Raw genomic sequence first — 56,248 nt, forward strand, 5'->3', positions numbered from 1 at the left:
CTCCCCGGCCCATTCCCCCATTGCCACAAGAAGCAGTCTGGCCCCGCCGCTCACGCGGCGGGGCCAGAACCCAAGATCTTCACGAGCCTTCTAGGTCGCGTCCGGCCCGGCTGCGGCAGGGCCGGTGGCCGCTCGGGCGGGGCTGCCGGGCCCGTGCGGCCGCTCACTATCCTGGGGCCACCCGACCCACAGGAGTCCCGCCCGTGCGCATCGACCTGCACGCCCACAGCAACGCCTCCGACGGCACCGACAGCCCGGCCGAGCTGGTCGCCGCGGCGGTGGCCGCCGGGCTGGACGTGGTCGCGCTGACCGACCACGACACCGTGGCCGGACACCCGGAGGCCGCCGCCGCCCTGCACGGCACCGGGCTGACCCTGGTGCCCGGCGCCGAACTGTCCTGCCACGCCGACGGTGTCAGCCTGCACCTGCTGGCCTACCTCTTCGACCCCGCCGAGCCGGCCTTCGCGGCCGAGCGCGAGCTGGTCCGCACGGACCGCTTCCGCCGTGCCCGGCTGATCGTGGACCGCTGCCGCGAGCTGGGGGCGCCGATCGACTGGCAGCAGGTGGAGCGGATCGCCGGCGCCGGTTCGGTGGGCCGTCCGCACATCGCCAGCGCGCTGGTCGAGGCGGGTGTGGTGGCGACCGTCTCGGACGCGTTCACGGCCGAGTGGCTGGCCAACGGCGGCCGGGCGGACGTCCGCAAGCACGAGACCGATCCGGTGACGGCCGTCCGGCTGGTCCGCGCCGCCGGCGGTGTCCCGGTGTTCGCCCACCCCGGCGCGTCGAAGCGGGGTGCCACCGTGTCGGACCGGGTGATCGCCGAGCTGGCGGAAGCCGGGCTGGCGGGGCTGGAGGTGGACCACCTGGACCACGACGAGCCGACCCGGGCGCACCTGCGCGGGCTGGCCGCCGAACTGGGCCTGCTCGCCACCGGCTCCAGCGACTACCACGGCACCCGCAAGACCGTCCGGCTCGGCGAGTACACCACCGATCCCGCGGTGTACGAGGCGCTCCTCGCGCAGGCGACGGGCGCGCGGCCGATCACCGGCTGAGCCGGGAGCGGCGGAGCCCGCCGGACTGCCGCGCCGTCATATCGGGTCGGACCGTGAAAGACTCGGACATTCCACCCGCGGCAGTCCGAGCCGAGAGCCCCCGAGATGAGCGACCAGCAGCGCGAGGCCCAGCGGTGAGCCTCTTCGACACCACCACCTTCGGGTCGCTCTTCGTCACGCTTTTCGTGATCATGGACCCGCCCGGGACCATCCCGATCTTCCTCGCGCTGACCTCCGGCCGGGCGGCCCGGGTGCAGCGCCGGATGGCCTGGCAGGCGGCCGCGGTGGCGCTCGGGGTGATCACCTGCTTCGGCCTGTTCGGCCAGCAGATCCTGGACTACCTGCACGTCTCGATCCCCGCACTGCAGGTGTCGGGCGGGATCCTGCTCCTGCTCATCGCGCTGGACCTGCTCACCGGCAAGATCGAGGAGCCCACCCAGACCAAGGACGTCAACGTCGCCCTGGTCCCGCTCGGCACCCCGCTGCTGGCCGGGCCGGGCGCGATCGTCGCCGTCATCCTGGCCGTGCAGCAGGCGGACGGCGGCGCCGAGTACGCCGCCGTGTGGACGGCGATCCTCGCCATGCACGTGGTGATGTGGCTGACCATGCGGTTCTCGCTGGTCATCATCCGGATCATCAAGGAGGGCGGTGTGGTGCTCATCACCCGGCTGTCCGGCCTGCTGCTCTCGGCGATCGCCGTCCAACTGGTCGCCAGCGGCGTGTTCGCCTTCGTGAAGTCGTACACCTGACGGGGCGCCACCCGCGCGTGCCGGTCCCCGCCGTGCCCGGTGGCCCCGGCCGTCAGTCCAGCGGCACCGCGCGCCGCCGAGGGTCCCGCAGGTCGGTACCGCCGCGCAGCCAGCGTTCCTCCAGCGCGGCCGCGCCCTGCACCCGCTTGAAGGCGGCCTCGTTCGGCGTCATCGGCAGCAGCGGCAGGAAGCGGACCGGCTCGGCCGGCTCGGGCAGTTCCAGGTCCTCGACCAGACCGCCGGGCTCGGCCACCAGGACGGAGGTGAAGGGCGCTCCCGGCCAGATCGGCCCGCCCAGGTCCAGCGAGCCGCCGGGGGCCACCACCAGGCCCTCGACCTGGGGCGTGGCGGCGAAGGTGGCCAGCGTGCGGAGCACCTCGTCGCGCCCGCCGCGGACGCTGAGCACCAGTTCGGCCCGCGGGCCGCGCAGCGGGTCGGCGACCGGCGCGGACGGGTCCGCCATCGGGGCGGCGGACATGCCCAGCGTCGCGTACCGGACCAGTCCGTCGGCGTCCGGGCCGAAGCGCAGCACCTCGATCCGGTCCGCGCCGAGGAAGGTGACGGAGGCCCGGCCCGCGGTCTCGCCGAGGGCGGTCAGCAGGCGGGCCTCGACGGCGGCGAGCACGGCCGCGCGGGAGAGGTCCGACGGCTCGTCAGGAGTGGAGAAATCACCGAACAGCGGGAAATCGTGCGACATGCACGCGACCTTAGCGCCCTCGCCCGCGGGCATGTTCGGGCACACTCCAACACGGCCGGACCGGTAGCTGTTAGTGTGAGGAGATGGCCACCCGGGTCTTCTGACACTCGGAGCCGCGGCATGAAGGAGGTGGTTGCGGTGGATACCAGCCGACCATGCAGTACCGGCAGCTCTGCCCGACCTGCTCGCCTCCGCCGCCACCTGCCCTGATCTCGCGGTAGCAACGGCCTGACGTCCCGGTCGGGAGAGCACCTTCCCCGGAGCCGAACCGTCCAAACGCCGCCCGCGGCAGCTTTCCTGGACACCGGCAGCCTGCCCGCTGCCTCCGGCCCGGCATTCCATCGGTGTTCCCGCCGTCGCACCCGGCCGTCACCCAGCACCGCCGCGCGACGGCTCCTGCCCAAGGAGCCTGCTGCCATGTCGATGATCAACAACCTGCGCGCCGCCGTCCGGCCGAACCGTCGCCGGGCCGACCCGTACGACGCGATGCACCCCGGACACCCCATCTCGGCCGTCGTCGACTGCGCCGTCTACCAGCACGGCAAGCGGACCGGCGAGGCCTGCAGCCCGCGCGAGGCGGCCCGGCTGGTCAAGCTCTGCCGGGACGAGGACGCCGGGGCGTTCAGCTGGATCGGCCTGCACGAGCCGACCGAGGCCGAGTTCGAGGGCATCGCCCAGCGGTTCGGCCTGCACCCGCTCGCGGTCGAGGACGCGGTGCACGCGCACCAGCGGCCCAAGGTCGAGCGCTACGACGACGTCCTGTTCGCGGTCTTCAAGACGATCCGCTACGTCGACCACGACCAGCTCACCCCGACCAGCGAGGTGGTCGAGACCGGCGAGCTGATGGTGTTCGCGGGCCGGGACTTCGTGATCACCGTCCGGCACGGCGGACACAGCTCGCTGCAGGAGCTGCGGCACCGGCTGGAGGCCGACGCCGACGGCACCGGGCTGCTCGCCAAGGGCCCGTCCGCGGTGCTGCACGCGATCGCCGACCAGGTGGTCGACAACTACCTGCTGGTGGCCGACCGGCTGCAGACCGACGTCGACGAGATCGAGTTCGACGTCTTCGCCAACAAGGGCGGCCGCGGCGCCGACGTCGGCCGGGTCTACCAACTCAAGCGCGAGGTGCTGGAGTTCAAGCGGGCCGTGACCCCGCTGCTGCGGCCCATGCAGCTGCTGTCGGAGCCGATCCAGCGACTGGTCGACCCGGACATCCAGAAGTACTTCCGCGACGTGGCCGACCACCTGGCCCGGGTTACCGAGCAGGTGCACGGCTTCGACGAGCTGCTGAACTCGCTGCTCCAGGCCAACCTGGCGCAGGTCTCGGTCGCCCAGAACGAGGACATGCGCAAGATCACCGCCTGGGCGGCGATCTTCGCGGTGCCCACCATGATCACCGGCATCTACGGCATGAACTTCGACTACATGCCGGAGCTGCACCACAAGTACGGCTACCCGCTGGTGCTCGGCAGCGTCGTGGTGATCTGCGTCGGGATGTACCGGGGCTTCCGCCGCAACGGCTGGCTGTAGCCGGGCGCCGCCCCACCGCCGCTCGGCCGCCTCACCGCCGGCCGCCGCGGGCGACCAGGACGAGGCCGAGCAGGATCAGCGCGACCGCCGGGTACGCGGCCACCGGCGGCCACTGGCCGAGCCAGAGGGCGGCGATCAGGGCCGCCCCCGGGGTCTCCAGCAGGATCGCGGTGGAGGTGACCGAGGGCCCGAGGGTGCGGACCACCCGGTTGCTCAGCGAGTGCCCGAGCAACTGGGCGGTGACCATCAGCAGCACGATCTGCCACCAGACCCCGGCCGGCCAGCCGGCCAGCGCGGTGCCCGTGAGCAGGCAGGTGACCAGCAGCACCACGGCGGTGGTGGTGTAGCAGACCAGGGTGTAGGCGGTGGTGCTGACGGTCCGCCGCACCTCGGCGCCGAGCAGCAGGTACCCGGCCGCCGCCAGGCCCGCCCCCAGCGCCAGCGCGTCCCCGAGCAGCGCCCGCGAGGAGAGCGAGAGGTCGACGCCGGTCAGGACCAGCACGCCGAGGAAGGCCACGCAGGTGCCCAGCCAGACCAGCCGCGGCGCACGGTGGCCGAGCAGCCGCATCAGCAGGATGGTCCACAGCGGGGTGGTGGTCACCAGGGCGGTGGCGGAGGCCACCGAGGTCATCCGCAGGCTGGGCATCCAGAGTGCGAAGTGCAGCGCCAGCAGGGCCCCGGCGGCGACCGCCAGCAGCAGCGCCCGCCGGCCGATCCCGCGCAGCTCGGCCCGGTGCCGCAGCAGCGCGTACGGTCCGAGCACCCCGACCGACATGACGTTGCGCCAGCAGGCGATGGCCAGCGCGGGGGCCGCGGTGGCGCTGATCAGCGGGGCCGACAGCGAGATCCCGGCGACCGAGACGGCCAGCAGCACCAGGTCGACGCGGGGCAGCGCGGACGGCGGCCCGGCGGCGGCGCCGACCCGGGAGGGGACGACGGGGGCGGCGTCGGTCGGGGCGGCAGGCACGGCTCTCCTCGGAGGCGGCGGGACGGGACGCGATAACGGTAAGGCCTGTAAGCCTCCCATGGAACTGTCGTCCTGACCGATGAGACGGACCGTGGACGCCCAGGCCGTACGCTGTGGGCCATGGAGCCTTCGACGACCTCGGCAGCAGACTTCCTCGACCGCGCCCTCCTGGAGGAAGCCGCGAAGAAGTCCGGGCTGCTCTGGGTCCGCGCCGACGGGCAGCAGCAGGCGCGCGCGGTCTGGCACGCCTGGCACGACGGCGCGGTCGTGGTCGTCGGCGACGGCGCCGAACAGCCGCTGCACGGCCTGGCCGCAGGCATCGGCGCCACCGTCACCTGCCGCAGCAAGGACAAGTGGGGACGGCTCACCGGCTGGTCCGCCACCGTCACCGAGCTGACCCCGCGCAGCGAGGCCTGGCTGGCCGCCGTCGAGGAGCTCAAGGGCAAGCGGCTGAACGCCCCGGACACCGACACCATCGACGAGCGCTGGGCCCGCGAGTGCCGGGTGCTGCGGCTGGCCCCGGCCGGCCCGCTCGACGAGCGGCCCGGCGCGATGCCCGACGGCTCGCTCGCCGCCCCTCCGATGCCCTCCCCGGTCACCACCCGGCTGCCCGTCCCGGCCGGCCTGCCCAAGCTGCTGCTGAGGCGCCGCAAGCCCTGAGCCCGGTCCCCGTGCCCCGACGTGGCGGACCGTCACGCCCGTCCCGCCCGTCACGCCCGGCCGCAGGTCGGCGGGCTGCCGGGTTGCCGCGCGGGTAGCCTGGGCGCGGGCGGACGGACGCGACCGCGAAGCGAGGAGGAGGACCGATGGCGGGGCCAGGCAGCCGGGTCTTCATCTCGCACCTCTCCGGCGTCGCCGTCTTCGACCCCAACGCCGACCAGGTCGGCCGGGTCCGCGACGTGGTGGTCTCGCTGCGGATCGGCGGACGCCCGCCCCGGGTGCTCGGCCTGGTCGTCGAGGTCGTCGGCCGGCGTCGGATCTTCCTGCCGATGACCAGGGTGACCAGCCTGGAGTCCGGCCAGGTCCTCACCACCGGCGTGATCAACATGCGCCGCTTCGAACAGCGCCCCTCCGAGACGCTCGTGCTGGCCGAACTGCTGGACCGCACCGTCACCCGGGTCAAGACCCAGGAGGAGGTCACCGTCCTGGACGTGGCCATGGTCCAGACCCGGGTCCGCGAGTGGGAGATCAGCAAGGTCTTCGTCCAGATCGGCAAGGTCGGCCGGCTGCGCAAGGCCAAGGGCGAGACGCTCACCCTGGACTGGTCCGCGGTGACCGGCTTCTCGCTCACCGAGGAGGGCCAGGGCGCGGCCAACCTGCTCGCCACCTTCGACCAGCTGCGCCCCGCCGACCTCGCCAACGTGATGCACCACCTGTCCGCCAAGCGCCGGGCCGAGGTCGCCGCGGCCCTCGACGACGACCGGCTCGCCGACGTCCTCGAGGAACTGCCCGAGGACGACCAGGTCGAGATCATCGGCAAGCTCAAGGAGGAACGAGCGGCCGACGTCCTGGAGGCGATGGACCCGGACGACGCCGCCGACCTGCTCTCCGACCTGCCGGAGGAGGCCGCCGAACGGCTGCTGCGCCTGATGGAGCCGGACGACGCCGCCTCGGTGCGCCGGCTGCTCTCGTACGAGCAGGACACCGCCGGCGGCCTGATGACCACCGAGCCGATCGTGCTGGAGCCGGACGCCACCGTGGCGGAGGCACTGGCCCGGGTGCGGATCGCCGACAACAAGCCCGCCCTGGCCGCCCAGGTGTACGTCTGCCGGCAGCCCAACGAGACCCCGACCGGCAAGTACCTCGGCACCATCCACTTCCAGCGGCTGCTGCGCGAGCCCCCGTACACGCTGGTCGGCTCGATCGTGGACGACGACCTGGACCCACTGCCCCCGGACACCCCGCTGCCGCTGATCACCAGCTACCTCGCGGCGTACAACCTGGTGGCCGCGCCCGTCGTCGACGAGGGCGACCACCTGCTCGGCGCCGTCACGGTCGACGACGTGCTGGACCACCTGCTGCCCGACGACTGGCGCGAGGCCGCCCTGCACGGCGGCGACACGCACGAGCACGAGCACGAGAGCGAGGCGGCCGGTGGACGCTGACCGGAAGGGCCGGCGCGAGGACAGCCCGCGCCAGCGGCTCCAGGGCGACCTGCGTCAGCTGCGGCAGCTGCGGGACCTGCGGACCCGCGAGCGCAGCCGGATGCAGCGCACCGAGAGCGCCGCCGGCTCCTCCGCCCGGGCCCGGCTGGACCAACCGCGCACCGGCCGGCCCGGCCTGATCACCCTGCCGACGTACGACCCGGAGGCGTTCGGCAAGCTCTCCGAGCGGATCGCCCGGTTCCTCGGCACCGGGCGGTTCATCGTCTGGATGACGGTGGTGGTGCTGATCTGGGTGATCTGGAACACCCTGCTGCCGGACACCGTGCACTTCGACGACTACCCGTTCATCTTCCTGACCCTGATGCTCTCGCTGCAGGCCTCCTACGCGGCGCCGCTGATCCTGCTGGCGCAGAACCGCCAGGACGACCGGGACCGGGTCAACATGGAGCAGGACCGCGCCCGCAGCGACCGCAACATCGCCGACACGGAGTACCTGACCCGGGAGGTCGCCGCCCTGCGGCAGGGCCTGGGCGAGGTGGCCACCCGGGACTTCGTCCGCTCCGAGCTGCAGTCGCTGCTGAAGGAGCTGGACGAACGGCGGGACGCCTCCGAGGTCCTGTGACCGGCGGCACGTTACCGGGGCGTCGGGTGCCCCGCGCCGCGCCGTACCATCAAGGCATGGCCAACGAGACAGAGGTTGCGGCCGGCGTGACGGAGGAGTCCGTGCGCGAGGCCCTGGCGACGGTGCACGACCCGGAGATCAACCGCCCGATCACCGAGATCGGGATGGTGAAATCCGTCGACATCGCCGCCGACGGCGCAGTGCGCGTCGCGGTCTACCTGACCGTCTCCGGCTGCCCCATGCGCGAGACCATCACCAACCGGGTCACCGAGGCCGTCGGCCGGGTGCCCGGGGTGACGGGTGTCGAGGTCGAGCTCGACGTGATGAGCGACGAGCAGCGCAAGGAGCTCTCCCAGCTGCTGCGCGGCGGCGCCCCCGAGCGCGAGATCGCCTTCGCCAAGCCCGGCACGCTGACCCGGGTGTACGCGGTGGCCTCCGGCAAGGGCGGGGTCGGCAAGTCCTCCGTGACGGTCAACCTGGCCGCCGCGATGGCCGCCGACGGTCTGAAGGTCGGCGTCGTGGACGCCGACATCTACGGCCACAGCGTGCCCCGGATGCTCGGCGTCGAGGGCCGCCCGACCCAGGTCCAGGACATGATCATGCCGCCGTCGGCGAACGGCGTGAAGGTCATCTCGATCGGCATGTTCACCCCGGGCAACGCCCCGGTGGTGTGGCGCGGCCCGATGCTCCACCGCGCACTGCAGCAGTTCCTCGCCGACGTCTACTGGGGCGACCTGGACGTGCTGCTGCTCGACCTGCCGCCCGGCACCGGCGACATCGCCATCTCGGTGGCCCAGCTGGTGCCCAACGCCGAGATCCTGATCGTCACCACCCCGCAGATGGCCGCCGCCGAGGTCGCCGAGCGGGCCGGCACCATCGCGCTGCAGACCCACCAGAAGATCGTCGGCGTGATCGAGAACATGTCGGGCATGCCCTGCCCGCACTGCGACGAGCTGATCGACGTCTTCGGCACCGGCGGCGGCCAGATCGTCGCCGACGCGCTGACCCGCTCGGTCGGCGCGACCGTGCCGGTGCTCGGCTCGATCCCGATCGACGTCCGGCTGCGCGAGGGCGGCGACGACGGCCGCCCGGTCGTCCTGGCCGCCCCCGACTCCCCCGCCGGCGCCGCCCTGCGCACCGTGGCCGGCAAGCTCGGCGGCCGCCAGCGCGGCCTGTCCGGCCTCTCACTGGGGCTGACGCCGAAGAACAAGTTCTGACTCAGGCGGCCATCCGCCCGACCGGCAGCCGGGGCGGCCCGGGGACGTCCCGTCCCCGGGCCGCTTCGGCGTTCACCGGCCGGACCACGGCGATCCGGTCGGCCGGAGCCGCCGGGGAATCCGTGGCCGGGGCCACCGCGGTGGCGGCCCGCGGGACGGCGGCCCGCGTGGTGCGGGCGCGGGCCACGGTGAGCATGACGTACGCGGTGCGGACGAAGCCCACGGTGAAGGCCGCGGCGAGCACCGAGAACAGCACCGAGCCGGCCAGCGCACGGTCCACGGAGTAGCCCGCGAACAGCGCGTACGTCGCGATGTTCACCGAGAGCAGGGGCCAGCCGGAGTCCGTTCTGGCCCGGTCGAGGCGTTGCCAGGCCGTGCGCGGCCCGCCCACCGGGTACGGGCCGAATCGCTGCTTGAGCGTGGGTCGAGGAGATCGCTGCGCCATGGCACCCATGACACCGCCGGGGCCGGCGCCCCGCAATCCCCGGGCCACGGGTTTGGCAGGTCGCGTCGCAGGGCCCGCGAGGACCTCCGCACAGGCCCCCGCGCAGGCCCCTGACGGGCGCTCAGCGGGCCCGGTAGTCCGCGAGGTCCGGGACTGCGGCGAAACCCACCCCGTAGGCGCTGACCCCGCGTCCGTAGGCGCCGAGCAGGACGCCGGGGGCCTCGCCCGCCAGCACCCAGCCGTACTCGGACTCCCGGTAGCGGAAGGGCTGCGGCAGGCCGCTCACCGGGAGGGTGAGCGAGGACCAGCCTGGGCCGTCCAGGTCGTCGGCGAGGTCCCAGGCGAGGTTGGACTGCTGGTCGAGCCAGTCCTGGCGCAGCGCGCGGTCCAGTTGGCCGGGCCAGGTGGAGGCGAGCAGGCCGGAGCCGGCCAGCCAGGCCGCCGAGGACGCCGAGGTGGCCTCCAGGGTGCCGGTGTTGTCCGCGCTGCGGCGCCCGGGCCTGCGGGCGACCGTGACCACCACGGCGAAGCGCCGGACGTCCCGGGCCTCCGGCTGCTTGGCGGGCTCGTCGCCGTGGCCCAGCGAGCCGTAGTCCGCGCCCTCGCCCTGCGCCGCGGGCCGCGCGCCGGGGCCGGCACCGACCTGACCGAGCCAGCGGCGGCCGGTCCAGCCCTCGTCCAGGCCGTACCAGGGGAAGTCGGCCGCCAGGTACGGCGCCAGCGGGTCGACCGGGGCCGCCGCCTTCCTGCCCGTCACCGGGGCCCCGGGCCCGGCCGGGGGCGTACCGGGTTCTCCCGCCGGGGCCGTCCCCACCGCACCACTCCTCGCGTCCATCCGGCCGCCTCCTCCATACCCGTGTCCGACCGCGGCGCGCTCCATCGCGGCGCCCCCCGCGGCATTCAGCACAATAGCGGCGGACACGGCTGCGCCCCGCTCAGCCGGGCGGCGGGGCGGGGCGCGAGTACACGGCCGGGTCGGGCCGTCAGGTGGCGTCGGGGTCGAACGGGGGCCGTTCGTCGGCGGCCAGCGGGGTGCTGCCGGCCTTGCTGAGATTGGCGGCGGGGGTGGCGGCGGCCGCGGCGGCGCCGGCGGGCTCGTCGTTCAGCGCGGACTTGAGGTCCAGGCCGTCCTTGAGCTCCTTGAACCCCAGCGGGTCCTCGGTGCTGCCGAGCAGCTGCTTGCGCACGAAGGTCTTCGGGTGCAGGTCCTGGAACTCGAAGTCCTGGAAGTCCGGTCCGAGCTCGCTGCGGATGTCCTCCTTGGCGCTGTCCGCGAACGACCGGATCTTGCGGACGAAGCCCATGGTGTCCTGGATGAGCTTCGGGAGCTTGTCCGGCCCGAACACCACCACCGCCATCACGAGCAGGGTGATGACCTCCAGTGGGCCTATGTCTGTGAACACGTAAGCTCCCCAGCTCCTGTTGGACGAACCCGATGAGCTCTGCGGACAGGGACAACGGTCATTACAGCGTAATGGCCACCGGCCGGTCCATGCCCCACGGCGGATGAAGCAGTGGTGAAGAGCACCGGTGGCCGGCCCGCCGGTACGGGGGCGGGGCCGCGGGCCGCTGTCAGCGCAGGGGTTGGTTCGGGTAGCCCACCGGGGTGGCGGCCGACTGGGCGGGGCGCTGCTGCTGGGACCCCGGGGACGGGGAGCTGAGCACCCGGCGCACCGGGTAGTCCCCGGGCAGCTCGGCGGTGACCGGCAGGACCGCCCCGGAGCCGGGACTGCGGACCGGGGTGACCGTGGTGCTGTGCTGCTCGTCGGCCGCGCCGGTGAGGCTGCTGCCGACCCCGCCGAGCGTCACGGCGGCCACCGAGAAGGCCCCGGCGGCGGCGAAGACGAACCGGCGGCCGCGCGGCGGTGCCGGACGGAGCACCGCGACCTCGGCCGCGGCGGCCTGCGGGCGCACCGGCGGAAGGACGCTGCGCCGGGCGGCGCCGAAGGGCAGCGGACCGGGGCGTTCGGCACGCGGGTCGACCCCCGGTATCGGGGCCTGCGCGCCGAGCGCGCCGCCGCCGAAGGAGGAGCCCGCGCCGCGGCCGAAGGAGCCGCCCGTCAGCCGGCTGCCGCCGAGCGTGCCGGTGGTCCCGGGCGCGGTGAGGCCGCCGCTCGGTCCGGCGCCCGGACCGTCGCCGTGCTCGCCGTCGGGCAGGGCGGCCACGGCCATCAGCCGGGACATCAGCATCGAGGACGGGGCGGGCGTGCCCGTCCGCGTCAGGAGGTGCTTGACGGCGCGGCCCTCGTCGGCCTCGGCGAGGCACTCGGGGCAGGTCGCCAGGTGCGCCTGGACGCGCTCGCGGGAGTCGTGGCCGAGCTCGCCGTCCAGGTAGGCGGAGAGGCGGTCGCCCAGGTGGTGCTCGTCCGCGGCGGGCTCGGCGGGCCGCCCGGGGACGGGACGCAGCCCGACGGCCTGCTCCTCGGTGCGCCGGCCCAGCAGGGCACGGCCCGCACCGCGCCGGCCACGGCCGGCATCGGTCGGACCGCCGCCGTTCACGAGCCCCTCCGGTCGCTCTCACCGCTCGACGCGACGCCGACCGGCAGCGGCTCCTCCGAACCGCCGCGACGGGCCCGGCCGGGCGCGGTGCCGGGGGCGCGGTGCTTGAGCGCGGCGCGCAGGTGCGAGCGGCCGCGGTGGATCCGGCTGCGGACGGTGCCGAGCTTCACGCCGAGGGTGGCGGCGATCTCCTCGTACGAGAGGCCCTCGATGTCGCAGAGGACGACGGCGGCGCGGAACTCGGGCGCGAGGGTGTCCAGCGCCTGCTGGACGTCGGCGTCGAAGTGGGTGTCGCTGAAGTGCTGGGCGGGGCTGGGCTCGCGGCTGGGCAGCCGCTCGGCGGCGTCGTCCCCGAGGGCGTCGAAGCGGATCCGCTGGCGTCGGCGGACCATGTCGAGGAAGAGGTTGGTGGTGATCCGGTGCAGCCAGCCCTCGAAGGTGCCGGGGGTGTAGGTGGACAGCGAACGGAAGACCCGGACGAAGACCTCCTGGGTGAGGTCCTCGGCGTCGTGCTGATTGCCCGTCAGGCGGTAGGCCAGGCGGTAGACGCGGGCGCTGTGCGCCTCGACGATCTCCTCCCAGCTCGGCGGCGTCCAGCCCTGCGCGTCGGGCCCCTCTGCGAAGGTCGCGCGCGTGGCGGCGACCTCGGCCACCGTGTGGTCGGCTGCGGTCGACTGGCTCAGGGGGGTTTGCACAGACTGGTTCATCACGGGCTTCGGCGTACGGGCCGACGAGGTGCCGCGGACGTGCCGCCGCACAGGGACGTCGCCCTCGGCCACACCTCCTCGGTCGGCTCTTCTGCCCAGCAGGGCCACCACCATATCCACCTCACCCGTCAGTTCTGGATAAGAGCGCCCGGCCGCCCCCTTGACCGGGCACGCCGTGCGCCCCGGCCGGGTGGTGCGCAGTCGGATCGCCCGCTCCCGTGATGGGACAACGGCCGGTCGCCGAACGCGGTTCCCGCCCGGCCAGTAGTCTGTGGCTGAAAATGTCGACATCAGGTCGGCATCCGCCGCTCGGGGAGAGGCAGCCATCACCGACTTCGGGCCCGCGCGCGCGGCCCTCGCGGACACCTACGTGGGCGAGGACGCGGTGCTGACCTACGCCCGGGCCCAGTCCGCACGGACCGGCATCCGGGCCATCGGACCGAGCGGCGGCGCCTGCCTGCGGCTCGTCGCCGCCGCGCTGGACGCCAAGGCGGTGGCGGAGATCGGCACCGGCACCGGCGTCTCGGGGGTCTACCTGCTGCGCGGGATGCGGCCGGACGGGGTGCTGACCACCGTCGACTCGGAACCGGTGCGCCAGCAGTACGCCCGCGAGGCGTATCACGCGGCCGGCTTCGCGGCGAACCGCTCGCGGTTCATCCCGGGCCGGGCGCTGGACGTGCTGCCGCGGCTCGCCGACGGTCAGTACGACCTGGTGTTCTGCGACGGCGACCCGGCCGAGTCCCAGGACTACCTTGCAGAATCGTTGCGCCTCCTGAGACCGGGCGGGATGGTCTGTTTCGAAGGGGTGTTCCAGGAGGGCCGACTGGCGGAACCCGACCACAACGACCCCCAGACGCACGCCGTCCGCGAGCTGGTCCGCGAGGTCCGGGAGAGCGACCGGCTGCTGCCGGCCCTGCTTCCGGTCAGCGACGGCCTGCTCTGCGCGGTCAAGCGCTGAGGCCCGGCCCCGACCCGGCGCCCACCGGCACGGCGGGCCACTGCGAAGGGCCCGCGTCCGGTTCGGACGCGGGCCCTTCACACAGCTCCGGGAGAAGAGGGCAGCTCCCGCTAGGTCAGTCGCAGACCTTCTTCAGGGCCTCGCCCAGCTCTTCGGCCTCCTGAGGCGTGAGTTCCACCACCAGGCGTCCACCGCCTTCGAGCGGAACGCGCATGATGATGCCTCGCCCCTCTTTGGTGACCTCGAGCGGGCCGTCACCCGTCCGCGGCTTCATGGCCGCCATGCTCGTTCCCCTTCCTGCAACCGCGCAGCTCCGTACCGGAAGTCCGTCCACCGCCGGTATCGAACGCATTGATCGGAAGCCATTATCCCGCATGCAGCGCCCCGATGACCAACGTCACCCCCCGCACCCGGCCCGGGAGGCCTTCCGGAGGCCTCCGGGAGCGGCTCCCGGCCCGCCCGGGACGGTGTTCGACACGCCCCCGCGGGGTGCGCTACCTCACACTCCCCAGGGCCGCCCGCACTCCGTCATGCTGGGCTGGCATCCGTGCAAGGACCGCCCACGACACCCGGGAGCCCTCAGCCCATGACCGACTCCGTGCTGTACGAACTCGACAACGGACTGGCCGTCATCACGATCAACCGGCCGGAGGCGATGAACGCCCTGGACGTGCCGACCAAGGTCGCCCTGCGGGACGCCGTGATCGCCGCCGCCGAGGACCCCGCCGTCCGCGCGGTGCTGCTGACCGGGGCCGGCGAGCGGGCGTTCTGCGTCGGGCAGGACCTCAAGGAGCACCTCGGCCTGCTCAAGCTCGCCGAGGAGACCGGGGAGGCCCCGCTGAAGACCGTCGCGGAGCACTACAACCCGCTGGTGCGGGCCCTCGCCGGGATGCGCAAGCCCACCGTGGCCGCGGTCGGCGGGGTCGCCGCGGGCGCCGGCGCCTCGCTCGCCTTCGCCTGCGACTTCCGGATCGTCGCGGACTCCGCGGGGTTCAACACCGCCTTCGCCGGGATCGCCCTCACCGCGGACTCCGGCGCCTCCTGGACGCTGCCCCGGCTGGTCGGCCACGCCCGCGCCACCGAGCTGCTGATGTTCCCGCGCACCGTGAAGGCGGACGAGGCACTCGGCCTGGGCCTGGCCACCCGGGTCGTCCCGGCCGCCGAACTGGCCCCCACCGCACGCGAGTTCGCCCGGAAGCTGGCCGATGGCCCGACCGTCGCGTACGGCGCCATCAAGGCCTCGCTCAGCTACGGCGCCGACCACTCGCTGAGCGAACTGCTCGACAAGGAGGACGAGTTGCAGACCCTGGCCGGGGACAGTGAGGACCACCGGATCGCGGTGCGCGCCTTCCTCGCCAAGGAGAATCCGGTCTACCTCGGCCGCTGACCCGGCCCGGGCAGCCGGCACCGCCGCAGGCTCGCCGCCGGCTCAACGCCCGGTGCGCACATGGCAGTCGGCGAGGTGGTCGTCCACCAGGCCGCAGGCCTGCATCAGGGCGTAGGCGGTGGTCGGCCCGACGAAGCGGAAGCCGTTCTTCTTCAACTCCCTGGCCAGCGCCGTCGACTCGGGCGTGACGGCCGGCACCTCGGACAGCGTGCGGGGGGCCGGCCGGTCCGGGTCACCGGCGAAGCGCCAGACCAACGCGTCCAGCCCGCCGTCCAGTTCGCGGGCGGCCCGGGCGTTGGCGACGGTCGCCTCGATCTTCGCGCGGTTGCGGATGATGCCCGCGTCCAGCAGCAGCCGCTCGGTGTCGGCCGGGCCGAACTCGGCCACCTCGGCGATCCGGAAACCCGCGAACGCCGCCCGGAAGCCCTCCCGGCGCCGCAGGATGGTGATCCAGGACAACCCGGACTGGAACGCCTCCAGCGAGATCCGCTCGAACAGCGGGTCCTCCCCGTGCACCGGCCGGCCCCACTCGGTGTCGTGGTAGACCCGGTAGTCGTCGGCCGACTCGCCCCACCCGCAGCGCAGCAGCCCGTCCGCGCCGAGCAGCGCGCCGGTCAACGGTCGCCCGACCGGTCGGCCGGACGCTGCGCGTCCGCCCCGGTGTCCTCCCCGGGTTCGGCCGCCGGGCCGCCGACCACCTTGGCGAAGGCCTCCAGGCCGGGCAGCGGCTCCGCGCCGGCCCCGGACGCCGGTGCGGCCTCGACGGCGCCGCGCAGGACCGCGGCCGCCTCCAGTTCGGCGATCCGGGCGTCCCGGCCGGCCAGCTCGGCGGCGAGCCGGTCGAGCACGTCGTCCACCTCGTCCATCCGGTAGCCGCGCAGCGCCATCGGCAGCCGCAGGCCGTCCACGTCCTGCCGGTTCAGCGGACGGTCCTGCGGGAACCGGACCGCCAGCCGGTCCCGCTCCGCCTCCGGAAGTGAGCCGCCCCCGCCGAGCGCCACCAGTGCGGCGCCGCCGACGACCACGGCCATCGCCACCACGATCACCCAGAACACGAGCTCTCCTCCAGAGTTCCCGGTCGGCCCCGACAGAGGTGGGATCATGGTCCCCAGTAGGCCGGGGGCCCATCATTGCACCCGGGGAAGCTGTGGAGGAGACACCGGTGGCACTGCGCCTTGGCCCGCGAGAGTTCGGCGACGACGAACTGGTGATCATGGCCATCGTCAACCGCACCCCGGACTCCTTCTTCGACCGGGGAGCGACCTTCGCCGACGAGGCGGCCTTCGCCGCCGCCGACCGCGCGGTGGCGGACGGCGCCGCCATCCTCGACATCGGCGGGGTCAAGGCCGGCCCCGGCGAGGAGGTCACGGTCGAGGAGGAGTTGCGGCGCACCGTGCCGTTCGTCGCGGAGCTGCGCCAGCGCCACCCCGACGCCGTCATCAGCGTCGACACCTGGCGGCACGAGGTCGGCGAGGCCGTCTGCGAGGCCGGCGCCGACCTGCTGAACGACGCCTGGGGCGGGGCCGATCCGCGGCTCGCCGAGGTGGCGGCCCGGTACGACGTGGGGCTGGTCTGCACCCACGCGGGCCGCGCCGAACCGCGCACCCGGCCGCACCGCACCGGCTACCGGGACGTGATGGCCGACATCCTGGAGGTCACCGTCGGCCTCGCCGAGCGGGCGGCCGGACTCGGGGTGCGGCGGGACGCGCTGATCATCGACCCGGGCCACGACTTCGGCAAGAACACCCGGCACTCGCTGGAGGCCACCCGGCGGCTGCCCGAGATGACCGCGACCGGGTTCCCGGTGCTGGTCTCGCTCTCCAACAAGGACTTCGTCGGCGAGACCCTGGACCGCCCGGTGGACGAGCGGCTGCTCGGCACCCTGGCCACCACCGCCGTCTCGGCCTGGCTCGGCGCCCGGATCTACCGGGCGCACCAGGTCGCCGAGACCCGCCAGGTGCTCGACATGGTGGCCTCGATCCGGGGCACCCGGCCCCCGGCGGTCGCCCGCCGCGGCCTGGCCTGACGGACCCGGGCCCGGAGGGGTCTGCCGCTGACGGACCTGGCCCGGACGGGTCGGGGTCGGGGCCGGTGGGCACAACGGGCTCGGGGACGCCACGGGCCGGCGGGCCCAGGGGCGCCACGGCACGGCGGCGCCGGGCCGCGGGGCGTCAGACCTCGGTGCCGTTCGGCCGGCGGCTCTCCTCCAGGATCTTGAGCACGTCGCCGATCTCGTCGGTGACGTGGAACAGCTCCAGGTCCTGCGGCGACGCCTTGCCCTGGGAGACCAGGGTGTTCTTCAGCCAGTCCACCAGCCCGCCCCAGTAGGCGGTGCCGAAGAGGATCACCGGGAAGCGGGTGACCTTCTTGGTCTGCACCAGGGTGAGCGCCTCGAACAGCTCGTCCAGCGTGCCGAGGCCGCCCGGCAGCACCACGAAGCCCTGCGAGTACTTCACGAACATCGTCTTGCGGACGAAGAAGTACCGGAAGTTCAGCCCGAGGTCGACGAACTCGTTGAGGCCCTGTTCGAAGGGCAGCTCGATGCCGAGCCCCACGCTGAGCCCGCCGGCGTCCGAGGCCCCGCGGTTGGCGGCCTCCATCGCCCCCGGGCCGCCGCCGGTGATCACCGCGTAGCCGGCCTCCGAGAGTGCCCGGCCGATCGCCACGCCGGCCGCGTACTCGGGCGAGTCGACCGGGGTCCGGGCCGAACCGAAGACGCTGATGGCGGCCGGGAGTTCGGCGAGCGCGCCGAAGCCCTCGACGAACTCCGAGGTGATCCGCCAGACCCGCCACGGGTCGGTGTGCAGCCAGTCGGTCGGACCGGTGGTGTCCAGCAGCCGCTGATCGGTGGTGCTGGTGCCGACCTGGTCGCGGCGCAGCAGCACCGGGCCCTTCTGCTTCTCCGGCCAGGGCGTCTTGCGCTCGGGCGCGCCGAACTCCTCCGGGCCGGACCCGTCGTTTCTGTCATCTCCGGTGGCTGTCATGACGAAACCCTACGCCCGCGATGACGGCTTTTCGGGAAACACCGGAGGGCGTGGAGTGAAACCGCCGACGCCACGCCCCCGGTGGGCGCCGGTCGGCCCGACCGGGCCCGACCGGTCAGGCCAACCAGGCCCGCAGCCGCTGCTCGACCTCCGCGATCGCGGTCAGCGAGCAGTGCTCGTCCCGCTTGTGCGCCAGGTTCGGGTCGCCGGGGCCGTAGTTGACGGCCGGGACGCCCAGCGCCGAGAAACGGGCGACGTCCGTCCAGCCGAACTTGGCCCGGGCCGTGCCGCCGACGGCGGCCACGAAGGCCTGCGCGGCGGGCCGGCCGAGGCCGGGCAGCGCGCCGGGGGCGGAGTCCGTGACGTCCACCCGGTAGCCCTCGAAGACCTCGCGGACGTGCGCCTCGGCCTGGGCCTCGGAGCGGTCCGGCGCGTACCGGAAGTTGACGGTCACCACGCACTCGTCGGGGATGACGTTGCCGGCCACGCCACCGTCGATCCGGACCGCGTTCAGGCCCTCGCGGTACTCCAGGCCGTCGATCTCCACGATGCGCGCCCGGTAGTCGGACAGCCGGGTCAGCACCTCGGCGGCACGGTGGACGGCGTTGTCGCCGAGCCAGCTGCGGGCCGCGTGCGCGCGGGTGCCGGTGAGCGTGATCCGGGCCCGCAGGGTGCCCTGGCAACCTCCCTCGACCACGGCGCCGCTGGGCTCCAGCAGGATGGCGAAGTCGGCGGCCAGCCAGTCGGGGTGGGCGGCGGCGAGGTGACCGAGGCCGTTGCGGGAGGCCTCGATCTCCTCGCAGTCGTAGAACACGAAGGTGAGGTCGCGGTTGGGCTCGGGCACGGTCGCGGCCAGCCGCAGCTGGACGGCGACGCCGGACTTCATGTCGGAGGTGCCGCAGCCGTAGAGCAGGTCGCCGTCCACGTACGAGGGCACGTTGTCCGCGATCGGCACCGTGTCCAGGTGGCCCGCGAGCAGGACGCGCTCGGCGCGGCCGAGGATCGTGCGGGCGACCACGTTGTTGCCGTACCGGTCGACCGTGAGGTGCGGGAGGGCGCGGAGCGCGGCCTCGACCGCGTCGGCGAGCGGCTGCTCGTCGCCGCTGACGGAGGGGAAGTCGACCAGCTGCGCGGTGAGGGCGCCGCCGTCGAGGGTCAGGTCGAGAGGCGTGTTCGGGCTGCTCATGGTCGCCTAGCGTATCCGTGCGCACGGCGCCGGACGGCGGGACGGCGGGTGGCCGCGCAGGTCGGCGCGGTCGGACGGCAACCGGACCGGGGCGTCCGGTCGTCCGACTGGGTACGGTGTGCGGGCGGTGTGATCGGGCGAGAGGAGCCGAGGTGTCCGAGGTGACGAGCGACGGGCGGTCCGGCTCCGGCGGGAACGGGCGGCGCCCGCGGCCGGTGCGCCGGCTGCTGACCGGGCTGGTGGCGCTGATGGTGGTGGCCGGTCTGGTGGTGTACCTCAACCGGGACAAGCTGAGCGACCCCGCCGAGGGCTGCAAGATCGACACCGCCGCCGGTTCGGGCACCCTGGACCTCACGCAGGCCGCCAACGCCGCCACCATCACCGCGGTGGCGCTCTCCCGGGGGCTGCCGGAGCGGGCGGTGACCATCGCGCTGGCGACCGCGATGCAGGAGTCCAAGATCCACAACCTGGAGGGCGGCGACCGCGACTCGGTCGGCCTCTTCCAGCAGCGCCCCTCGCAGGGCTGGGGCACCGCCGACCAGATCAAGGACCCGGTGTACGCGACCAACAAGTTCCTGGACGGCCTGGTGAAGGTGCCCGGCTACGCCCGGCTGCCGCTCACGGACGCCGCCCAGCAGGTGCAGAAGAGCGGGTTCCCGCAGGCGTACGCCAAGCACGAGACCAACGCGACGCTGGTCTCCGCCGCGCTCACAGGGCGCGAACCCGCCGCGCTGACCTGCGTGGTGCACGAGCTGTCCGCGCCCGTCCCGGCCTCCCCGGCCGCCTCCTCGGCCGCCGCCCAGGCCGCCGCCCAGGCGGGTGCCCAGTCGGGCGCCCAGGCCGGCGCGCAGCCGGGCGGCCAGGCGGCGGCGCAGTCGGGTGCGCAGGCGGCCGGGCAGCAGCCGGCCGGGCTGACCGAGCGGGTGCGCCGCGAGTTCGGCCGCTCGGTCGCGGTGTCGGCCGCGCCGAAGGCGGCGAAGGACCCGCGCGAGGTGCTGGCGCTGGCCCCGCAGCCGACCGCCAGCGCGGACTCCGGCCCCGGGGCGCAGCGGCAGGCCGGCTGGGCGGTGGCCCAGTGGGCGGTGGCCCAGGCCAGCGAGCTCGGGATCGGCAGCGTGCTCTTCGACGGCAAGGTCTGGCGGGTGGACCGGCCGAAGGACGGCTGGAAGGCGCAGAACGACGGTTCGGGCACCGACCGGGTCGTGGTGACGCTCGGCGCGCCGGTCCGGAAGTAGCCGGCGGCGGTTCGCCGGGGCGGTCGCCCCGGTTGACGGACTGGTGCGCGGGTGACCGCCCAACGGGTGATTCGTGTCAATTCCGGGTTAACGCCGCCGGTCGGTGACGGGCCCGGAACGCACACCTCCGCCCGCTGCCGGTCCGGCCTTTCCGGTCAAGGGCAGTGACGGTTCTGCAGCGGACTCCCCGAGGGGTGAAATGTCCTGTATGCCAGAAAGAGGATCGTCCGATCTTTAGAAACCCTTTACCTTGACCGACCGAAACCTTCCCGCTCCTCTAGCGGTAATCACGTCGTCCGCCCGACGGGACACCCGTCGCCGGGGCGAACGCCGGGCTTCCTCCACCCCTTAGGAGCACCATGTCTCACCCCCTCAAGCGCCGGATCGCCCAGGCCGCGCTGCTCGTCGCGGCAGCCGGCGCGGCCCCCATGGCCGTGGCCGGGACCGCGTCCGCCGCCGACCTGGTGCCGCCGACCGACCTGGGGGCCGGCCTGACGTCCACGCTGGAGGGCGCGCCCAGCTCGTCCTCGACGGTGCAGGACGCGGCCCACGAGTTCGGCCAGGTCGCCGGCGCGACCGGCGCCGAGACCGTCTCCACCGGCGTCCCGCTCGCCGCCGACGCGGCCGGCAAGACCGTCGCGCACGCCCTGCCGGACACCAACGAGTCCCTCGGCAAGGTGACCTCCCCCGCCGCCAAGACCGCCTCCGCCGTCGGCACGGTCTCCAAGCTGGCCTCCGTGGCCGGCCCGGCGCTGGTCGAGAAGGTCGGCCCGGCCGTCACCGACAAGATCGCCCCGGCGGTCACCGACAAGGTGGTCCCGGCCACCACCCGCAGCGCCTCCGCCGGCACCTCGCCGCTCGGCGCGGCCGGCGGCCTGCTGCCCACCGGCGGCCTGCCCACCAGCGGCCTGCCCGGCACCGACGCCCTCGCCGGCGTCACCCACGTCGTCCCCGGCGCCGACGCGCTGACCGGGCTGGCCCACCCGGCCGCGGAGAACCGCCTCGGCGGCGTGCCCGGCCTCGGCGGCGGCAGCAGCCCGCTGGACGCCCTGACCGGCGGCCTGGGCCCGGTCGGCTCGCTGCTCGGCGGCCTGGGCGGCGGTGGCCTGCCCGGCCTCGGCTAGGGCCTGCCCGACGGGCCGTAGGACCCACCTCGGCGGGCCCGACCCGACCCCGCCGACCCGACCCGACCCCGCCGGACCGACCCGGCCCCGCCGTCACCGGCTGACGGAACCGCCCGCGCCGGCGGAACACCACGGGGGCGGGGCGCACACACCGTGCGCCCCGCCCCCGTCGTCACACACCATCGGCCGGTCGTCCCGGCGGCCGTCAGGAGCGCAGCCGCTCCACCGCCGCCGCCACCCGCTCGTCGGTGGCGGTGAACGCCACCCGCACGAACCGGTCGCCGGCCGGGCCGTAGAAGTCGCCGGGCGCCACCAGGATGCCCAGCTCGGCCAGTTCCGCGACGCTCTCCCAGCACGGCCGGCCCTGGGTCGCCCAGAGGTACAGGCTCGCCTCGGAGTGCTCGATCCGGAAGCCGTACGCCTCCAGCGCCGCCCGCAGCACCGAACGCCGGGCCGCGTAGCGCTCCCGCTGCTCGGCCACGTGCGCGTCGTCCGCCAGCGCCGCGGCGGTGGCCGCCTGCACCGGGGCCGGCACGATCATGCCGCCGTGCTTGCGGACCTCCAGCAGCTCCCGGACGACGACCGGGTCGCCCGCCACGAAGGACGCCCGGTAGCCCGCCAGGTTGGACCGCTTGGACAGCGAGTGGACCACCAGCAGGCCCTCGTGGTCGTCCCCGCAGACGTCCGGGTGCAGCACCGACACCGGGTCGGCCTCCCAGCCGAGCTCCAGGTAGCACTCGTCGCTGACCAGCAGCACCCGGTGCTCGCGCGCCCACTCCACCGCACGGCGCAGCTCCGCGGCGGGCAGCACCCGGCCGGTCGGGTTGGACGGCGAGTTCAGCCAGAGCAGCCGGACCCGGGAGCCGTCCAGCTCGTCGACGGAGTCGTACGCCACCGGCTCGGCCCCGCAGAGCCGGGCGCCGACCTCGTAGGTCGGGTAGGCGAGGCGCGGGTAGGCCACCTGGTCGCCGGGGCCGAGCCCGAGCTGGCCGGGCAGCCAGGCCACCAGCTCCTTGGAGCCGACGGTCGGCAGGACGGCCTGCGGCCCGATCCGGGCGCCGAGGCGCCGGCCGAGCCAGCCGGCGATCGCCTCGCGCAGCTCCGGCGGGCCCCAGACGGTCGGGTAGCCGGGGGTGTCGGTGGCGGCGGCCAGCGCCTTCTGGATCACCTCGGGAACCGGGTCGACCGGGGTGCCCACCGAGAAGTCGCAGATCCCACCGGGGTGGGCCAGCGCGGTCGTCTTGTACGGCTCCAGCCTGTCCCAGGGGAAGACCGGCAGGAGGTCGGATACGCGGCGCGCCGCCCCCGGGTGTCCCGGGAGCGGCGCGCGCTTGCTGTTCTCGTTGCTCACAGCTGTGCTGCCACCGTTCAGTGGTCGGCGTTCTGCGGAGGCAGAGCGGCGATGAACGGGTGGTCGGAGTCGATCACACCGAGCTTCGAGGCACCACCGGGCGAACCGAGGTCGTCGAAGAACTCGACGTTCGCCTTGTAGTAGTCCTTCCACTCCTCCGGAGTGTCGTCCTCGTAGAAGATCGCCTCGACCGGGCAGACCGGCTCGCACGCGCCACAGTCGACACACTCATCCGGGTGGATGTAAAGAGAGCGCTTGCCCTCGTAGATGCAGTCAACCGGGCACTCTTCGATGCACGCCTTGTCCTTGACGTCGACACAAGGCTGCGCGATGACGTAGGTCACGCTGTCGTTCCTCCTCGGAAGGGCTGCCGCCCTACTGTTTACTCGGTCGCGCGGGTGAGCGCGGCGTCGTCGATGCCCGCACCTAGTATCGCGGGTCAGGGACCACAAATGCACAGGAGGTGCCCTTGAGGACTGGTGGAATCCCGGCGGACGGCCGTCCGGAGGTCCGGATAGACCGTTCTGACGTGGGTCTGCGGGTGTCCGTGCGCCGGATGTCGGAGCCGGTCGACGGGCGCCCGGTCCTCCGCGACGTGATCGGCGTGCTCGTCGCCTGGAACGATCATGAACTGACCGTGGTTCCGCGCAGCGGCGAGCCGGTCACCTTCCCGCCCGGCCTGCTGGTCGCGGGCAAGACGGTGCCGCTCTTCCCCGCCCGGCGGGCACCGTTGCCCGAGACCACGCCCGTCGAGCTCCAGCGGATCGCCGCGGCCGGCTGGCCCGCCGTCGAGCAGGAGCCGCTCGGCGAGTGGACGCTGCGCGCCTCGGCCGGCTTCACCCGCCGGGCCAACTCCGTGCAGGCCCTCGGCGACCCCGGGCTGCCGCTGCCGGCCGCCCTGGACGCCGTCCGCGACTGGTACGCCGCCCGCGGCCTGCCCGCCCACGTCGAGGTGCTCACCCCCGGCTCGCCGCCCGCGCTGGCGGCCGAACTCGAACGCGCCGGGGCGGTCCTGGCGCCCACCCAGGTCCGGGTGGCGCCGCTCGCACCGCTCGCCCGCGCGGCCCGGGACTCGCGGGCCGTGCGGCTCTCCAGGACGGCCGACGCCGCCTGGATGTCGCTCTACCGCCGGGTCACCGCCGACCCCGAGGTCGAGCGCGCCGCCCGCCGGGTGATCCATGGCGGTCCCTCGGTGTGGTTCGCCACCGTCCCCGGCCCGGAGGCCGGCGCGCCGCCGCTGGCGATCGGACGCCTCGCGGTGGACGGCGACTGGGCCTGCTTCAGCGCCGTCGAGGTCGCGCCCGCGGCCCGTCGCCGCGGCCTGGCCACCACGGTGATGGGCGTGCTCGCCGCCCGCGCCGCCGAGGAGGGTGCGCGCGGCGGCTACCTCCAGGTCGAGGCCGAGAACGACACCGCTCTGGCGCTCTACGACCGGCTGGGCTTCACGACCAGTCACACTTACCACTACGCCCGCCTCTCAGCGCGGTAGCACCCGCACCGCACCCGTACGCACCGCACCGCCCGCACCGCACCCGTAGGCACCGCCCGCCCGCCACGACCCTCACGTGCCCGCACGTACCGCCCGCCGCCCCTCCCGTACCGATGAAGGCTGCTGTGACCGAGCAGAGCAGATCCCGCTTCCGTACCGAGGCCAGGGCCGAGCACCCCGACCCGGTGCTGCTCTGCCTCCTGGCCGCCGCCGAGCACACCCTGGGCGACCTCGGCCGCCCGGAGGGCCCGGACGAGCCGCCGACCCTGGACACCCTGCTCTCGGCCTGCCACGCGGCCCTGGACCGGCACGCCGCCGCGATCCGGCACGCCGTCCGGGAGCGCGCGCCCGGCGGGCCCGCCGAGACCGCCGCGCTGCTGGCGGCCGTCCTCGGCGGACGCGAGCGCTTCCACGGGCGGCAGGCGGACTACCGGCGGCTGGAGTCCTCGCTCCTGCCGGACGTGCTGCGCCGCCGGCGCGGGCTGCCGATCACGCTCTCGCTGGTCTGGTGCGCGGTCGCCGCCCGGGCCGGGCTGACCGTGCACGGCATCGCCCTGCCCGGCCACTTCATCGTCGCGGTCGGCGGGCCGGAGGCCGGCGAGGAGTTCGTGCTGGCCGATCCGTTCCACGGCGGGCGGCTGCTGGACCTCCAGGACGCGGCCCGGCTGGTGCAGGCCGCCGGGCAGCGTTTCAGCCCCGACATGCTCTCGCCCGCCCAGCCGCTGGACGTCGTGCTGCGGGTGCTGGCGAACATCCGCGGCTGGGCGGCCGACCGGCCGGAGCACGGCCGCACCCAGCTGTGGGCCACCGAGCTCGCCCTGCTGCTCCCCCGGCACCCGGCCCAGCTCCGCCTGGAGCGGGCCGAACTGCTCGTCCGCACCGGGGACTTCCTGGCCGGGGCGGCCGAGATGGACTCCTACGCCGAGATCCTGGACGCCTTCGACCCCGAGGCGGCCCAGCGGGTCCGCCAGGAGGCCAAGGCGGCCCGGCACCGGCTGAACTGACGGTACGTCACAGCCAGCCCTTCTCCCGGGCCACCCGGACCGCCTCCGCCCGGTTGCGCGCGCCGGTCTTCTGGATCGCCATCGAGAGGTAGTTGCGCACCGTGCCCTCCGACAGGTGCAGCCGGCGCGCGACGTCCGCGTTGACCGATCCGTCGGCGGCCGCCGCCAGGACGTCCCGCTCGCGGCCGGTCAGCGGGTTGGCCCCCTCGGCCAGCGCCGCCGCGGCCAGCGCCGGGTCGATCACCCGTTCCCCGCGCAGCACCCGCCGGACCGCCTCGGCCAGTTCGGCCGCCGGCGCGTCCTTGACCAGGAAGGCGTCGGCCCCCGCCTCCATCGCCCGGCGCAGGTACCCGGGGCGGCCGAAGGTGGTGGCGATCACCACCTTGGTCTGCGGCCGGGCCCGGCGCAGCTCGGCGGCCGCCTCGATGCCGGTCATCCCGGGCATCTCGATGTCCAGGACGGCGACCTCGACGTCGTGCTCGACGGCCGCGGCCACCACCTCGTCGCCGCGCGCCACCTGCGCGACGACGTCGATGTCACCCTCCAGGCCGAGCAGCGCGGCGAGCGCCTCCCGGACCATCCCCTGATCCTCCGCCAGCAGAACTCTGATCACTCGCGCAGACTATCGGCCGCACCCACCGGCACGGTCCGCAGCGGCACCAACGCCCGGATCCGGAAGCCCTTCCCGCGCGGCCCGGCGCCGCTCTCCAACCGTCCGCCGACCAGCGCCAGCCGCTCCGACAGACCCGAAAGGCCGTTCCCCGGGCCGGACTTGCCCGGCCCCCGGCCGTCGTCGGCGACCTCCAGGACGGCGTACCGCTCACCGTCGCCCTCCCACACCTCGTCCAGCGTGACGGTGCACACGGTGGCCCCCTCGCCGTGCCGGACGATGTTGGTGACGGCCTCCCGCAGCGCCCAGGCGAGCGCGCCGGCCTCCTCGGCGCCGAGCCCCGGACGGCCCTCGGCCACCGCCCGGTCCACCTCCAGGTCGACCTGGGCGGTGGCCAACGCCGTCCGGGCCGCGGCCAGTTCGACCGGCAGGGTGGGCCGCCGGAAACCGCTGACCGCCTCCCGCACGTCGATCAGCGACTGCCGGGCGACCTTCTCGATGTCGGCGACCTGGGCCCGCGCCTCGGTCTGCTTGTCCTGGTCCAGGAAGCGGCCGGCCAGCTCGCTCTTGATGGTGATCAGCGAGAGCGAGTGCCCGAGCAGGTCGTGCAGGTCGCGGGCGAGCCGCAGGCGCTCCTCCGAGGCGGCCAGGTGGGCCACCGTCGCGCGGGCCTCGCGCAGTTCGCGCATGGTGGAGATCAGCCGCTGGAGGCCGGTCATCGCGAGGCCGCTGAGGAAGCAGGGCAGCAGGATCGCCACCAGGGTGTCGCTCTCGGCCCGCACCAGCAGCGCGATCGCCAGCGTGAGCAGGGTGACCGCGATCACCCCGCGGACGCCCAGCCCCGCCGGCAGCACGGTGGCCACGCAGACCGAGGTGTAGGTGAACAGCGTCAGCCAGGACTCGCCGAGGGTGAAGGAGGTCACGATCGCGATCACCAGCATCCCGGCGACCGCCACGTACTTGCCGTACCAGCCGTCGGGCCTGGTCGAGCGGATCGCCACCAGCGACAGGTACGCCGCGACGAAGACCGCCAGCGCGAGCGAGCCGGCCACCACGGCCGCGGTGCCGTGGCCGCCGCCGGTCAGGTCCTTCACCGGGTAGACGAGGTAGATCATCCACAGCGACATCCAGCTGAGCTTGACCAGCAGCTGCCGCCGGTTCTCCACCGGCGCTCCCGGTACCGTCCCGAACGAGCCGGGCTCCCGCCCCTCCTCCCCGGGATCGACGGGGCGGTGGGACGGGAGCTGGTTCGGCATGGTGGCCATCATGCCGTCCTGCTGTCCTTGCGGTACAGGAAGGCCGCCGCGGCCACGAACACGGCCAGGAAACCGGCCAGACCCGCGATCGCGCCGGTGTTCAGCGACTGCCCGGGCTGCACGAAGGAGGCCAGCTCGTTGTAGAGGTACACCGGGTTGAACCGGGCGAAGGCCTTCAGCGAGTCGGAGACCGGGAACCAGGTGCCGCCGAACAGCGCCATCAGCATGTAGACGATCATCACCACGGGCTGCACCGCGTCCGGTTCGGCCGCGTAGCCGAGGGCCACGCCGAGCGCGGCGAAGACGAAGCTGCCCAGCCACAGCGCCAGGCCCAGGCCGAGCCACTGCGCCGCGGAGAGCGAGACCCCCTCGACCGCACCGATCGCGAAGACCACGGCGATCGCCGGCAGCGTGGTGACGGCGCAGGAGGCGATCTTGCCCAGGGTGTAGGCCCGGCCGGGCAGCGCGGTCAGCCGCAGCTGGCGCACCCACCCGCTCTTGCGCTCCAGCGAGATCCGCTGCGCGGAGCCGGTGAGCACCGCGCCGACGGCGCCGAACGTGGCCATCGAGACCATGAAGTAGCTCTTGGCACTCACCCCGCCGGCCACCGTGCCGCCGCTGTAGGCACTGATGAAGAAGACGTAGAGCAGCGCCGGGTAGAGCAGCGTGAACATCAGGTACCGCTTGTTGCGCAGGGTGCGCACGATCTCCAGCTGGATCAGGGTGGTCATCGCGCGCTCTCCTCGGCGGTGTGGGTGGCGGTGTCCGTGTCGGTGTCGGTGTCCCGGTCGTCCCGGTCGTCCTCGTCGCCGGTGATGGTCAGGAAGGCCTGCTCCAGGCCCAGCCCGGTGACCTCCAGACCGCGCGGGTACAGCCCGGCCCGGTACAGGCCCGCGACGCCCGCGTCGGCATCGGTGGTGCGGATCCGCACCGTCCGCACACCGCCGGCCGGCCCCGTCACGTCCAGGCCGACGGTGCCCGGCAGGGCGCGCAGCACCGACTCCTCGAACGGGCCGTCCCCGGGGTGCAGCTCGAAGCCGATCCGGCGGGCGCCCGCCCTGGCCTTGATCTCCGCGGAGGTGCCGTCGGCGATCAGCCGGCCCTTGTGCAGGACCAGCACCCGGTCGGCGATCGAGTCCGCCTCCTCCAGGTAGTGGGTGGCGAACAGCACCGTGCGGCCGGCCTCGGCCTGCGCCCGCATGGTGGCCCAGAAGGCCTGCCGCACCGAGACGTCCATCCCGGTGGTCGGCTCGTCCAGCACGATCAGGTCGTTGGCACCGGCGATCGCCAGCGCGAACCGCACCCGCTGCTCCTGGCCGCCGGAGAGCCTGTCGACCCTGCGGTCGGCGAGCTCGCCGATGCCGGCGTCGCTCAGCACCTGCTCGGGCCGGTGGCCGCGCGGGTGGACGGCGCAGGCGAACCGGACCAGTTCGCGCACCTTGACGTCGTTCATCAGGCCGCCGCTCTGCAGCATCGCGCCGACCCGGCCGGCCTCGATCGCCGCCCTCGGGCTCCCGCCGAACAGCGAGACGCTGCCCCGGTCGGGCTCGCGCAGGCCGAGCAGCAGGTCCAGGCTGCTGGACTTGCCCGCGCCGTTGGGGCCGAGCAGCGCCACCGTCTCGCCGGGCCGCAGGACCAGGTCGAGTCCGCTGACCGCGCTGACCCGGCCGTAGCTCTTGCTGACGTTGCGGAACGCGGCGACCTCGCCCTCGCGTGTCCGTGCCACCGTACTCATCCGTGCCCCCGGTCCTCTCCGTCGCCGGCCGCCGTTCGGCCCGACTCGTCAAGACTCCTCCGGGCCGCGGCCGCGGGGCAGTGTGGGCCGTCGTGTCCTCGGCATGACGGATGTCATGCCGACGGCCGGGCCCGGCGAGGCGGGCCCGGCCGTCGACGGGGGCCTCAGCCGGCCAACGACCGCTTCAGGAAGTCCACCTGGAGCAGCAGCAGGTTCTCCGCCACCTGCTCCTGCGGCGTCATGTGGGTGACCCCGGAGAGCGGCAGCACGGCGTGCCGGCGCCCGGCGGCCAGCAGCGCGGAGGACAGCCGCAGGGTGTGCGCGGCCACCACGTTGTCGTCGGCCAGCCCGTGGACGATCATCAGCGGCCGCTCCAGCTTCGGCGCGTCCTCGATCAGCGAGTTGGCCCGGTACACCTCCGGCCGCTCCTCGGGGTGGCCGAGGTAGCGCTCGGTGTAGTGGGTGTCGTAGAGCTGCCAGTCCGTCACCGGCGCGCCGGACACGGCCGCGTGGAACACGTCGGGGCGGCGCAGCACCGCGAGCGCGGCCAGGTAACCGCCGTACGACCAGCCGCGGATCGCCACCCGGCCGAGGTCCAGCGGGAACTCCTCGGCCAGCGCGCGGAGGGCCTCGACCTGGTCGTCGAGGGTGACCGCGGCGACGTCGAAGGCGATCGACTTCTCCCAGCCGGGGCTGCGCCCGGGGGTGCCGCGCCCGTCCGCCACCACCACGGCGAAGCCCTGGTCGGCGAACCACTGCGAGGTGAGGTGCGGGTTGTGCGCCCGGACCACCCGCTGGCCGTGAGGCCCGCCGTACGGGTCCATCAGGACGGGCAGCGGGCCGTCCCGGCCGGCGTCGTACCCGGTGGGCAGGAAGACCGCGGACGGGATCCGCCGCTCGCCGGCGAACCGGAACAGCGGGCGGGCGGTGAGCAGCGGGGTCTCCGCGTACGAGGCGACGGTGGCGAGCACCTCGTCGCCGCGCAGCACCCGGACGGTGGTGCCGGGCCGCTCGGTCGAGCTGGTGGCGAGCACCGTGACCCCGCCCGCGTGGACGGCCGAGGCCGCGCCGTCGCCGCCCGGCGCGAACGGCCGGACGCCGTCCGCGTCGGCCCGGAACAGGCCCTGCCAGCCCGGCGGCAGCTCCCGGTCGGTGTCCCCGGCGGAGGCGCTGAACAGCACGGCGTCCCCGGTGACCGCGACGACCGAGCGGACGTGCAGCGCGGCGTCGGTGACCGTGCGGTCGCCGACCACCAGCGCCCGGACGCCACCCTCGTCGCTGATCCGGACCAGCCGCCCGTCCGGGGTCCAGGCGGGCACCCCGGGGAAGAGGTCGTGCCAGACGTCGTCCCGCTCGGCCAGCAGCAGCTCGGTGGCGCCGGTGGCCGGGTCCACCGTGCGGATCTGCTGGCTGCGCTGGTCGCGGGACTGGACCAGGAGCAGCGGCGGGCCGCCGGCCGACCAGTGCACCCGGGCCAGGTAGGGGAAGGCCTCGCGGTCCCAGTCGACCTCGGTGCGCCCGCCGGCCAGGTCGATCAGCCAGAGGCCGACCTCGGCGTTGGGGGTGCCGGCCGCCGGGTAGGCGATCTCGGCGGGGACGCTGGCCGGGTTGGCCGGGTCGGCGATCCACCAGCGCCGCACCGGGGCGTCGTCGGCCCGGGCGACGATCAGCCGGTCGCCGGTGGGCGACCACCAGAAGCCGCGGTCGCGGTCCATCTCCTCCTGGGCGATGAACTCGGCCTGCCCCCAGGTCACGCCGGCCCGCTCCGGTGCGGCCAGGGCCGCGTCGCCGCTGCCGTCGGTGCGGGTGACCCGCAGCTCGCCGGCGGTGGTGGCGTAGGCGACGTACGCGCCGTCCGGCGACGGCCGGGGGTCGACCAGCGGGCCGGCGGCGGGCAGTTCGCGGGCGGTCCCGGCGTCGAGGTCGGCCGCGAAGAGCCGTCCGGAGAGGGCGAACGCGGCGAGCTTCGCCGAACCGTCCAGGGCGTATCCGACGATGCCGGCCGAGCCCTCGCGGCTGCGCTCGCGGCGTGCCTTCTCGGCCGCCGAGAGGTGCTCCTCGCCGCCGTCGAGCAGGACGGCCGGGTCGGCGGCGATCCGCTCCTCCCCGGTGGTGGTGTCCACCGTCCAGAGCAGGTTGGCCCGGCCGGAGCCGGGGCCGGAACGGAGGAAGGCGACCCGGGAGCCGTCGGGTGCGACGGTGAAGGAACGGGGCGCTCCGACGGTGAAGCGCAGGGTGCGCGCGTACTGCCGGGGGAAGGTGTCCGCGGAGTTGTCGGTGGTCATGGCACCAGACCCTATGCGGTGGGGTGCCGTTGATCACTCGTTCGGAGCAGCCCGCGGGATCGGGCCGTACGGGCCCCCGGCCCCCTGCCGCCACCGGGCCCGGCGCCGTCCCGGACCGGTGGCGCCGCGCGCGGGCGACTGACGGAACGTGATGCTCCGGTCACCGATCGGGTATGAGTTGTCCCATCGATGCGGAGCCGGACCGTCCTGTTCCCCCCGGCCCCGTCGACCGCACGTCCCCGCAGGTCCGACCGCCGCCCCTCCCGAGGGCGGCACACCCGAGAAGGGGTGTGAGCCGTCATGGCTTTGTCCATCTCCGCCGCTGTCCTGATGCTGGTCGTCGTGGTGCTGCTGATCCGCAGATCCGGCCTCAAGCTGCCGCACGCGATCATCTGCGCACTGCTCGGCTTCTACCTCGCGTCCAGCTCGATCGCGCCGTCGATCCAGCAGGTGACCAGCAACGTCGCAGGGATGATCAATGGCCTGAAACTCTGACCCCGTCCCGCTCGGTAGGCTGCCGGTCATGACCGCTGCCGACCACCAGCCGCCCCGACGCCTGCTCCTGGTGCACGCCCATCCGGACGACGAGTCGATCGTCTCGGGCGCCACCATGGCGCGCTACGCCGCCGAGGGTGCCCGGGTCACGCTGGTGACCTGCACCCTCGGCGAGGGCGGCGAGGTCATCCCGCCCGGCCTGGCGCACCTGACGGCCGATCGGGACGGCACCCTCGGCGAACACCGGATCGGCGAGCTGGCCGCCGCGATGTGCGAGCTCGGCGTCGCCGACTTCCGCTTCCTGGGCGGCCCGGGCCGCTACCGCGACTCCGGGATGATGGGGGTGCCCGACAACGACGTGCCCGGCTGCTTCTGGCGGGCCGGGGTCGACGAGGCGGCGGCCCACCTGGTGGCGGTGGTCCGCGAGGTACGGCCGCAGGTGCTGGTGACCTACGACGAGAACGGCGGCTACGGGCACCCGGACCACATCCAGGCGCACCGGGTAGCGCTGCGCGCGTACGAGCTGGCGGCCGACCCCGGGTTCCGTGCGGAGCTCGGCCCGGCCTGGCGGATCGCGAAGGTCTACTACGCCCGGATGCCGCGCTCGGTGATCGAGCGGGGACTGCGGGAGGCCGCCGCCGAGGGGGGCTTCCCCGGCGTCGCGCAGTCCGGCGACGTCCCCGGCGTGGTGGACGACGAGGTGGTCACCACGGTGCTGGACGGGACGGCGTACGCGGGCGCGAAGGCCGCCGCGATGCGGGCGCACGAGACCCAGATCACCGTCGCCGGCCGGTTCTTCGCCCTCAGCAACGACCTCGGGCAGCCGCTGGTGGCGACCGAGTACTACCAGCTGGTCCACGGCAAGGCCGGCCCGGAGCAGCCGGAGACCGACCTGTTCGCCGGCCTCGACCTGGAGGAGCAGCGGTGATCAGGCGTCTGGTGCGGAGTCTGCTGGGCAGCCGGGCGGAGCGGCTGGCGGAGCCGCTGCCGTCGCGCGGCGCCCGGGTGACCGGCTACGTGGTGCTGTTCGTGCTGGGCGGGCTGGCCTCCCTGTGCGGAGCCTTTGTGCAGGAATTGTGGGCTCCCGGCGGTCTGCTGCTGGCGCTGGCCGGTACGTTCGCGGTGTTCTACGGCGGACTGCGGCTGACCGGGACGAAGCTCGGCGCGGGCGTCCCGCTGGCCGGATGGTTCGCGGTGCTGCTGGTGCTGATGACCCCGCGGCCGGAGGGGGACCTGGTGCTCTCCACCGCGGTGACCTCCTACCTCTACCTGTTCCTCGGGTCGGTGGGCGGTGTGGCCTGCGCGACCCTGCCGACCCGTTCGGGCATCGGCTTCCTGGCTCCGCCGCCCGATCGGCAACGGGCAGTCAGCCGGCCCCGCCCGTAGTCTCATACCGGAGGATTCGGACGTATCGGGTTCTATCCGATCCCGGTCGCCCGGCACCGCTTCCCAGTAAGGTGGTGCCGCAGCAGTCGGCCCCGGCGGCCTCGGGAGCAGGGCGGGAAGGTACCTTCGACCTCACTCCCGCGGTGGCCGAGCGCCACCGCAACAGCCAACACGTGAACAAGCTGGTGTCGGAGGGGTCGCTCCGCTCCCTCGCGCGGCGGCAGTCGCCGTTGGGCAGGGCGGACACCCCACAACCCGCGGTCGGCGCCCCAGGCGCGAGCGCGAACCCGGAGCAGAGCAGCATTGAGCAGCCGCGAACCTGACAGCGCGAACCCGCAGCCCCGGCAGGGGGGCACCCCCGGCCGGCGGCGGGGGGAGGGCCCGGACGCCTACCCGTCCGGCACCCCGCCGTACGGCACGGGTGTGCCCGGCGGCTTCGGTGCCGACCAATTCCGCCCGGCCGGGCAGCCCGCCGCGGCGCCCGAGGAGCCGGACGGCGACCTCCCCAAGACCGAGACCACGCTGACCACCCGGATCCGGATCAACATCCCCGGGTCCCGGCCGATCCCGCCCGTGGTGGTGCGCTCGCCCGTGAAGAACGAGGGCGCGCCCGCCGAGCCGCCCGCGGGCGGACCGGGCCAGCCGCCGGGCCCCCGGCATCGCTCGGACAGCGCCGCCTCCCCGGTCCTCGGGGTGATGGACGCGGGCGCACGGACCGCCGCCGCGCCGAACCTGCCGCCGGAGTGGCAGGACGGCCGCCGGCCCGGTGCCGCCGCCGCGGCGGCCCCCGCCCCCGCCGCCCCCGCCAGCGAGTCGGAGTCGACCGGCGAGTGGTTCAAGCCGCGCCAGAAGGGCCGTCAGGAGAGCGCCGCCCCGGTCGCGGCCGGCGCGGGTGCCCCGGCCCAGACCGTGTCCCAGCCCGGCCCGCGCCAGGCGCCGGCCCCCGCGCCAGCTCCCCGGCCGACCGGTGCTCCGGCCTCGCCGTTCGCGGCGGCGCAGCCGGGCCCGGCGCCCGAGGACCCGTTCGGCTCGGGCCCGGCGCCCGCCGCGCCGTTCGGCACCGACCCCTACGGCAACGACCCGTTCGCGACCGCTCCGGCACCGTCGCCCGCACCGCAGGCACCCGCCCGCGGGCCGCAGGGCGACCCGTTCGGCCATCCGCCCGGCCACGGCCACGGCGGCCCGCGCCGCCCGGCGGCGGCCGAGGAGCCCGAGGACACCCAGATCGGCGGCTTCGAGCCGATCCGTGACGACGCGCCGCCCGTGGGCATATCCGGCCTGCCCGCCAACGGCATGTACGGCGCCGCCCGTCCGGCGGCCCCGGCCGATCCGTTCGGGCCGGCCGACCCGTTCGCACCGGTCGCTCCGGCGGACCCGTTCGGGCCGGCCGCTCCGGCCGACCCGTTCTCGGCGCCGCACCGTCCCCAGCAGGGGGGACGGCCGGCGGCCGGCCGGCCCGGCGAGGGGCAGCCGCCGAACGGCCGCTTCGCCGACGTGCCCTACGAGCCGGCGAAGCCGTTCCCGGGCTCGCCACGGGCCGTGACGCCTCCGGGCGCGGGTCCGGCGGGCCCCCAGGGGCCGGGCCAGAACGCGGCCCAGGGCACCGCCCCGGTGCCGGCCGACCCGAAGACCGACCCGAAGCCCGAGACGGACCGCCCGCAGGCCGCCCCGGCGAAGGCCGCCAAGTCCCGCGGCCGCGGCTCCAAGCTGGTCGTGTACGCGGTGGGCGGGCTGCTGTTCGCCGGCGCCGCGGCGTACGGCACCGGGCTGATGATGAACCAGTCGGACATTCCCGAGGGCACCACGGTGCTCGGCACCGACATCGGCGGCGACACCCGCGACCAGGCGGTCAGCGCCCTGGACGCGGCGCTCGGGTCCACCGCGCAGCGGCCGGTGCAGCTGAAGGTCGGCGGCCAGGCCGTCGAGCTCGACCCGGCCAGCTCCGGGCTGAGCTTCGACAGCACCGCCACGGTGGACGCCCTCACCAGGCACAGTTACAACCCGGTCGAGGTGATCGGCTCGCTGGCCGGCGGCAGCAAGGCCGTCGCGCCGGAGGTGAAGGTCGACCGGGCCAAGCTCAAGGCCGCCCTCGACGCCCTCGCCTCCAGGTCCGGGCAGGGGCTGCAGGAGGGCTTCGTCCGGTTCACCGACGCCGGGCAGCCCGAGGTGGTGCCGGGCAAGGCCGGGCAGACCCTGAACGCGGCCGGGGCGGTGGACCAGGTGGAGCAGGCCTTCCGCAACCGGGCCGCCGGGCGTCCGGACGGCGAGGTGGCACTGGAGTTGACGAACGCTCAGCCCAGGATCGGCCAGGACGCCCTTCAGGCGGCCGCCGACGGCCTCGGCAAGCAGGTGGCCGCGGGGTCGGTCACCGTCACGGTCGGGGCGCGGAAGTTCGAGTTCGGCAAGGCGACGGCGGCGAAGACGCTGACGCTGGCGGCGGACGAATCCGGCAAGATCGTGCCCAAATGGGACCTGGACAAGCTGAACGCCGCGATGAGCAGCACGCTCGGCAACAGCAAGATTCGCAAGAACGGCGCCCTGGTGACCATCACCGCGCAGGACGTCGCGGACGCCATTGCCGGGGGTTTCGAGAAAACCGGCAAGGACCGCACCTTCAAGTTCAACGTCTGACAAACTGTCAGACCGCCTGCGAGGCCGGGACCGGGAGCAGCCGGTCCCGGCCTTCGCGCATCCGGTGCCACGGTGTCCGGCCGGGAGCGTCCGGTTATCGGACATGGAGGCATGAATTCAGGCCATGTTCACGCGTTCCGGCGACGGGCGCCGTTCAACCGTCAATCAAGCCGCCCACCAGGGGTCATTTGCTGGCGAATCCTCGCCATTGGCGGTATATAACCGGACATACGGGCCCAAGGTTCGCACGCCAGCGGAACCGTGCGTTCCGGGGCGGTGTGGACCTGGAAAACCCCTTGTGGCCTGCGGGTCATGCCGAAGAACCCATGGTCAAAACCGGTCCCTGCCTCAAGGATTGGATCCGGCGTTACCAATCTTTGATCCGACGCCAGTCGACAAGTCTTCACCAGGTCAGCAAGATGTGGCAGCGAGCCGTTCCACAGCGGCGACCGACTTTCTGACCAAACGTCCGACATTCGAGACGCCCCAAGGCACTCTGTGCAGCGGCCGCCATCCTCACGGATCGCGCAGACGGGGCCTTGTTCCGTCGGTGAGCGCGGGTCCGCACGAGGGAGAGAACCACCTTGGGTCGCTATATGCTGCGCAAGCTGGCCAATTATCTGATTCTGGTCACGCTTGCTGCATCTCTCTCCTATTTCATCGCCGGCCTCAGCCTGCACCCGCAGGCGAACTACGAGGGCCGCAACCCTCCGTTGGCGAAGAGCACCATCAGCAAGACGCTCGACGACGTCAACATGAACCCGGACACCCCGATCGTCAGCCGCTTCGGCACGTGGGCGAACGGCGTCGTCCACGGTGACCTGGGCAAGTCGATCGACGGCTCGCCGGTCAACGACGAGGTGGGCCGCCGGATCGGCGTCTCCACCCGGCTGCTGCTGCTGGCGACCCTGATCGGCTCGGTCGGCGGCGTCGCGCTCGGCACGATCGGCGCGATCAAGCAGTACAAGTTCTTCGACCGGGCGTCGACCCTGGCCTCGTTCTTCATCCTGGCGATGCCGACCTTCGTGCTCGGCCTCTTCCTCAAGCTGCTGACCATGAAGTTCCTGGGCGCGGGCACCATCCACTTCACCGGCGAGACCGACCCGGAGTTCGCCGGGCGCTGGGACTTCGCCGCGCTGGGCAACCGGGCCGAGCACATGCTGCTTCCCGGCCTGACCCTGATCCTCATTCAGATCGCCCTCTACAGCCGCTACCAGCGCAGCACGATGCTCGACGTGCTCGGCAGCGACTTCCTGCGGACGGCCCGGGCCAAGGGCCTGAAGCGGCGCGCGGCACTGGTCAAGCACGGTCTGCGGACCGCGATCCTGCCGGTCGTCCCGCTGCTGGTCTTCAACATCGTGCTGCTGTTCGTCGGGGCCACCTTCACCGAGAAGACCTTCGGCTGGCACGGCATGGGCGAGCTCCTGATCAACTCGATCACCCGCAACGACGTGAACTCGACCGCCGCGGTCGCCCTGTTCACCGCGGTCCTGGTCCTGGTCGCGGGTCTGCTGTCCGACCTGCTCTACGCGGCGCTCGATCCTCGGGTTCGGGTGCGCTGACGCACCGTCCACCCGACCGAGCACCGATCACCCGTAGAGGAGAGAGCACATGAGCGCCAACCAGCCCGCCCCGTCGAACACCTCCGCCGCCGGCGGCGAAGCGGTCACCGCCCTGGCCACCGCCACGGCCGGCGTCCCGCCGCAGAGCCCGGCCCCCAAGACCACCGAGCCCGTCAAGCCCGCCGCCAAGCGGACCAGCCGCGGCCGGCTGACCCTGCGCCGCTTCACCCGCAACCGGCTCGCGCTGGTCGGCGTCGGCATCATCGTCCTGCTGTTCCTCGCCGCCTACGTCGGCCCGATGTTCACCAAGTACGACTACAAGTTCCACGACTACATGGCCTTCACCCAGCCGCCCAGCGCGGAGCACTGGTGGGGCACCAACCAGGGCGGCCAGGACCTGTTCGCGCTGACCATGCGCGGCCTGCAGAAGTCCCTGGTGATCGGCCTGCTGGTCGGTGTCATCAGCACCCTGGTCGCCGCCGTCGTGGGCGCCTTCGCCGCCTACTACGGCAGCTGGATGGACAAGACCCTCACCTGGGGCGTCGACCTGCTCCTGGTGCTGCCGAGCTTCCTGATCATCGCGGTGCTCTCCCCGCTGTTCCGCAACACCAGCTGGCTGATCTTCGTCGTCCTGCTGGCGGCCTTCAGCTGGATGATCACCGCCCGGGTGGTCCGCAGCATGACGATGACGCTCAAGGACCGCGAGTTCGTCAAGGCCGCCAAGTACATGGGCGTGCCCGGCCCGGTCATCATCTTCCGGCACATCCTGCCGAACATGGCCTCGCTGCTGATCATCGACACCGTGATCCAGATCGGCGCGGCGGTCATCGGCGAGAGCGGCCTGTCCTTCTTCGGCTTCGGCGTCCAGGCCCCGGACGTCTCGCTCGGCACGATCATCGCCGAGAACACCACCAACGCGCCGACCTTCCAGTGGCTGTTCTACTTCCCGGCCGGCTGCCTGGTGCTGATCGGCATCGCGGTCTCCTTCATCGGCGACGGCCTGCGCGACGCCTTCGACCCGAACTCCTCGGGTGCCAAGTCCAAGGGCAAGCGCACCAAGGTGCTCAACCAGCTCATGACCAACAGGGTCGACCCGGAGCCGAACAAGGCCATCGACGTGCTGAGCGGCTCATGACGGCCGCGGACGTCCCCTCCCAGCACCCGGCCAGCACCCCCCGTACCAAGGAAGGACTCCGACCGGTGACCGACACCCGGCTGGACAAGTCTCAGCCCGTTCTCGAAGTGACGGACCTCCAGGTCTCCTTCCCCAGCGAGGCCGGCGAGGTGCGCGCGGTGCGCGGCGTCTCGTACGCCGTCCGCCCGGGCGAGGTGCTCGGCATCGTCGGCGAGTCCGGCTCCGGCAAGTCGGTCTCCTCGATGGCCGTGCTCGGCCTGCTGCCCGACAGCGCCGAGGTGTCCGGCTCGATCAAGCTGAACGGCCGCGAGCTGCTCGGCCTCTCCGACAACGAGCTGTCGAAGATCCGCGGCAAGGACATCGGCATGGTCTTCCAGGACCCGCTGTCCGCGCTCACCCCCGTCTACTCGATCGGCACCCAGATCGTCGAGGCGCTGCGGATCCACCAGGACATGACCAAGGAGCAGGCCCGCACCCGGGCGATCGAACTGCTCGACGTGGTCGGCATCCCGGACCCCAGGCGCCGGGTGGACAACTTCCCGCACGAGTTCTCCGGCGGCATGCGCCAGCGCGCGATGATCGCCATGACGATCGCCAACGACCCCAAGGTGATCATCGCCGACGAGCCGACCACCGCCCTGGACGTCACCATCCAGGCGCAGGTGCTGGAGGTCCTGAAGAAGGCTCAGGACGTCACCGGCGCGGCCATCGTGATGATCACCCACGACCTCGGCGTGATCGCCGGCTTCGCCGACCGCGTCCAGGTGATGTACGCCGGCAAGCCGGTCGAGTCCGGCGCGGTCGACGAGGTGTACTACGCCCCGCGGATGCCGTACACCATCGGCCTGCTGGGCTCGATCCCCCGCCTGGACAACACCGAGCGCAAGGCGCTCACCCCGATCGAGGGCACCCCGCCGTCGATGGTGGCGCTGCCGCAGGGCTGCCCCTTCGCCGCCCGCTGCCCGATCGCGATCGACCGCTGCCGCGAGGTGGAGCCGGTGCTCTCGGTCAAGGAGGGCAACACCCACCCGACCGCCTGCCACCGCAGCCACGAGCTGGCCGGCTCGCTGGACCCTGCCACCATCTACCCGGTGCCCGAGATCCCGCAGACCACCGCCGTCGAGAGCCTGCCGCGCGAGCAGCGCAAGACGGTCCTCGAACTCGACGGCCTGACCAAGCACTTCCCGCTCACCCAGGGCGCCGTGATCAAGCGCAAGGTGGGCGTGGTCAAGGCGGTGGACGGCATCACGCTGGACATCCGCGAGGGCGAGACGCTCGGCCTGGTCGGCGAGTCCGGCTGCGGCAAGACCACCACCCTGCTGGAGATCCTGGACCTGCCCAGCGGCCAGGCCGGCACCGTCACGGTGTTCGGCAAGGACGTGCGCGGCCTCGGCCGGGCCGACCGCAAGGCGCTGCGCCGGGACATGCAGATCGTCTTCCAGGACCCGATGGCGGCCCTGGACGCCCGGATGCCGATCGGTGACATCCTGGCCGAGCCGCTGAAGACGCACGGCTGGGACAAGGAGCGGATCGCCGCCCGGGTGCCCGAGCTGCTGGAGATGGTCGGACTCAACCCCGACCACGCCGACCGCTACCCGCAGGAGTTCTCCGGCGGCCAGCGCCAGCGCATCTCGATCGCCCGCGCGCTCGCCCTGGAGCCCAAGCTGGTCATCCTGGACGAGCCGGTCTCCGCGCTGGACGTCTCCATCCAGGCCGGTGTGCTCAACCTGCTCGACGAGCTGAAGGTCAAGCTGGGCCTGAGCTACCTGTTCGTCGCCCACGACCTCTCGGTGGTCCGGCACATCGCGGACCGGATCGCCGTGATGTACCTGGGCCGGATCGTCGAGCTCGGCGACTCCGAGTCGATCTTCGACGCGCCGTCCCACCCGTACACCCAGGCCCTGCTGTCCGCCGTGCCGCTCCCGGATCCGCGCCGGGAGCGCGAGCGGACCAGGATCCTGCTCACCGGTGACCTGCCCAGCCCGGCCAACGTGCCGAGCGGATGCCGGTTCCGCAATCGCTGCCCGAAGTACCTGACCCTCTCCGAGGGCGAGCAGCAGCGCTGCCGCGACGAGGACCCCGCGAACAGCAGCCTGGCCGCCGACCACGTGGCCGCCTGCCACTTCGCGGCCGCCCTCGAAGTGATCTGACCCCCACGAGCCGCGCCGCTTGACCGGCGCTTCCCGCCCCACCCGCACGGCCGCATTGCCAACCCTCCAGCACCCTCCGCTCCGGCGGTCCCGCTGGGCTTTACTCACCCGTTCCGTTACCACTGGGGGAATTCCCTTGAAGCACACCCGGATCCCGGTCGCGCTGGTCGCCACCATCGCCGCCGCCTCGCTCTCCCTCACGGCCTGCTCCAGCAGCAAGTCGGGTGGCGGGGACGCCGCTCCCGCCAAGTCCGAGGCCCCGAAGATGACCCAGCGGGCCATCAACGAGAAGGACCGCGCGGACCTGAAGCAGGGCGGCACCCTCAACTGGGCGATCGACCAGCTCTCCTCGCAGTGGAGCCCGCTGGAGGCCGACGGCAACGAGGTCTCCACCACGGACGTCATGAAGGCGCTCATGCCGACCTTCTGGCGCTCCGACGCCGGTGGCGTCCAGACCGTCAACAAGGACTACCTGCTCGACGCCAAGGCGGAGACCAAGGACGGCAAGCAGGTCGTCACCTGGACCCTCAACCCGAAGGCGAAGTGGTCCGACGGCGCCCCGATCACCTGGAAGGACATCGAGGCCAACTGGAAGGCCCAGAACGGCACCAACGCCGACTTCAAGGCCACCTCGACCACCGGTTTCGACCAGGTCGAGAGCGTCGTCAAGGGTGCTGACGACTACCAGGCGATCATGACCTTCAAGGCGCCGTTCTCCGAGTGGCAGGCGCTGTTCAACAACGCCGCCAACGCGCCGCTCTTCCCGGCCAGCCTGGTCGCCACCCCGGAGCTGTTCAACACCGCCTACGCGGACAAGATCCCGGTCACCGCCGGTCCGTTCAAGCTGGACAAGATCGACCAGACCGCGAAGACCGTCACCGTGGTGGCCGACCCCAACTGGTGGGGTCAGAAGCCGATGCTGGACAAGATCGTCTACAAGGCCATGGACACCAACACCATGCCGCAGGCGTTCCAGAACGGTGAGATCGACTTCTACAACAACGGCCCGGACGCCTCCGGCTTCAAGCAGATCCAGGCGACCCCGGACGGCGAGGTCCGTGAGGCCGGCGGCCCGAACTTCCGCCACTTCATGCTCAACGGCAAGAGCCCGATGCTGACCGACCCGAAGGTCCGTCAGGCCATCTTCAAGGCGATCGACCGCGAGACCATCGCCAAGTCGGACCTGAACGGCCTCGGCTGGCCGGCCGCCGCGATGAACAACCACTTCCTGGTGCCGAACCAGAACGGCTACAAGGACAACTCGGACGGCCTCAGCAAGTTCGAGCCCGAGGCCGCCAAGAAGATGCTCGACGAGGCCGGCTGGAAGCTCGACGGCGACGTCCGCAAGAAGGACGGCAAGGAGCTCGCGCTCAAGTTCGTCATCCCGGCGGGCGTGACCGTGGCCACCAACGAGGGCTCGATGCTCACCCAGATGCTGCAGCAGGTCGGCATCAAGGTGACCATCTTCACCGCCCCGTCGAACGAGTTCTTCGACAAGTACATCTACAAGTTCGACTTCGACATGACCGCCTTCTCGCTCATCGGCACCCCGTTCCCGGCCAGCTCCTCGACCGGTAACTTCAAGAGCGACGGCGCCTCCAACTACAGCCAGGTCGGCAGCCCCGAGCTGGACAAGGCGATGGAGGACGCCGGCAAGGCCCAGACCACCGACGCCGCCACCGTCGCGATCAACAAGGCCGACGCGGAGGCCTGGAAGGTCGCCGCCCTGGTCACCCTGTACCAGCGCCCCGCGATCTTCGGTGTGAAGAAGACGGTCGCCAACCTCGGCGCCCCGGGCCTCTCGGACTACATCTACGAGAACATCGGCTTCACCAAGTGACACCTGCTCGGCACTGATCCACCGATCGGTACGTGACGGGGCGGGCCCCGGGGAGACCTCCCCGGGGCCCGCCCCGTTCGCCGTTGCGGCACTCACGCCCCGCGGGCCCTGCCGCAGGCCCTGCGGAACGCCCCCGCACGCCGAAGGGCGGGCTCCGGGGAAGTCCCCGGGGCCCGCCCCCACCCGCGTCCCGTACGGCCCTCGGACGGGCCCTCAGGCCGCCGTCGGCTGCCGCACCTCGGCGAAGTGGCAGGCCGAGTCGTGCGCGGCCGGGCCGCTCAGCACCTGCGGGACGGCGAGCAGCGGCAGCTCCGTCGAGCAGCGCTCCTCGGCCTTCCAGCAGCGGGTGCGGAAGCGGCAGCCCGACGGCGGGTTGGCCGGCGAGGGCACGTCGCCCACCAGGACGATCCGGTCCCGGGACTCGCGGCCGGTCGGGTCCGGCACCGGCACCGCGGACAGCAGCGCCTGGGTGTACGGGTGGGTGGCGTGCTCGTAGATCTGTTCCTCGGTGCCGATCTCGACCATCTTGCCCAGGTACATCACGCCGACCCGGTCGGAGATGTGCCGGACGATCGAGAGGTCGTGCGCGATGAACATGTAGGACAGGTCGAACTCGCTCTGCAGCTGGTCCAGCAGGTTGATCACCTGGGCCTGCACCGACACGTCGAGCGCGGAGACCGGCTCGTCGCAGATGATGATCTCGGGCTTGAGGGCCAGGCCGCGGGCGATGCCGATGCGCTGGCGCTGCCCGCCGGAGAACTGGTGCGGGTACCGGTTGATGTACTCCGGGTTCAGGCCCACCACGTCCAGCAGGTCCTGGACGGCCTTGCGGCGGTCGCCCTTGGGCGCCACCTCCGGGTGGATCTCGTACGGCTCGCCGATGATGTCGCCGACCGTCATCCGCGGGTTCAGCGAGGTGTACGGGTCCTGGAACACCATCTGGATGTTGCGGCGCACGGCCCGCAGCGCCCGGCCGCTCAGCCGGCTGATGTCCTCGCCCTTGAACAGCACCTCGCCGGAGGTGGCCCGCTCCAGGTTCATCAGGACCTTGGCCAGCGTCGACTTGCCGCAGCCGGACTCGCCGACGATGCCCAGCGTCTCGCCCTTGTGCAGGGTGAGGGTCACGCCGTCGACCGCCTGCACCGCGCCGATCTTCCGCTTGAAGAGGATCCCCTGGGTCAGCGGGAAGTGCTTGACCAGGTTCCGGACCTCCAGGATGGGCTCAGCCACGGAGGGTCTCCTTCCAGAAGTGGCAGGCGCTGCGACGGCCCACGAGCTCGCCGCCGTCCTCGTCCAGTACGGGCTGCAGCAGCGGCCGGTCGCTCCGGCACAGGTCGGTGGCGGCGTCGCAGCGCGGGTTGAAGGAGCAGCCCGTCGGCAGGTGCAGCAGGCTCGGCGGCAGGCCCTTGATGGCGTAGAGGTCCTGGCCCTTCTGGTCCAGCCGCGGGATCGAGCGGAGCAGGCCCTTGGTGTAGGGGTGCGCCGGGTTGCCGTAGAGCTCGTGGACGGGCGCCGTCTCGACGATCCGGCCCGCGTACATCACGGCGATCTTGTCCGCGACGTCGGCGACCACGCCGAGGTCGTGGGTGATCAGGATCAGACCCATCCGGTACTCGGCCTGGAGCTCCGCCAGCAGGTCCATCACCTGGGCCTGGACGGTGACGTCCAGCGCGGTGGTGGGCTCGTCCGCGATGATCAGGTCCGGCTCCAGGGCCAGCGCCATCGCGATCATGATGCGCTGGCGCATGCCGCCGGAGAACTGGTGCGGGTAGTCGGTCACCCGCTGCCGGGCGGCCGGGATGCGCACCCGGTCCATCAGTTCCACGGCCTTGGCCAGGGAGTCCTTCTTGGACATCCCCTCGTGCACCCGGAAGACCTCGCCGAGCTGCCAGCCCACCGAGAAGACCGGGTTGAGCGCCGACAGCGCGTCCTGGAAGATCATCGCGATCTTCCGGCCGCGGATCGAGCGGCGCCGCTCCTCCGGCATGGTGAGCAGGTCCTCGCCCTTGTAGAGCACCCGGCCGCCGCTGATCCGGCCCGGCGGGGTGTCCAGGATGCCCATGATCGCCTGCGCGGTCACCGACTTGCCCGAACCGGACTCGCCCAGCACCGCCAGGGTCTCACCGGCGCCCACGCTGTAGCTGACGCCGTTTACCGCCCGGGCGATGCCGTCCCGGGTCACGAACTCGACCTGCAGGTCGTCGACCTGGAGCAGGGCCGGCTCGGCGCCGTCCTGCCGCAGTTCCACGGCCGGGCCGTCCTGTACTGCCTCGTCCATCGCTTTGCCGCTCCCGCTCCGCGTCGCGTCCGTGCTCGTCATGTCGCTCACCGCAGCTTCGGGTCGAGTGCGTCGCGGACCCCGTCGCCGACGAAGATGAAGCCCAGCGAGGTGAGCACCACGGCGAGCGAGGGCAGGGTCCACATGTAGTCGTACACACCGATGAAGCCCCGGCCGGAGGCGAGCATGTTGCCCCACTCGGGGACCTCGGGGCTGACCCCCACGCCCAGGTAGGACAGCGCGGCCTCGGCGACCACCGCGAGCCCGACGTTGAAGGTGCCGAAGATGATCACCGGTGCGATCGAGTTGGGCAGGATGTGCCGCATGATCACCCGCAGGTGCCCGGCACCGAGCGCGCGGGCCGCGTGCACGTAGTCCATCTCCCGCGCGGACAGCACCGAACTGCGCAGCAGGCGCGCGACGGTGGCCCAGCCGAAGATCGCCAGCGAGAGCACCACCGGCCAGACACCGCGCCCGGTGACCGTGATGATGATGATCGAACCGATCAGCAGCGGGAAGGCGAAGAAGACGTCCGCGGTGCGCATCACCAGCGTGTCGTAGAACCGGCCGAAGTACCCGGCGATCGCGCCCAGCACAATGCCGATCAGCAGGGTCAGGATGATCGACACCAGGCCCACGAAGACCGCGATCCGGGCCCCGTAGATGACCCGGGACAGCTGGTCGCGGCCGAGGATGTCGGTGCCGAACAGGTGGTCGGCGGTGGGCTGTTGGAGGGTGTTCATCAGATTCTGCTTGAGCGGGTCGTACGGTGCGATCCACGGCGCGAAGGCCGCGGTGACCAGCAGGCCCACCACCAGCACCAGCCCGACCAGGGCGAGCCGGTTGGCGGCGAAGCGGTGCCAGATCTCCTGCCACTCCTTGACCACCTTGACGGCCGGCTCGGCGCCCTCGGTGGGTCCGCGCTGCGCGGGAACGTCCTTCGGCAGCTGCGCGGTCGTTGTCTCGTCAGTCATCTTGGCGCCCTCAGCTCAGCCGGATGCGGGGGTCGAGCATCGCGTACAGCAGGTCCACCAGCAGGTTGAGCAGCACGAAGATGGCCACCGTCCAGGTGGCCACCGCCACCACGATCGGGTTGTTCTGCTGCTGGATCGCGGTGGACATCGCCATGCCGACGCCGTCCCAGTTGAAGATGGTCTCGGTGATGATCGCGCCGCCCATCAGGCCGCCGAACGAGATGCCGATGTACGTGACCACCGGGATCACCGAGTTGCGCATCACGTGCTTGAGCAGCACCTGCCGCTTGGGGACGCCCTTGGCGATCGCCGTCTTCACGTAGTCGGCCCGCAGGACCTCCAGCATGGTGCCGCGCATCAGCCGGGCGACCAGCGCCGCGTCGATGATGGCCAGCGTCACGGAGGGCAGGATCAGCTGGACGGGATCGCTCGGATCACCGATCACCGGCACCCACTTGAGCTGCACGGCGAAGAGGTTGAGCATCAGCATGCCGATCACGAAGGTCGGGAACCCGACCAGCAGCGTGGTGATCAGCGTGACCACGGTGTCCAGGAACGAGTACCGCTTGAGCGCCGCGAGCGTTCCGACGGCCGCGCCCAGCAGCACGTCGATGGCCATCGCGGCGACCGCGAGCTTGGAGGTGTTGACCAGCTTGGGCATCAGGATCTCGGACACCTGGCGCCGCTGGGTGTAGTCCTCGCCCATGTCGCCCTGCACCAACTTGCCCACGTACGTGCCGTACTGGACGATCAGCGGCTTGTCGAGCCCGTACTGCTCGCGCAGCTGCTTGACCACGGCGGGGTCGCGGGCGCGCTCGCTGCCGCCCAGCGATCCGACCGGGTCCCCGGGGATGACGAACAGGCAGGCGAACAGGATCAGCGTCGCGCCGAGCAGCACGAACACCATCTGGCCGAGCCTTCGCAGGAGATATCTGCCCATGGAATTGCCTCTCTGTGTGGTTGCGGCAGATAGGCGTCGCCCACCCCTGCGCTCCGCCGGGTCGGGCGGGCACGGTGGACCGCCGGCCCTGCCTGGTCGAGGCAGGGCCGACGGCGGTGGGATTCCGTACGGATCGAGGAACGGGCTGCGCCTGGTGCGAAGGGCCGGTTACTTCTGGGAGACCTTCGACAGGGTCGGGTTCTCGTTGAAGTCGTAGGACAGGTTGACCCACTTCTCGGTGTTCGCGACACGCTGCTGGGTGCGGTTCCACAGCGGGATCAGCGCCAGGTCCTCACCGATCGCCAGCTTCTCGGCCTGCTGGTAGAGCTTGTTGCGCTCGGCCTGGTCCTTGGATCCGGTGGCCTTCGCCAGCAGGGCGTCGAACGCCGGGTTGCTGTAGCGGCCGCGGTTGTCGCCCTGGACGTTGTGGGTGGCCGCGTCCTCGTTGATCGCCGAGGTGGACAGCAGCGGGTTCAGGAAGTTGCCGGGGGTCGGGTAGTCGGCGCCCCAGGCCGCGCGGTACAGGCCGGTGGCGTCCGGGCCCTGCTCCTTCTTCAGCAGCTCCTTGAACGGGATGCCGTCGATCTGGACGTCCAGGCCGAGGACCTCCTTGAGCTGCTGCGCCACGGCCTGCACCCAGGCGTCGTGGCCGCCACCGGTGTTGTAGCCGAAGTACAGCTTGGTGCCGGGGGTCAGGCCGGCCTTGGCGGCGAGCTCCTTGGCCTTGTCCTTGTCCTGCTTGCCGCAGCTGGTGCAGACGCCGGGCTGGTAGGCGTCCTTGAACGCCGGCGGGACGAGGGTGGTGGCCTTGTTGCGGAAGCCCTTGAAGACGCCGCTGACGATGGCGTCCCGGTCGATCGCGTAGGAGACCGCCTCACGGGCCTCCTTGGTCTTCAGCGGGCCGTTGAAGGTGATCGGCAGGATGTAGTTCATGCCGTTGGCGTCCCAGTTCAGGAACTCGCCCTTGGGCTCGTACACGGCCTTGGCCGCGCCGAGCTGCTCGGTGGGCATCCGCGCCCAGTCGAACTGGCCGGCCTGGAAGCCCTGGTACTCCAGCTGGTCGGCGTTGGCCGAGTTGAGGATGGAGATCTCGACCCGGTCGACGTGCGCCTTGGTCAGCCCGTAGCTGTCGTTGCGGACCAGGGTGATCTTGCTGTTGTGCTGCCAGGGGCCGTCCAGCTTGAACGGGCCGTTGCCGATCGGCTGGTCGTTGTAGGTCTTGTTGGTGGCCGCGCCGGCGTCCTTGGTCACCGGGCTGAACACGGTGTGGAAGGTCCGCAGGTCGAACTCGCAGTCCTTGATGGCGAGTTTGACGTTGAGGGTGGTGGCGTCGGGCGCGGACAGGCCGGCGAACGTGGTGGCGGTGCCGCTCTGGAGGGCCTCGAAGCCGTCGATCTCCGCCATGTGGTACGCGACGTCGGAGGCGGCGTCCTTGGCGGCGGCGCGGGTCCAGCCGCGGATGAACGCCTCGGCGTCCACCGGCTCGCCGTTGCTGAAGGTGGTGCCGCCCTTGATCTTGAACGTCCAGGCGCTGCAGTCGTCGTTCGGGGTGCGGCTCTCGGCGAGCGCGTTGGAGAGCTTGCCGTCGGCGTCGACGCTGGTCAGACCGGTGAACAGGGCCTGGGTGACGAGGGTGCCCTCGGACTCCTGGGTGTTGTACGGGTCGATCGCGGTCGGCTCGACAATGCCCAGCCGGAACGTCCCGCCGTCCTTGGCGGGCGCGTTGTTGGCCTGGGTCGGCTTGGCGCCACTGTCACCGGAGCTCCCGTTGTTGCTGCAGGCGGCCACAGCCAGGACGGTGGATGCCGCCACCACCGTCCATCGCATTGCCTTGGTGAGCCTCATTCAACTGCCTCTCGAGTCAGGGCGGGGAACGAAGTAGCTCCTTCGCCGCCTGGTGTTCCAGGCAGCCGAAGGTCAACGCTGCGGCGGCGCCACCAAGTTGACAGCGCGCTCGCTGTTTCGCGTGGAGCAACTATCGATCACTCCTCCCCCCGGGCGGAATCGCTGGCACATCTCTTTTCTGTTACATGGCCCTGCCAAGGCGATATATTCTCCCGCAATTTCTCGCATATCGTTCACAGAGTTTCACAGATTGAACACCGGATACCGGACGATCAAATCCGCTGTGCGCAAAAGGAGTTGACGATCCGTTGAGCCACCGTTCCGACCTTCCCCCGGACACGGCGACGGCCCGCCCCCAAGGCTGGGGGCGGGCCGTCGGCCGGACGTTCGGCGGGGGGGGTCAACCGCTTTCGTCCTCCCGCTCCGCCGCGAAGTGACAGGCCGAGTCGTGGGACGCCAGACCCCGCAGCCACTCCCGCGCCGTCAGCTCCGGCACCTCGGTGGCGCAGCGCTCCTGGGCCTTCCAGCAGCGGGTGCGGAAGCGGCAGCCCGAGGGCGGGTTGGCCGGCGAGGGCACGTCCCCCGTCAGCACGATCCGGTCCCGGGACTCCCGCGCCCTCGGGTCGGGCACCGGCACGGCCGACAGCAGCGCCTGGGTGTACGGATGGGTGGCGTGCTCGTAGATCTCCGCGTCCGAGCCGATCTCCACCACCCGGCCCAGGTACATCACGCCGACCCGGTCGGAGATGTGCCGGACAATCGAGAGGTCGTGCGCGATGAACATGTAGGACAGGTTGAACTCGCCCTGGAGCTGCTCCAGCAGGTTGATCACCTGGGCCTGCACCGACACGTCGAGCGCCGAGACCGGTTCGTCGCAGATGATCACCTCGGGCTTGAGGGCCAGGCCGCGGGCGATGCCGATGCGCTGGCGCTGCCCGCCGGAGAACTGGTGCGGGTACCGGTTGATGTACTCCGGGTTCAGCCCCACCACGTCCAGCAGGTCCTGCACCGCCTTGCGCCGGTCGCCCTTCGGCGCCACCTCCGGGTGGATCTCGTACGGCTCACCGATGATGTCGCCGACCGTCATCCGCGGGTTCAGCGACGTGTACGGGTCCTGGAACACCATCTGGATGTTGCGGCGCACCGCCTTCAGCCCGGCCCCGCTGAGCCGCGAGATCTCCTCGCCCTTGTAGCGGACCGACCCCGAGGTCGCCGGCTCCAGGTTCATCAGCACCTTGGCCAGCGTCGACTTCCCGCAGCCCGACTCCCCCACGATGCCCAGCGTCTCGCCCTGCATCAGGTCGAAGGAGACCCCGTCGACCGCCTTGACCGCACCGACCTGCTTCTTGAAGAGGATGCCCTTGGTCAGCGGGAAGTGCTTGACCAGGTCGCGGACCTCCAGGATCGGCTCCCCCCGGTTCACACGGTGCTCGAAGGCGGCCTCCTGCGGCGCCGCCGCCGCACCCATCGGACTGGCTCCGCTAAACGTCATGGAGGGTCTCCTTCCAGTAGAAGCAGGCGCTGCCCCGCCCGGGCACCGGCGTGCCGTCCTCCTCGGTCACGTCGAACAGCCGGGGCACCTCCTGCCGGCAGATCTCCTGCGCCCGCGGACACCGCGGGTTGAAGGCGCACCCCTGCGGGATCCGCAGCAGGTTGGGCGGCAGGCCCTTGATCGCGTAGAGCTCCTGGCCCTTCTGGTCCAGGCGGGGGATCGAGTCGAGCAGGCCGCGGGTGTACGGGTGGGCGGGCCGCGCGTAGAGCTCGTGGACGGGCGCGGTCTCGACGATCCGGCCCGCGTACATCACGGCGATCTTGTCGGCGACGTCGGCGACCACGCCCAGGTCGTGGGTGATCAGGATCAGACCCATGTGGTACTCGGCCTGGAGGTCGGCGAGCAGGTCCATCACCTGGGCCTGGACGGTGACGTCCAGTGCGGTGGTGGGCTCGTCGGCGATGATCAGGTCCGGCTCCAGGGCCAGCGCCATCGCGATCATGATGCGCTGGCGCATGCCGCCGGAGAACTGGTGCGGATAGTCACCCACCCGGTCCGCCGCGGCCGGGATGCGCACCCGGTCCATCAGCTCGATCGCCTTGGCCTTGGCCTCCTTGCGGGAGGCCCCCCGGTGCGCCCGGAACATCTCGCCCAGCTGGAACCCGACGGTCATCACCGGGTTCAGCGAGGACAGCGCGTCCTGGAAGATCATCGCGATCTTCTGCCCGCGGACCCTGCGCCGGGCGTCCTTGGACATCTTCAGCATGTCCTGGCCCCGGAAGAGGATCTCCCCCTGTGGGATGCGGGCCGGCGGCATGTCCAGGATGCCCATGATCGCCTGCGCGGTCACCGACTTGCCGGAGCCGGACTCGCCGAGCACGGCCAGCGTCTCACCGGCGGCGACGCTGTAGTTCACGCCGTTGACGGCCCTGGCCACGCCGTCCCGGGTCACGAACTCCACGTGCAGGTCCCGGACGTCGAGCAGCGGCCCCTGGTAGGGCGCCTCGTGGACGGTCTTCGAGGTGTCGGCAGCAGTGGTCACAGGGCTCCCCTTGCTCAGCGCAGCTTCGGGTCGAGGGCGTCGCGGACGGCGTCGCCGAGCATGATGAAGGCCAGCACGGTGATGCTCAGTGCGGCGGCCGGGAAGAACATCACGTAGGGGGCGGTGCGGATCACCTTCTGGGCCGAGGAGATGTCCACCCCCCACGAGATGGTCGGGTCCTGCAGGCCGATGCCGAGGAAGCTCAGCGTCGCCTCGGCCGTGATGTAGCCGCCGAGCGCGATGGTCGCGACCACGATCACCGGGGCGACGGCGTTCGGCAGGATGTGCCGGAGCATCAGCCGGGAGGTTCCCGCACCGAGTGCCCGGCCGGCCACCACGTAGTCGGACTGCTTGACGGTCAGCACCGCGCCGCGCATCACACGGGCGAGCTGGGTCCAGCCGAGGAAGGCCAGCGCCAGGACCACCGTCCACACGTTGCGGTAGGTGAAGGCGTTGAGCAGCACCAGGGCGCCCAGCAGCAGCGGGATGCCGAAGAAGATGTCGATGATCCGGGAGACCACCGAGTCGATCCAGCCGCCGAAGTACCCGGCGACCATGCCGGTCAGCCCGCCGAGGAGGGTCACGGCGAGCGTCACGCAGATGCCGACGGTGATCGACGCCCGGGCGCCGTACAGCACCCGGGCGTAGATCGAGCGGCCCTGGCCGTCGTAGCCGAACCAGCCGGCCCCGAAGAAGTCCGTCCAGTCGGGCCGGCGCAGGTAGTTGAGGACCAGGTTGGACTGCCGCGGGTTGGCGTTGGTGAACAGCCCGGGGAAGATCGCGATGATCACCAGGAGCACGATCAGGGCCGCCGAGACCAGGAAGATCGGGCGGTGCCGCAGGTCCCGCCAGGCGTCGCCCCACAGGCTGCGGGCCTGCTCGCGCTTGGTCGGGTCGGGCTCGATCAGGGTGTCCTGCTCGACCAGCAGCCCCTGGTTGCCGACGTAGTCGAAGTGACTGCTGCCGGGCGGTGGGAGCGGCTTCGGGTCGTTCTCGTCGTGCACGTCAGGCATAGCGGATCCTCGGGTCCAGGACGGCGTAGAGCAGGTCGACGAGCAGGCTGGCGACCAGGTAGACGATGACCAGGACGGTGACGATGCCGACGACCGTCGGCCCCTCCTTCTGCCCGATCGCGCGGTAGAGGATGTTGCCGACGCCCTTGACGTTGAAGATGCCCTCGGTGACGATCGCGCCGCCCATCAGCGCCCCCAGGTCGGTCCCGAGGAAGGTGACCACCGGGATCAGCGAGTTCCGCAGCAGGTGCCGGACGATGATGGTGCGCCGCGGCAGACCCTTGGCGGTCGCGGTGCGGATGTAGTCGGCCCGCAGGTTCTCACCGATGGAGGTCCGGGTGAGCCTGGCCACGTACGCGAGCGACAGCGCGGCCAACACGGCACCGGGAAGCAGGAGTTGGGTGATGTCGGTGGAGTCCTGCACGGTCGGGGTGACCCAGCCGAGGTTGGTGGCGAACACGGTCTGCGCGATGTAGCCGAGGACGAAGACCGGGATGGAGATCACCAGCAGGGTGAGCAGCAGCACCAGGGTGTCGGGCAGGCTGCCCCGCTTGAGGCCGGAGATCACGCCCAGGGGCAGGCCCACCACGATCTCGAAGAAGAAGGCGATGAGCGCCATCCGGATGGTGACCGGGAAGGCGTCCGCCATGATGCTGGAGACCGAGCGGCCGGTGAAGCTGGTGCCGAAGTCCAGGTGCAGGATGTTGTTCATGTAGTGCAGGTACTGGTTCCACAGCGGCTGGTCCAGGTAGAACCTGTGCCGCAGGCTGGCCACCTGGGCGGGGTCGGCCGCCTTGTCGCCGTACATCGCCGCGATCGGGTCGCCCGGCAGGGTGTACACCATCAGGAAGATCAGAAGTGTCGCGCCGAGGAACACCGGGATCATCTGCAGCACACGTCTGACGATGTAGCTGCCCATCGTGCCTCCTTCCTAGGGGCCCCGGAACCGGGGCCCCGCCCTCCGTGCGGGGAGGGCGGGGCCGGTGGGGGACGGTGTCAGCCGTTGACCTCGACCTGGGTCCAGGCCGGGTTGCCGAAGGAGTCGAACGTGACGTTCTTGACGTTCGTCGAGTAGCCGGAGTTGGTCCGGTAGTACCAGAGCGGGATGGCCGGGAAGTCCTGGGCCAGCACGGCCTCGGCCTGCTGGTAGCCGGTCGCGGAGGCCTGGATGCTGTCGGCCGCGTCGGCCTGGTTGGCCAGCTGGTCGAACTGCGGGCTGCTGTAGCCGAAGTCGTTGGCGGCGGCGCCGGTCTTGTAGACGTCGGCGAGGAAGTTGGCGTTCAGCGGGTAGTCCTGCACCCAGCCGGTGCGGAAGGCGCCGTTGATGGTGTGTCCGGTGATCGCCTCACGGGCGGTCTTGAAGTCCGCCTTGGGGTCGCCGACGCAGTCCACCCCGGTGTTCTGCCGGATGGAGTTGCACACCGCGTCCACCCACTCCTTGTGGCCGCCGTCGGCGTTGTAGGTGATCTTCAGGCTGCCCCCGGGGACGCCACCGCCCTCACTGATCAGCTGCTTGGCCTTGGCCGCGTCGAAGTTGCAGAAGTCCCCGCAGGTACCGGCCTTGTAGCCCTCGACCCCCTCCGCCGTCCAGGCGGAGGCGGGCGTGCGGGAGCCCTGCAGCACGGTCTTGGTGATCGTGTTGCGGTCGATCGCCATCGACAGGCCCTGCCGGACCTTCGCCGTGTTCGCGCCCTGCCACTCGGGCTGGTAGAGGGTGAAGCCGATGTTCTGGATCGCCCCCTGCGGGGAGTCGATCGCCCGGTCGCCGAGGTCGCTCTTGTAGGTCGCCAGCGCGGACGGCGGGACCTGGTCGATCACGTCCAGGTTGTTGGACTGCAGGTCGGCGTAGGCGGCCTCGGCGGTGGTGTACATCTTGAAGACGACACCGCCGTTCTTCGGCTTGTCCACGCCCATGTACCCGGGGTACGTCTTCGTCACGACCTGCGTGTTGTGGTCCCAGCTGACGAACTGGTACGGCCCGTTGCCGACCGGCTTCTGGCCGTACCCGGCCGGGTCGCTGAAGAAGGCGTCCGGCAGCGGCGAGAAGGCGATGTACCCCAGCTTGTACGGGAAGTACGAGACCTTGCCGTTGAGCTTGATGGTGAAGTGGGTGTCGTCGGTCACCGTCAGGCCGGACATCGTGGTCGCGGTGGACGCGCCGCTCGCCGGGTGGACGTCCTGGTAGCCCTGGATGTCGGCGAACCAGGAGCTGTTGATCTGGTTGTTCGCGGTGGTCGCGGCCCAGTTCCAGGCGTTGACGAAGTTGGCGGCCTTGACCGGGGTGCCGTCGTGGAAGGTCCAGCCCGACTTCAGGGTGACGTTGAAGGTCTGCGAGTCGCTGGTGTCGATCGACTGCGCGACCTGCATCCGCAGCTGGGCGTTGCTGGGGTCGTAGTCGGCCAGGCCCTTGAAGAGGTTCTGCAGGATGCGTCCGCCACCGGTCTCGTTCGCGTTGGCCGGCTGCAGCGGGTTCTGCGGCTCGCTGCTCTGGTAGCTGAAGGTCTTGCCGGCGTCGGTGGAACCGCCGCTGCTGCTGCTGCCGCCACTGCCACAGCCGGTGGCCACCAGGGCCGCGGATGTCGCACCGATGACGGCCCGGCGAACTCGGGTGGCTGAGGTGGCTGAGGGCATGGGGCATCCTCCTAGGGGGTGTGGAACGCATCACACCCCATTCGAGTCGCCTGGTCGCGGTGGCGCGACCGCAGTGCCTCCGGACGGGTGCACCCGCTGGGCCGTCAGGAGACGGCGAAGGGCCCGCGGTGCGTGGATCGCACCGCGGGCCCCTCGGACGGTCGGTCAGGCCGCCGTGGTCGCGGCCTCGCGGACCTCGGCGAAGTGGCAGGCCGAGTCGTGCGCGGCCGGGCCGGTCAGCACCTGCGGGACGGCGAGCAGCGGCACCTCGGTCGAGCAGCGCTCCTCGGCCTTCCAGCAGCGGGTGCGGAAGCGGCAGCCCGACGGCGGGTTGGCCGGCGAGGGGATGTCCCCCGACAGCACGATCCGGTCCCGGGTCTCCCGGTCGGTCGGGTCCGGCACCGGCACCGCGGACAGCAGCGCCTGGGTGTACGGGTGGGTGGCGTGCTCGTAGATCTGCTCGTCGGTGCCGATCTCGACCATCTTGCCCAGGTACATCACGCCGACCCGGTCGGAGATGTGCCGGACGATCGAGAGGTCGTGCGCGATGAACATGTAGGACAGCTCGAAGTCCTTCTGGAGCTGCTCCAGCAGGTTGATCACCTGGGCCTGCACCGACACGTCGAGCGCCGAGACCGGCTCGTCGCAGATGATCACCTCGGGCTTGAGGGCCAGGCCGCGGGCGATGCCGATGCGCTGGCGCTGCCCGCCGGAGAACTGGTGCGGGTACCGGTTGATGTACTCCGGGTTCAGCCCCACCACGTCCAGCAGGTCCTGCACCGCCTTGCGCCGGTCGCCCTTCGGCGCCACCTCCGGGTGGATCTCGTACGGCTCACCGATGATGTCGCCGACCGTCATCCGCGGGTTCAACGAGGTGTACGGGTCCTGGAACACCATCTGGATGTTGCGGCGCACCGCCTTCAGCGCGGCGCCCGACAGGCGGGAGATGTCCTCGCCCTTGAACAGCACCTGGCCGGAGGTGGCCCGCTCCAGGTTCATCAGGACCTTGGCCAGCGTCGACTTGCCGCAGCCGGACTCGCCGACGATGCCCAGCGTCTCGCCCTTCTGGAGGGAGAACGAGATGCCGTCCACGGCCTTGACCGCGCCGACCTGCTTCTTGAAGAGGATGCCCTGGCTGAGCGGGTAGTGCTTGACCAGGTCGCGGACCTCCAGGATGGGCTCAGCCATGGAGGGTCTCCTTCCAGAGGTGGCAGGCGCTCTTGCGGCCGGCGAGCTCGGCGCCGTCCTGGTCGAGCACCTGGTGCAGCGCCGGGATCTCGGTGCGGCAGAGGTCGGTGGCGGCGTCGCAGCGCGGGTTGAAGGCGCAGCCGGCCGGAACCTTCAGCAGGTTCGGCGGCAGGCCCTTGATCGCGTAGAGCTCCTCGCCCTTCTGGTCCAGGCGGGGGATCGAGCGGAGCAGGCCCTTGGTGTAGGGGTGCGCCGGGTTCGCGTAGAGCTCGTGGACGGGGGCGGTCTCGACGATCCGGCCCGCGTACATCACGGCGATCTTGTCGGCGACGTCGGCGACCACGCCGAGGTCGTGGGTGATCAGGATCAGACCCATGTGGTACTCGGCCTGGAGCTCCGCCAGCAGGTCCATCACCTGGGCCTGGACGGTGACGTCCAGCGCGGTGGTGGGC

53 protein-coding genes (1 of these 53 cut by a window edge) are annotated in these 56,248 nt (G+C 72.2%); 22 read left to right on the forward strand and 31 right to left on the reverse strand.

Going from position 1 to position 56,248, the window contains the following annotated elements; translation table 11 throughout:
* Positions 1–203 precede the first annotated feature (203 nt).
* Complete coding sequence (locus ACIOFR_RS23990) at positions 204–1,052, forward strand: PHP domain-containing protein (protein ID WP_401000533.1); 849 nt, start codon at positions 204–206, stop codon at positions 1,050–1,052.
* A 134-nt stretch (positions 1,053–1,186) separates the two neighbouring features.
* Positions 1,187–1,801, forward strand: a complete 615-nt coding sequence (locus ACIOFR_RS23995) for a MarC family protein (RefSeq protein ID WP_401000535.1) — start codon at positions 1,187–1,189, stop codon at positions 1,799–1,801.
* Positions 1,802–1,853: 52 nt separating this feature from the next.
* Here ACIOFR_RS23995 and ACIOFR_RS24000 read toward each other — a convergent pair whose 3' ends face one another.
* Positions 1,854–2,498: a suppressor of fused domain protein gene (locus ACIOFR_RS24000; protein WP_401000537.1), complete on the reverse strand. Its 645-nt coding sequence runs from the start codon at positions 2,496–2,498 to the stop codon at positions 1,854–1,856.
* Between the two features lie 417 nt (positions 2,499–2,915).
* Between ACIOFR_RS24000 and corA the strand changes: the two genes are divergently transcribed.
* Positions 2,916–4,028 carry a magnesium/cobalt transporter CorA gene (gene corA, locus ACIOFR_RS24005; protein WP_401000539.1) on the forward strand — a complete coding sequence of 371 codons (1,113 nt, stop codon included), beginning with the start codon at positions 2,916–2,918 and terminating at the stop codon, positions 4,026–4,028.
* Between the two features lie 31 nt (positions 4,029–4,059).
* Here the strand turns inward: corA and ACIOFR_RS24010 are convergent, their stop codons facing one another.
* Positions 4,060–4,995 carry a DMT family transporter gene (locus ACIOFR_RS24010; RefSeq protein ID WP_401000541.1) on the reverse strand — a complete coding sequence of 312 codons (936 nt, stop codon included), beginning with the start codon at positions 4,993–4,995 and terminating at the stop codon, positions 4,060–4,062.
* Between the two features lie 120 nt (positions 4,996–5,115).
* Between ACIOFR_RS24010 and ACIOFR_RS24015 the strand changes: the two genes are divergently transcribed.
* The 4 genes from ACIOFR_RS24015 (at position 5,116) to ACIOFR_RS24030 (ending at position 8,939) form a co-directional block, all read left to right on the forward strand.
* Positions 5,116–5,655 carry a hypothetical protein gene (locus ACIOFR_RS24015; RefSeq protein ID WP_401000543.1) on the forward strand — a complete coding sequence of 180 codons (540 nt, stop codon included), beginning with the start codon at positions 5,116–5,118 and terminating at the stop codon, positions 5,653–5,655.
* Between the two features lie 146 nt (positions 5,656–5,801).
* Positions 5,802–7,100, forward strand: coding sequence for a magnesium transporter MgtE N-terminal domain-containing protein (locus tag ACIOFR_RS24020; RefSeq protein WP_401000545.1), 1,299 nt, complete (start codon positions 5,802–5,804; stop codon positions 7,098–7,100).
* A gap of 100 nt (positions 7,101–7,200) precedes the next feature.
* Positions 7,201–7,722, forward strand: coding sequence for a DUF1003 domain-containing protein (locus ACIOFR_RS24025; RefSeq protein WP_401000716.1), 522 nt, complete (start codon positions 7,201–7,203; stop codon positions 7,720–7,722).
* A gap of 56 nt (positions 7,723–7,778) precedes the next feature.
* Positions 7,779–8,939 carry an Mrp/NBP35 family ATP-binding protein gene (locus ACIOFR_RS24030; RefSeq protein ID WP_401000547.1) on the forward strand — a complete coding sequence of 387 codons (1,161 nt, stop codon included), beginning with the start codon at positions 7,779–7,781 and terminating at the stop codon, positions 8,937–8,939.
* A gap of 1 nt (position 8,940) precedes the next feature.
* On the opposite strand, the gene ACIOFR_RS24035 is transcribed toward ACIOFR_RS24030, so the two are convergent.
* From ACIOFR_RS24035 to sigE, 5 genes are all read right to left on the reverse strand, one after another.
* Positions 8,941–9,384, reverse strand: coding sequence for a hypothetical protein (locus tag ACIOFR_RS24035; protein WP_401000548.1), 444 nt, complete (start codon positions 9,382–9,384; stop codon positions 8,941–8,943).
* Positions 9,385–9,505: 121 nt separating this feature from the next.
* The gene (locus ACIOFR_RS24040; protein ID WP_401000550.1) at positions 9,506–10,219 is read right to left on the reverse strand and encodes a hypothetical protein; all 714 of its coding nucleotides are present in this window, start codon (positions 10,217–10,219) and stop codon (positions 9,506–9,508) included.
* Positions 10,220–10,367: 148 nt separating this feature from the next.
* The gene (locus tag ACIOFR_RS24045; protein ID WP_401000552.1) at positions 10,368–10,787 is read right to left on the reverse strand and encodes a sec-independent translocase; all 420 of its coding nucleotides are present in this window, start codon (positions 10,785–10,787) and stop codon (positions 10,368–10,370) included.
* A gap of 169 nt (positions 10,788–10,956) precedes the next feature.
* Positions 10,957–11,883, reverse strand: coding sequence for a zf-HC2 domain-containing protein (locus ACIOFR_RS24050; RefSeq protein WP_401000554.1), 927 nt, complete (start codon positions 11,881–11,883; stop codon positions 10,957–10,959).
* On the reverse strand, positions 11,880–12,590 hold the full coding sequence (gene sigE / locus ACIOFR_RS24055) for an RNA polymerase sigma factor SigE (protein WP_401000556.1): 711 nt from the start codon (positions 12,588–12,590) through the stop codon (positions 11,880–11,882). Before sigE ends, ACIOFR_RS24050 begins: the two co-directional genes overlap by 4 nt.
* A gap of 289 nt (positions 12,591–12,879) precedes the next feature.
* Here sigE and ACIOFR_RS24060 point away from each other — a divergent pair, with 289 nt between their 5' ends.
* Positions 12,880–13,548 (forward strand): O-methyltransferase, encoded by a 669-nt coding sequence (locus ACIOFR_RS24060; RefSeq protein ID WP_401000718.1) that lies wholly within the window; start codon positions 12,880–12,882, stop codon positions 13,546–13,548.
* Positions 13,549–13,663: 115 nt separating this feature from the next.
* Here ACIOFR_RS24060 and ACIOFR_RS24065 read toward each other — a convergent pair whose 3' ends face one another.
* Complete coding sequence (locus ACIOFR_RS24065) at positions 13,664–13,831, reverse strand: DUF3117 domain-containing protein (protein WP_350637835.1); 168 nt, start codon at positions 13,829–13,831, stop codon at positions 13,664–13,666.
* A gap of 303 nt (positions 13,832–14,134) precedes the next feature.
* Here ACIOFR_RS24065 and ACIOFR_RS24070 point away from each other — a divergent pair, with 303 nt between their 5' ends.
* Positions 14,135–14,935 (forward strand): enoyl-CoA hydratase-related protein, encoded by an 801-nt coding sequence (locus ACIOFR_RS24070; RefSeq protein ID WP_401000559.1) that lies wholly within the window; start codon positions 14,135–14,137, stop codon positions 14,933–14,935.
* Positions 14,936–14,977: 42 nt separating this feature from the next.
* Here the strand turns inward: ACIOFR_RS24070 and ACIOFR_RS24075 are convergent, their stop codons facing one another.
* Together ACIOFR_RS24075 and ACIOFR_RS24080 are read right to left on the reverse strand one after the other, a co-directional pair.
* Positions 14,978–15,553 (reverse strand): DNA-3-methyladenine glycosylase I, encoded by a 576-nt coding sequence (locus ACIOFR_RS24075; RefSeq protein ID WP_401000561.1) that lies wholly within the window; start codon positions 15,551–15,553, stop codon positions 14,978–14,980.
* Positions 15,550–15,990 carry a DivIVA domain-containing protein gene (locus ACIOFR_RS24080; RefSeq protein ID WP_401000563.1) on the reverse strand — a complete coding sequence of 147 codons (441 nt, stop codon included), beginning with the start codon at positions 15,988–15,990 and terminating at the stop codon, positions 15,550–15,552. The genes ACIOFR_RS24075 and ACIOFR_RS24080 overlap by 4 nt, the downstream gene beginning before the upstream one ends.
* 158 nt (positions 15,991–16,148) lie before the next feature.
* Here ACIOFR_RS24080 and folP point away from each other — a divergent pair, with 158 nt between their 5' ends.
* Positions 16,149–16,961, forward strand: coding sequence for a dihydropteroate synthase (folP, locus tag ACIOFR_RS24085; RefSeq protein WP_401000720.1), 813 nt, complete (start codon positions 16,149–16,151; stop codon positions 16,959–16,961).
* 145 nt (positions 16,962–17,106) lie between these two features.
* Here folP and ACIOFR_RS24090 read toward each other — a convergent pair whose 3' ends face one another.
* A complete protein-coding gene (locus ACIOFR_RS24090) occupies positions 17,107–17,919 on the reverse strand; it encodes a TIGR00730 family Rossman fold protein (protein WP_401000565.1) in 813 nt (270 codons plus the stop codon).
* A 115-nt stretch (positions 17,920–18,034) separates the two neighbouring features.
* Positions 18,035–19,105, reverse strand: coding sequence for a succinyl-diaminopimelate desuccinylase (gene dapE, locus ACIOFR_RS24095; protein WP_401000567.1), 1,071 nt, complete (start codon positions 19,103–19,105; stop codon positions 18,035–18,037).
* Between the two features lie 152 nt (positions 19,106–19,257).
* On the opposite strand from dapE, the gene ACIOFR_RS24100 reads away from it, so the two are divergent.
* Together ACIOFR_RS24100 and ACIOFR_RS24105 are read left to right on the forward strand one after the other, a co-directional pair.
* Positions 19,258–20,340, forward strand: a complete 1,083-nt coding sequence (locus ACIOFR_RS24100; protein ID WP_401000569.1) for a hypothetical protein — start codon at positions 19,258–19,260, stop codon at positions 20,338–20,340.
* Between the two features lie 359 nt (positions 20,341–20,699).
* Positions 20,700–21,464 carry a hypothetical protein gene (locus tag ACIOFR_RS24105; RefSeq protein ID WP_401000571.1) on the forward strand — a complete coding sequence of 255 codons (765 nt, stop codon included), beginning with the start codon at positions 20,700–20,702 and terminating at the stop codon, positions 21,462–21,464.
* Positions 21,465–21,669: 205 nt separating this feature from the next.
* On the opposite strand, the gene dapC is transcribed toward ACIOFR_RS24105, so the two are convergent.
* Both dapC and fdxA read right to left on the reverse strand, forming a co-directional pair.
* The gene (dapC, locus tag ACIOFR_RS24110) at positions 21,670–22,815 is read right to left on the reverse strand and encodes a succinyldiaminopimelate transaminase (RefSeq protein ID WP_401000573.1); all 1,146 of its coding nucleotides are present in this window, start codon (positions 22,813–22,815) and stop codon (positions 21,670–21,672) included.
* Positions 22,816–22,832: 17 nt separating this feature from the next.
* Positions 22,833–23,159, reverse strand: a complete 327-nt coding sequence (gene fdxA / locus ACIOFR_RS24115; RefSeq protein WP_345282199.1) for a ferredoxin — start codon at positions 23,157–23,159, stop codon at positions 22,833–22,835.
* Positions 23,160–23,371: 212 nt separating this feature from the next.
* On the opposite strand from fdxA, the gene ACIOFR_RS24120 reads away from it, so the two are divergent.
* Both ACIOFR_RS24120 and ACIOFR_RS24125 read left to right on the forward strand, forming a co-directional pair.
* Positions 23,372–24,304, forward strand: coding sequence for a GNAT family N-acetyltransferase (locus ACIOFR_RS24120; protein ID WP_401000575.1), 933 nt, complete (start codon positions 23,372–23,374; stop codon positions 24,302–24,304).
* A 125-nt stretch (positions 24,305–24,429) separates the two neighbouring features.
* On the forward strand, positions 24,430–25,308 hold the full coding sequence (locus tag ACIOFR_RS24125) for a transglutaminase family protein (protein WP_401000577.1): 879 nt from the start codon (positions 24,430–24,432) through the stop codon (positions 25,306–25,308).
* A 7-nt stretch (positions 25,309–25,315) separates the two neighbouring features.
* Here the strand turns inward: ACIOFR_RS24125 and ACIOFR_RS24130 are convergent, their stop codons facing one another.
* From ACIOFR_RS24130 to ACIOFR_RS24150, 5 genes are all read right to left on the reverse strand, one after another.
* Positions 25,316–25,888, reverse strand: a complete 573-nt coding sequence (locus ACIOFR_RS24130; protein WP_401000722.1) for a DNA-binding response regulator — start codon at positions 25,886–25,888, stop codon at positions 25,316–25,318.
* A 29-nt stretch (positions 25,889–25,917) separates the two neighbouring features.
* Positions 25,918–27,174, reverse strand: coding sequence for a sensor histidine kinase (locus ACIOFR_RS24135; RefSeq protein ID WP_401000579.1), 1,257 nt, complete (start codon positions 27,172–27,174; stop codon positions 25,918–25,920).
* A gap of 8 nt (positions 27,175–27,182) precedes the next feature.
* Entirely contained in the window at positions 27,183–27,905 is a 723-nt protein-coding gene (locus tag ACIOFR_RS24140) for an ABC transporter permease (protein WP_401000581.1), read from the reverse strand.
* Complete coding sequence (locus ACIOFR_RS24145) at positions 27,902–28,909, reverse strand: ABC transporter ATP-binding protein (protein WP_401000583.1); 1,008 nt, start codon at positions 28,907–28,909, stop codon at positions 27,902–27,904. Before ACIOFR_RS24145 ends, ACIOFR_RS24140 begins: the two co-directional genes overlap by 4 nt.
* Positions 28,910–29,073: 164 nt before the next feature.
* A complete protein-coding gene (locus ACIOFR_RS24150) occupies positions 29,074–31,194 on the reverse strand; it encodes an alpha/beta fold hydrolase (protein WP_401000585.1) in 2,121 nt (706 codons plus the stop codon).
* A gap of 300 nt (positions 31,195–31,494) precedes the next feature.
* Between ACIOFR_RS24150 and ACIOFR_RS24155 the strand changes: the two genes are divergently transcribed.
* From ACIOFR_RS24155 to ACIOFR_RS24190, 8 genes are all read left to right on the forward strand, one after another.
* Positions 31,495–31,689 (forward strand): DUF2304 domain-containing protein, encoded by a 195-nt coding sequence (locus ACIOFR_RS24155; RefSeq protein ID WP_371498909.1) that lies wholly within the window; start codon positions 31,495–31,497, stop codon positions 31,687–31,689.
* Positions 31,690–31,717: 28 nt separating this feature from the next.
* The gene (mshB, locus tag ACIOFR_RS24160) at positions 31,718–32,617 is read left to right on the forward strand and encodes an N-acetyl-1-D-myo-inositol-2-amino-2-deoxy-alpha-D-glucopyranoside deacetylase (RefSeq protein WP_401000588.1); all 900 of its coding nucleotides are present in this window, start codon (positions 31,718–31,720) and stop codon (positions 32,615–32,617) included.
* Complete coding sequence (locus ACIOFR_RS24165) at positions 32,614–33,075, forward strand: DUF6113 family protein (protein ID WP_401000590.1); 462 nt, start codon at positions 32,614–32,616, stop codon at positions 33,073–33,075. The genes mshB and ACIOFR_RS24165 overlap by 4 nt, the downstream gene beginning before the upstream one ends.
* A gap of 303 nt (positions 33,076–33,378) precedes the next feature.
* The gene (locus ACIOFR_RS24170) at positions 33,379–35,706 is read left to right on the forward strand and encodes a hypothetical protein (protein ID WP_401000592.1); all 2,328 of its coding nucleotides are present in this window, start codon (positions 33,379–33,381) and stop codon (positions 35,704–35,706) included.
* 584 nt (positions 35,707–36,290) lie between these two features.
* Positions 36,291–37,268 carry an ABC transporter permease gene (locus ACIOFR_RS24175; RefSeq protein ID WP_401000594.1) on the forward strand — a complete coding sequence of 326 codons (978 nt, stop codon included), beginning with the start codon at positions 36,291–36,293 and terminating at the stop codon, positions 37,266–37,268.
* Between the two features lie 49 nt (positions 37,269–37,317).
* Positions 37,318–38,403, forward strand: a complete 1,086-nt coding sequence (locus ACIOFR_RS24180) for an ABC transporter permease (protein WP_401000596.1) — start codon at positions 37,318–37,320, stop codon at positions 38,401–38,403.
* A gap of 65 nt (positions 38,404–38,468) precedes the next feature.
* Positions 38,469–40,553, forward strand: a complete 2,085-nt coding sequence (locus ACIOFR_RS24185; RefSeq protein WP_401000598.1) for a dipeptide ABC transporter ATP-binding protein — start codon at positions 38,469–38,471, stop codon at positions 40,551–40,553.
* Between the two features lie 136 nt (positions 40,554–40,689).
* The gene (locus ACIOFR_RS24190) at positions 40,690–42,393 is read left to right on the forward strand and encodes an ABC transporter family substrate-binding protein (protein ID WP_401000600.1); all 1,704 of its coding nucleotides are present in this window, start codon (positions 40,690–40,692) and stop codon (positions 42,391–42,393) included.
* Positions 42,394–42,606: 213 nt separating this feature from the next.
* Here the strand turns inward: ACIOFR_RS24190 and ACIOFR_RS24195 are convergent, their stop codons facing one another.
* The 12 genes from ACIOFR_RS24195 to ACIOFR_RS24250 form a co-directional block, all read right to left on the reverse strand.
* Complete coding sequence (locus ACIOFR_RS24195; protein ID WP_401000602.1) at positions 42,607–43,623, reverse strand: ABC transporter ATP-binding protein; 1,017 nt, start codon at positions 43,621–43,623, stop codon at positions 42,607–42,609.
* Entirely contained in the window at positions 43,616–44,671 is a 1,056-nt protein-coding gene (locus ACIOFR_RS24200; RefSeq protein WP_401000604.1) for an ABC transporter ATP-binding protein, read from the reverse strand. Before ACIOFR_RS24200 ends, ACIOFR_RS24195 begins: the two co-directional genes overlap by 8 nt.
* A gap of 47 nt (positions 44,672–44,718) precedes the next feature.
* Positions 44,719–45,645 carry an ABC transporter permease gene (locus ACIOFR_RS24205; RefSeq protein ID WP_401000606.1) on the reverse strand — a complete coding sequence of 309 codons (927 nt, stop codon included), beginning with the start codon at positions 45,643–45,645 and terminating at the stop codon, positions 44,719–44,721.
* 10 nt (positions 45,646–45,655) lie between these two features.
* Positions 45,656–46,585, reverse strand: a complete 930-nt coding sequence (locus tag ACIOFR_RS24210) for an ABC transporter permease (RefSeq protein WP_401000608.1) — start codon at positions 46,583–46,585, stop codon at positions 45,656–45,658.
* A gap of 168 nt (positions 46,586–46,753) precedes the next feature.
* Entirely contained in the window at positions 46,754–48,430 is a 1,677-nt protein-coding gene (locus ACIOFR_RS24215) for an ABC transporter substrate-binding protein (protein WP_401000610.1), read from the reverse strand.
* 400 nt (positions 48,431–48,830) lie between these two features.
* Entirely contained in the window at positions 48,831–49,898 is a 1,068-nt protein-coding gene (locus ACIOFR_RS24220) for an ABC transporter ATP-binding protein (protein ID WP_401000724.1), read from the reverse strand.
* Between the two features lie 13 nt (positions 49,899–49,911).
* Positions 49,912–50,964 (reverse strand): ABC transporter ATP-binding protein, encoded by a 1,053-nt coding sequence (locus tag ACIOFR_RS24225; RefSeq protein ID WP_401000612.1) that lies wholly within the window; start codon positions 50,962–50,964, stop codon positions 49,912–49,914.
* Between the two features lie 14 nt (positions 50,965–50,978).
* Complete coding sequence (locus ACIOFR_RS24230) at positions 50,979–51,977, reverse strand: ABC transporter permease (protein WP_401000614.1); 999 nt, start codon at positions 51,975–51,977, stop codon at positions 50,979–50,981.
* Positions 51,970–52,896 carry an ABC transporter permease gene (locus ACIOFR_RS24235; protein ID WP_401000616.1) on the reverse strand — a complete coding sequence of 309 codons (927 nt, stop codon included), beginning with the start codon at positions 52,894–52,896 and terminating at the stop codon, positions 51,970–51,972. The genes ACIOFR_RS24230 and ACIOFR_RS24235 overlap by 8 nt, the downstream gene beginning before the upstream one ends.
* 77 nt (positions 52,897–52,973) lie before the next feature.
* Positions 52,974–54,608, reverse strand: coding sequence for an ABC transporter substrate-binding protein (locus tag ACIOFR_RS24240; protein WP_401000618.1), 1,635 nt, complete (start codon positions 54,606–54,608; stop codon positions 52,974–52,976).
* Positions 54,609–54,773: 165 nt separating this feature from the next.
* Positions 54,774–55,796 (reverse strand): ABC transporter ATP-binding protein, encoded by a 1,023-nt coding sequence (locus ACIOFR_RS24245; protein WP_401000620.1) that lies wholly within the window; start codon positions 55,794–55,796, stop codon positions 54,774–54,776.
* Positions 55,789–56,248 carry the 3' end of an ABC transporter ATP-binding protein gene (locus ACIOFR_RS24250; protein WP_401000622.1) on the reverse strand. Its footprint extends 593 nt past the window's final position, so the window shows 460 of its 1,053 coding nt (coding positions 594–1,053); its start codon lies beyond the right edge, outside the window — the gene reads right to left on this strand; its stop codon occupies positions 55,789–55,791. The genes ACIOFR_RS24245 and ACIOFR_RS24250 overlap by 8 nt, the downstream gene beginning before the upstream one ends.

Source organism: Kitasatospora sp. NPDC088346 (genome assembly GCF_044740765.1).
Classification (GTDB): Bacteria; Actinomycetota; Actinomycetes; order Streptomycetales; family Streptomycetaceae; genus Kitasatospora.

Coding starts and splice junctions, on each gene's coding strand:
- ACIOFR_RS24090 (WP_401000565.1), bottom strand. CDS start 17,919: ATGACAGCCACCGGAGATGACAGAAACGACGGGTCCGGCCCGGAGGAG.
- sigE (WP_401000556.1), bottom strand. CDS start 12,590: ATGAACCAGTCTGTGCAAACCCCCCTGAGCCAGTCGACCGCAGCCGAC.
- ACIOFR_RS24065 (WP_350637835.1), bottom strand. CDS start 13,831: ATGGCGGCCATGAAGCCGCGGACGGGTGACGGCCCGCTCGAGGTCACC.
- ACIOFR_RS24025 (WP_401000716.1), top strand. CDS start 7,201: ATGCAGCGCACCGAGAGCGCCGCCGGCTCCTCCGCCCGGGCCCGGCTG.
- mshB (WP_401000588.1), top strand. CDS start 31,718: ATGACCGCTGCCGACCACCAGCCGCCCCGACGCCTGCTCCTGGTGCAC.
- corA (WP_401000539.1), top strand. CDS start 2,916: ATGTCGATGATCAACAACCTGCGCGCCGCCGTCCGGCCGAACCGTCGC.
- ACIOFR_RS24210 (WP_401000608.1), bottom strand. CDS start 46,585: ATGGGCAGATATCTCCTGCGAAGGCTCGGCCAGATGGTGTTCGTGCTG.
- ACIOFR_RS24200 (WP_401000604.1), bottom strand. CDS start 44,671: ATGGACGAGGCAGTACAGGACGGCCCGGCCGTGGAACTGCGGCAGGAC.
- ACIOFR_RS24130 (WP_401000722.1), bottom strand. CDS start 25,888: ATGGTCCGGGAGGCGCTCGCCGCGCTGCTCGGCCTGGAGGGTGACATC.
- ACIOFR_RS24245 (WP_401000620.1), bottom strand. CDS start 55,796: ATGGCTGAGCCCATCCTGGAGGTCCGCGACCTGGTCAAGCACTACCCG.
- ACIOFR_RS24205 (WP_401000606.1), bottom strand. CDS start 45,645: ATGACTGACGAGACAACGACCGCGCAGCTGCCGAAGGACGTTCCCGCG.
- ACIOFR_RS24020 (WP_401000545.1), top strand. CDS start 5,802: ATGGCGGGGCCAGGCAGCCGGGTCTTCATCTCGCACCTCTCCGGCGTC.
- ACIOFR_RS24230 (WP_401000614.1), bottom strand. CDS start 51,977: ATGCCTGACGTGCACGACGAGAACGACCCGAAGCCGCTCCCACCGCCC.
- ACIOFR_RS24035 (WP_401000548.1), bottom strand. CDS start 9,384: ATGGCGCAGCGATCTCCTCGACCCACGCTCAAGCAGCGATTCGGCCCG.
- ACIOFR_RS24040 (WP_401000550.1), bottom strand. CDS start 10,219: ATGGACGCGAGGAGTGGTGCGGTGGGGACGGCCCCGGCGGGAGAACCC.
- ACIOFR_RS24015 (WP_401000543.1), top strand. CDS start 5,116: ATGGAGCCTTCGACGACCTCGGCAGCAGACTTCCTCGACCGCGCCCTC.
- ACIOFR_RS24000 (WP_401000537.1), bottom strand. CDS start 2,498: ATGTCGCACGATTTCCCGCTGTTCGGTGATTTCTCCACTCCTGACGAG.
- ACIOFR_RS24240 (WP_401000618.1), bottom strand. CDS start 54,608: ATGCCCTCAGCCACCTCAGCCACCCGAGTTCGCCGGGCCGTCATCGGT.
- ACIOFR_RS24215 (WP_401000610.1), bottom strand. CDS start 48,430: ATGAGGCTCACCAAGGCAATGCGATGGACGGTGGTGGCGGCATCCACC.
- ACIOFR_RS24145 (WP_401000583.1), bottom strand. CDS start 28,909: ATGAGTACGGTGGCACGGACACGCGAGGGCGAGGTCGCCGCGTTCCGC.
- ACIOFR_RS24220 (WP_401000724.1), bottom strand. CDS start 49,898: ATGGGTGCGGCGGCGGCGCCGCAGGAGGCCGCCTTCGAGCACCGTGTG.
- ACIOFR_RS24120 (WP_401000575.1), top strand. CDS start 23,372: ATGTCGGAGCCGGTCGACGGGCGCCCGGTCCTCCGCGACGTGATCGGC.
- dapE (WP_401000567.1), bottom strand. CDS start 19,105: ATGAGCAGCCCGAACACGCCTCTCGACCTGACCCTCGACGGCGGCGCC.
- folP (WP_401000720.1), top strand. CDS start 16,149: ATGGCCATCGTCAACCGCACCCCGGACTCCTTCTTCGACCGGGGAGCG.
- ACIOFR_RS24180 (WP_401000596.1), top strand. CDS start 37,318: ATGAGCGCCAACCAGCCCGCCCCGTCGAACACCTCCGCCGCCGGCGGC.
- ACIOFR_RS24135 (WP_401000579.1), bottom strand. CDS start 27,174: ATGCCGAACCAGCTCCCGTCCCACCGCCCCGTCGATCCCGGGGAGGAG.
- ACIOFR_RS24155 (WP_371498909.1), top strand. CDS start 31,495: ATGGCTTTGTCCATCTCCGCCGCTGTCCTGATGCTGGTCGTCGTGGTG.
- ACIOFR_RS24105 (WP_401000571.1), top strand. CDS start 20,700: ATGTCTCACCCCCTCAAGCGCCGGATCGCCCAGGCCGCGCTGCTCGTC.
- ACIOFR_RS24235 (WP_401000616.1), bottom strand. CDS start 52,896: ATGGGCAGCTACATCGTCAGACGTGTGCTGCAGATGATCCCGGTGTTC.
- ACIOFR_RS24030 (WP_401000547.1), top strand. CDS start 7,779: ATGGCCAACGAGACAGAGGTTGCGGCCGGCGTGACGGAGGAGTCCGTG.
- ACIOFR_RS24140 (WP_401000581.1), bottom strand. CDS start 27,905: ATGACCACCCTGATCCAGCTGGAGATCGTGCGCACCCTGCGCAACAAG.
- ACIOFR_RS24070 (WP_401000559.1), top strand. CDS start 14,135: ATGACCGACTCCGTGCTGTACGAACTCGACAACGGACTGGCCGTCATC.
- ACIOFR_RS24150 (WP_401000585.1), bottom strand. CDS start 31,194: ATGACCACCGACAACTCCGCGGACACCTTCCCCCGGCAGTACGCGCGC.